The organism is Elusimicrobiota bacterium, assembly GCA_041660925.1.
Classification (GTDB): Bacteria; Elusimicrobiota; Elusimicrobia; order UBA1565; family UBA1565; genus JBAZUV01.
In genome coordinates this window covers 1-56587 of record JBAZVI010000013.1, presented here as the reverse complement: position 1 = coordinate 56587, position 56587 = coordinate 1, and the positions used below count along the sequence as shown (strand labels likewise).

The 56587-nt window shown below is 71.1% G+C and carries 48 protein-coding genes and 2 tRNA genes (1 of these 50 cut by a window edge); 32 read left to right on the top strand and 18 right to left on the bottom strand.

Annotated elements, in window-relative coordinates:
* Nucleotides 1-86: the 3' portion of an enolase C-terminal domain-like protein gene (locus WC969_14645; protein ID MFA6031091.1), read on the top strand. Its footprint begins 997 nt before the window's first position; only the last 86 of its 1083 coding nucleotides appear in the window; its start codon lies off the left edge, out of view; it ends in the stop codon at nucleotides 84-86.
* 156 nt (nucleotides 87-242) lie between these two features.
* On the opposite strand, the gene WC969_14640 is transcribed toward WC969_14645, so the two are convergent.
* Nucleotides 243-1562, bottom strand: a complete 1320-nt coding sequence (locus WC969_14640; GenBank protein MFA6031090.1) for a PPK2 family polyphosphate kinase — start codon at nucleotides 1560-1562, stop codon at nucleotides 243-245.
* 118 nt (nucleotides 1563-1680) lie between these two features.
* On the opposite strand from WC969_14640, the gene WC969_14635 reads away from it, so the two are divergent.
* The 5 genes from WC969_14635 to WC969_14615 are packed head-to-tail and all read left to right on the top strand — an operon-like array spanning nucleotide 1681 to nucleotide 5094.
* Nucleotides 1681-2199 (top strand): TlpA disulfide reductase family protein, encoded by a 519-nt coding sequence (locus tag WC969_14635; GenBank protein MFA6031089.1) that lies wholly within the window; start codon nucleotides 1681-1683, stop codon nucleotides 2197-2199.
* Nucleotides 2196-3149 carry a DsbA family protein gene (locus WC969_14630; protein MFA6031088.1) on the top strand — a complete coding sequence of 318 codons (954 nt, stop codon included), beginning with the start codon at nucleotides 2196-2198 and terminating at the stop codon, nucleotides 3147-3149. The genes WC969_14635 and WC969_14630 overlap by 4 nt, the downstream gene beginning before the upstream one ends.
* Nucleotides 3146-3607 (top strand): Fur family transcriptional regulator, encoded by a 462-nt coding sequence (locus WC969_14625; protein ID MFA6031087.1) that lies wholly within the window; start codon nucleotides 3146-3148, stop codon nucleotides 3605-3607. Before WC969_14630 ends, WC969_14625 begins: the two co-directional genes overlap by 4 nt.
* A complete protein-coding gene (locus tag WC969_14620; protein MFA6031086.1) occupies nucleotides 3600-4526 on the top strand; it encodes a TerC family protein in 927 nt (308 codons plus the stop codon). Before WC969_14625 ends, WC969_14620 begins: the two co-directional genes overlap by 8 nt.
* Before the next feature lies 1 nt (nucleotide 4527).
* Nucleotides 4528-5094 carry a manganese efflux pump MntP family protein gene (locus WC969_14615; GenBank protein ID MFA6031085.1) on the top strand — a complete coding sequence of 189 codons (567 nt, stop codon included), beginning with the start codon at nucleotides 4528-4530 and terminating at the stop codon, nucleotides 5092-5094.
* A 57-nt stretch (nucleotides 5095-5151) separates the two neighbouring features.
* Here WC969_14615 and WC969_14610 read toward each other — a convergent pair whose 3' ends face one another.
* Nucleotides 5152-6147, bottom strand: coding sequence for a hypothetical protein (locus WC969_14610; GenBank protein MFA6031084.1), 996 nt, complete (start codon nucleotides 6145-6147; stop codon nucleotides 5152-5154).
* Nucleotides 6148-6151: 4 nt separating this feature from the next.
* Nucleotides 6152-6985, bottom strand: a complete 834-nt coding sequence (locus tag WC969_14605; protein MFA6031083.1) for a thioredoxin domain-containing protein — start codon at nucleotides 6983-6985, stop codon at nucleotides 6152-6154.
* 179 nt (nucleotides 6986-7164) lie between these two features.
* Here WC969_14605 and WC969_14600 point away from each other — a divergent pair.
* Nucleotides 7165-7239: transfer RNA gene (locus WC969_14600), tRNA-Arg, on the top strand.
* A 290-nt stretch (nucleotides 7240-7529) separates the two neighbouring features.
* On the opposite strand, the gene WC969_14595 is transcribed toward WC969_14600, so the two are convergent.
* From WC969_14595 to def, 3 genes are all read right to left on the bottom strand, one after another.
* On the bottom strand, nucleotides 7530-8189 hold the full coding sequence (locus WC969_14595; GenBank protein MFA6031082.1) for a hypothetical protein: 660 nt from the start codon (nucleotides 8187-8189) through the stop codon (nucleotides 7530-7532).
* Complete coding sequence (locus tag WC969_14590) at nucleotides 8189-10201, bottom strand: GNA1162 family protein (protein MFA6031081.1); 2013 nt, start codon at nucleotides 10199-10201, stop codon at nucleotides 8189-8191. Before WC969_14590 ends, WC969_14595 begins: the two co-directional genes overlap by 1 nt.
* A 104-nt stretch (nucleotides 10202-10305) precedes the next feature.
* Nucleotides 10306-10851: a peptide deformylase gene (gene def / locus WC969_14585; protein MFA6031080.1), complete on the bottom strand. Its 546-nt coding sequence runs from the start codon at nucleotides 10849-10851 to the stop codon at nucleotides 10306-10308.
* A 51-nt stretch (nucleotides 10852-10902) separates the two neighbouring features.
* Here def and WC969_14580 point away from each other — a divergent pair, with 51 nt between their 5' ends.
* The 3 genes from WC969_14580 to WC969_14570 all read left to right on the top strand — a co-directional run bounded on the left by WC969_14580 (nucleotide 10903) and on the right by WC969_14570 (nucleotide 14170).
* On the top strand, nucleotides 10903-12258 hold the full coding sequence (locus WC969_14580; GenBank protein ID MFA6031079.1) for an MATE family efflux transporter: 1356 nt from the start codon (nucleotides 10903-10905) through the stop codon (nucleotides 12256-12258).
* Nucleotides 12259-12323: 65 nt separating this feature from the next.
* Entirely contained in the window at nucleotides 12324-12878 is a 555-nt protein-coding gene (locus WC969_14575; protein MFA6031078.1) for a hypothetical protein, read from the top strand.
* Nucleotides 12879-13021: 143 nt separating this feature from the next.
* The gene (locus WC969_14570; GenBank protein MFA6031077.1) at nucleotides 13022-14170 is read left to right on the top strand and encodes a hypothetical protein; all 1149 of its coding nucleotides are present in this window, start codon (nucleotides 13022-13024) and stop codon (nucleotides 14168-14170) included.
* A 96-nt stretch (nucleotides 14171-14266) separates the two neighbouring features.
* On the opposite strand, the gene WC969_14565 is transcribed toward WC969_14570, so the two are convergent.
* The 5 genes from WC969_14565 to feoB all read right to left on the bottom strand — a co-directional run bounded on the left by WC969_14565 (nucleotide 14267) and on the right by feoB (nucleotide 20445).
* The gene (locus WC969_14565; protein ID MFA6031076.1) at nucleotides 14267-16219 is read right to left on the bottom strand and encodes an STAS domain-containing protein; all 1953 of its coding nucleotides are present in this window, start codon (nucleotides 16217-16219) and stop codon (nucleotides 14267-14269) included.
* 37 nt (nucleotides 16220-16256) lie between these two features.
* Nucleotides 16257-17207, bottom strand: a complete 951-nt coding sequence (locus WC969_14560) for a hypothetical protein (GenBank protein ID MFA6031075.1) — start codon at nucleotides 17205-17207, stop codon at nucleotides 16257-16259.
* Nucleotides 17204-18148 carry a radical SAM protein gene (locus WC969_14555; GenBank protein ID MFA6031074.1) on the bottom strand — a complete coding sequence of 315 codons (945 nt, stop codon included), beginning with the start codon at nucleotides 18146-18148 and terminating at the stop codon, nucleotides 17204-17206. Before WC969_14555 ends, WC969_14560 begins: the two co-directional genes overlap by 4 nt.
* A 129-nt stretch (nucleotides 18149-18277) precedes the next feature.
* Nucleotides 18278-18520 (bottom strand): FeoA family protein, encoded by a 243-nt coding sequence (locus tag WC969_14550; GenBank protein ID MFA6031073.1) that lies wholly within the window; start codon nucleotides 18518-18520, stop codon nucleotides 18278-18280.
* Nucleotides 18517-20445 carry a ferrous iron transport protein B gene (gene feoB / locus WC969_14545; protein ID MFA6031072.1) on the bottom strand — a complete coding sequence of 643 codons (1929 nt, stop codon included), beginning with the start codon at nucleotides 20443-20445 and terminating at the stop codon, nucleotides 18517-18519. Before feoB ends, WC969_14550 begins: the two co-directional genes overlap by 4 nt.
* A gap of 65 nt (nucleotides 20446-20510) precedes the next feature.
* On the opposite strand from feoB, the gene WC969_14540 reads away from it, so the two are divergent.
* The gene (locus WC969_14540) at nucleotides 20511-21341 is read left to right on the top strand and encodes a M23 family metallopeptidase (protein MFA6031071.1); all 831 of its coding nucleotides are present in this window, start codon (nucleotides 20511-20513) and stop codon (nucleotides 21339-21341) included.
* Between the two features lie 10 nt (nucleotides 21342-21351).
* Here WC969_14540 and WC969_14535 read toward each other — a convergent pair whose 3' ends face one another.
* From WC969_14535 to WC969_14525, 3 genes are read right to left on the bottom strand one after another with little or no spacing between them, the layout of a single operon-like run.
* On the bottom strand, nucleotides 21352-21672 hold the full coding sequence (locus WC969_14535; protein MFA6031070.1) for a hypothetical protein: 321 nt from the start codon (nucleotides 21670-21672) through the stop codon (nucleotides 21352-21354).
* Nucleotides 21647-22312, bottom strand: a complete 666-nt coding sequence (locus WC969_14530) for a prepilin-type N-terminal cleavage/methylation domain-containing protein (protein ID MFA6031069.1) — start codon at nucleotides 22310-22312, stop codon at nucleotides 21647-21649. The genes WC969_14535 and WC969_14530 overlap by 26 nt, the downstream gene beginning before the upstream one ends.
* Nucleotides 22312-22785: a type II secretion system protein gene (locus WC969_14525; protein ID MFA6031068.1), complete on the bottom strand. Its 474-nt coding sequence runs from the start codon at nucleotides 22783-22785 to the stop codon at nucleotides 22312-22314. Before WC969_14525 ends, WC969_14530 begins: the two co-directional genes overlap by 1 nt.
* Before the next feature lie 101 nt (nucleotides 22786-22886).
* Here WC969_14525 and WC969_14520 point away from each other — a divergent pair.
* Nucleotides 22887-22963: transfer RNA gene (locus WC969_14520), tRNA-Cys, on the top strand.
* 66 nt (nucleotides 22964-23029) lie between these two features.
* On the opposite strand, the gene WC969_14515 is transcribed toward WC969_14520, so the two are convergent.
* On the bottom strand, nucleotides 23030-23464 hold the full coding sequence (locus tag WC969_14515; protein MFA6031067.1) for an ORF6N domain-containing protein: 435 nt from the start codon (nucleotides 23462-23464) through the stop codon (nucleotides 23030-23032).
* 434 nt (nucleotides 23465-23898) lie between these two features.
* Between WC969_14515 and guaA the strand changes: the two genes are divergently transcribed.
* From guaA to WC969_14435, 16 genes are all read left to right on the top strand, one after another.
* Nucleotides 23899-25521, top strand: a complete 1623-nt coding sequence (gene guaA / locus WC969_14510; protein ID MFA6031066.1) for a glutamine-hydrolyzing GMP synthase — start codon at nucleotides 23899-23901, stop codon at nucleotides 25519-25521.
* Nucleotides 25518-26417 carry a phosphoribosylaminoimidazolesuccinocarboxamide synthase gene (locus WC969_14505; GenBank protein ID MFA6031065.1) on the top strand — a complete coding sequence of 300 codons (900 nt, stop codon included), beginning with the start codon at nucleotides 25518-25520 and terminating at the stop codon, nucleotides 26415-26417. Before guaA ends, WC969_14505 begins: the two co-directional genes overlap by 4 nt.
* A complete protein-coding gene (locus tag WC969_14500) occupies nucleotides 26414-26953 on the top strand; it encodes a phosphoribosylformylglycinamidine synthase subunit PurS (protein ID MFA6031064.1) in 540 nt (179 codons plus the stop codon). Before WC969_14505 ends, WC969_14500 begins: the two co-directional genes overlap by 4 nt.
* Nucleotides 26950-29412, top strand: a complete 2463-nt coding sequence (gene purL / locus WC969_14495; GenBank protein ID MFA6031063.1) for a phosphoribosylformylglycinamidine synthase subunit PurL — start codon at nucleotides 26950-26952, stop codon at nucleotides 29410-29412. The genes WC969_14500 and purL overlap by 4 nt, the downstream gene beginning before the upstream one ends.
* Nucleotides 29409-30185 carry a phosphoribosylformylglycinamidine synthase I gene (gene purQ / locus WC969_14490; GenBank protein MFA6031062.1) on the top strand — a complete coding sequence of 259 codons (777 nt, stop codon included), beginning with the start codon at nucleotides 29409-29411 and terminating at the stop codon, nucleotides 30183-30185. Before purL ends, purQ begins: the two co-directional genes overlap by 4 nt.
* 80 nt (nucleotides 30186-30265) lie before the next feature.
* Nucleotides 30266-31642, top strand: a complete 1377-nt coding sequence (gene purF, locus WC969_14485; protein MFA6031061.1) for an amidophosphoribosyltransferase — start codon at nucleotides 30266-30268, stop codon at nucleotides 31640-31642.
* Nucleotides 31639-32919 (top strand): phosphoribosylamine--glycine ligase, encoded by a 1281-nt coding sequence (gene purD, locus WC969_14480; GenBank protein MFA6031060.1) that lies wholly within the window; start codon nucleotides 31639-31641, stop codon nucleotides 32917-32919. Before purF ends, purD begins: the two co-directional genes overlap by 4 nt.
* Nucleotides 32907-34211, top strand: coding sequence for a dihydroorotase (locus tag WC969_14475; GenBank protein ID MFA6031059.1), 1305 nt, complete (start codon nucleotides 32907-32909; stop codon nucleotides 34209-34211). Before purD ends, WC969_14475 begins: the two co-directional genes overlap by 13 nt.
* Entirely contained in the window at nucleotides 34208-35305 is a 1098-nt protein-coding gene (locus tag WC969_14470) for a quinone-dependent dihydroorotate dehydrogenase (protein MFA6031058.1), read from the top strand. The genes WC969_14475 and WC969_14470 overlap by 4 nt, the downstream gene beginning before the upstream one ends.
* A complete protein-coding gene (pyrF, locus tag WC969_14465; protein ID MFA6031057.1) occupies nucleotides 35302-36000 on the top strand; it encodes an orotidine-5'-phosphate decarboxylase in 699 nt (232 codons plus the stop codon). Before WC969_14470 ends, pyrF begins: the two co-directional genes overlap by 4 nt.
* The gene (gene pyrE / locus WC969_14460; protein MFA6031056.1) at nucleotides 35997-36602 is read left to right on the top strand and encodes an orotate phosphoribosyltransferase; all 606 of its coding nucleotides are present in this window, start codon (nucleotides 35997-35999) and stop codon (nucleotides 36600-36602) included. Before pyrF ends, pyrE begins: the two co-directional genes overlap by 4 nt.
* Nucleotides 36599-37564, top strand: coding sequence for a phosphoribosylformylglycinamidine cyclo-ligase (purM, locus tag WC969_14455; protein ID MFA6031055.1), 966 nt, complete (start codon nucleotides 36599-36601; stop codon nucleotides 37562-37564). Before pyrE ends, purM begins: the two co-directional genes overlap by 4 nt.
* 77 nt (nucleotides 37565-37641) lie before the next feature.
* A complete protein-coding gene (gene purH, locus WC969_14450) occupies nucleotides 37642-39885 on the top strand; it encodes a bifunctional phosphoribosylaminoimidazolecarboxamide formyltransferase/IMP cyclohydrolase (protein MFA6031054.1) in 2244 nt (747 codons plus the stop codon).
* Between the two features lie 44 nt (nucleotides 39886-39929).
* Entirely contained in the window at nucleotides 39930-40622 is a 693-nt protein-coding gene (locus WC969_14445; GenBank protein MFA6031053.1) for a hypothetical protein, read from the top strand.
* Nucleotides 40623-40627: 5 nt separating this feature from the next.
* Nucleotides 40628-41224 (top strand): DNA-3-methyladenine glycosylase I, encoded by a 597-nt coding sequence (locus tag WC969_14440; protein ID MFA6031052.1) that lies wholly within the window; start codon nucleotides 40628-40630, stop codon nucleotides 41222-41224.
* A gap of 78 nt (nucleotides 41225-41302) precedes the next feature.
* Nucleotides 41303-43081, top strand: a complete 1779-nt coding sequence (locus WC969_14435; protein MFA6031051.1) for a hypothetical protein — start codon at nucleotides 41303-41305, stop codon at nucleotides 43079-43081.
* Between the two features lie 12 nt (nucleotides 43082-43093).
* Here WC969_14435 and WC969_14430 read toward each other — a convergent pair whose 3' ends face one another.
* Together WC969_14430 and WC969_14425 are read right to left on the bottom strand one after the other, a co-directional pair.
* Nucleotides 43094-44065, bottom strand: a complete 972-nt coding sequence (locus WC969_14430) for a HEAT repeat domain-containing protein (protein MFA6031050.1) — start codon at nucleotides 44063-44065, stop codon at nucleotides 43094-43096.
* Nucleotides 44062-48468: an RNB domain-containing ribonuclease gene (locus WC969_14425; protein ID MFA6031049.1), complete on the bottom strand. Its 4407-nt coding sequence runs from the start codon at nucleotides 48466-48468 to the stop codon at nucleotides 44062-44064. Before WC969_14425 ends, WC969_14430 begins: the two co-directional genes overlap by 4 nt.
* A 299-nt stretch (nucleotides 48469-48767) precedes the next feature.
* Here WC969_14425 and carA point away from each other — a divergent pair, with 299 nt between their 5' ends.
* The 3 genes from carA to WC969_14410 all read left to right on the top strand — a co-directional run bounded on the left by carA (nucleotide 48768) and on the right by WC969_14410 (nucleotide 54167).
* Entirely contained in the window at nucleotides 48768-49919 is a 1152-nt protein-coding gene (carA, locus tag WC969_14420) for a glutamine-hydrolyzing carbamoyl-phosphate synthase small subunit (protein MFA6031048.1), read from the top strand.
* Nucleotides 49912-53229: a carbamoyl-phosphate synthase large subunit gene (gene carB, locus WC969_14415; GenBank protein ID MFA6031047.1), complete on the top strand. Its 3318-nt coding sequence runs from the start codon at nucleotides 49912-49914 to the stop codon at nucleotides 53227-53229. Before carA ends, carB begins: the two co-directional genes overlap by 8 nt.
* A gap of 74 nt (nucleotides 53230-53303) precedes the next feature.
* Nucleotides 53304-54167 carry a hypothetical protein gene (locus WC969_14410; GenBank protein MFA6031046.1) on the top strand — a complete coding sequence of 288 codons (864 nt, stop codon included), beginning with the start codon at nucleotides 53304-53306 and terminating at the stop codon, nucleotides 54165-54167.
* Between the two features lie 33 nt (nucleotides 54168-54200).
* Here the strand turns inward: WC969_14410 and WC969_14405 are convergent, their stop codons facing one another.
* Nucleotides 54201-55433 (bottom strand): hypothetical protein, encoded by a 1233-nt coding sequence (locus WC969_14405; GenBank protein MFA6031045.1) that lies wholly within the window; start codon nucleotides 55431-55433, stop codon nucleotides 54201-54203.
* Between the two features lie 104 nt (nucleotides 55434-55537).
* On the opposite strand from WC969_14405, the gene WC969_14400 reads away from it, so the two are divergent.
* Nucleotides 55538-56464, top strand: a complete 927-nt coding sequence (locus tag WC969_14400) for a hypothetical protein (GenBank protein ID MFA6031044.1) — start codon at nucleotides 55538-55540, stop codon at nucleotides 56462-56464.
* The last annotated feature ends 123 nt before the right edge of the window (nucleotides 56465-56587 follow it).

Sequence of the window (56587 nt, the reverse complement as noted above, 5' to 3'; positions counted from 1 at the left end):
ACCCCATGCGCGGAGTGCGGATACAGCGTGGGGGAGTGTACGACCTCAGCCGAGTGAAGGCTGGTATTGGTGTCGTCCCGCGTTAACAGTTTCCATAATTCCTCCCCCTTCGGGGAGAGGTGAAGGAAGGGGGAGACCCCAAAAACAGAAGGCCCGCGTAAGCGGGCCTTGTCTCTTCTTTACGGAAGTTCCCCCTCCCCCTGCGCCCCCTCCCGCAGGAAGGGGAGTTGAGGAAGGGTTGGCTAATCGGGGATTTTAATCTCTTTAGGGTCAAACTCGGGTTCGGGGAAGCTGAGGTCCATGCGCGACATGGCTTCGAGGATGATGCGCCCGACGGCCGAGTTGCGGTACCACTTGTAGTTGGCGGGGATGACGAACCACGGCGCCCACGCGGTGCTCGTGCGAGCGAGGACCTTCCCGTAGGCCTGCTGGAACTCGTCCCACTTCTCGCGGCTCTTGAGGTCCGCGGCGCTGAACTTCCAATGCTTCCGGGGATTGTCGAGCCGCTCCTGCAGACGCCGCTTCTGCTCGTCCTTGGAGATGTGCAGGAAGAACTTGAGCACCACGGTCCCGCTCGCGGTGAGCTCGCGCTCGAACTCGTTGATCTGCGCGTAGCGCTTCTCGATCTCCTTCTCCGGAAGCGTCTTGTAGACGGTCGGGACGAGGATGTCTTCGTAATGGGAGCGGTTGAAGACGCCGATGATCCCCTTGCCGGGCAGCGCGTTGCGGATGCGCCAGAGCCAGCGGTGCTTCTTCTCCTTCTCGGTGGGCTTCTTGAAGGGGGTGACCTTGATGCCCTGAGGGTTGAGGGAGGCGATGACGTGGCGGATGACGCCGTCCTTGCCGGCCGTGTCCATGGCCTGCAGGACGATGAGCACGGACTTGGCCCCGCGCGCATAGAGCATCTGCTGGAGCTCGTCGAGTTCCTCCTGATCCTCGCGCAGACGCTTGCCGGCCTTCTTCTCCTGATCGGACTCGAAGGGGCCGGTGTCGTAGGAGTCGATCGCGCTCAGGTCCACGACCCCGTCCGCCCCCTCCGGCGCCATGTGCCTCCGGGATTCGCGGCCGTAAAAGGTCTTCTCGAGCTCCGCGTCCGCCCGGCTCCCGCCGTCCTTGTGCACGCCGGCGTCGACCGCCTCGAGGGCCTCCAGCGCCTTCGGCCCGCTGGACTCCTCCGCGGCCTCCGCGGCGGCGCCCGCCTCGGCCTGTGCCGGGACGGAAACGGCCGCGGCCTTGCGGCCGCGATGAGCGCGCGGCTTCGCGGCCGGGACCTTCGCCGCGGCAGGTGCAACGGAGCCCGCCGCCGCGGCCTGGGCGGTCTTCAAAGCGGGAAGGGTCTCGAGCTCCGGCGTCGGAGCGTTCAGCGCCGCGACCGGGGAGGAGAGCTTCGCGTCGGGGAGCGCGAGCCGGACCGCCGCGACGCTCGTGACCCCGCTGAGCGCGGAGGCCGCCGCCGGAGCCGCCGAGACGACCTGCTGGGCGCGCGCGGAGTCCGCCGGGCACAGGACCGCCGCGAGCAGGAGGGCCGCGGGGCTCAGGAGGGTGAGGCGGAGGTCTTTCACTCTGAGGAAAGGATACCTTCCCTGCCGGGGAGGGGCATGGGCCGAGCGGGCTGGCGGAGGGGGTCCCAAGGGCCCCCCCCGCTTTAGGACCTCTGCCAAATTTTCTACCCTACACGGGATGAACCCGAAGTTGGCGCGCTGGACGCTCGCCGCCGTCGCCGCCGCCGGCCTGGCCTGGCTGCTCTACTGCGCCCCGCGCGGAGGAGGCCTCGCCCCCGGCGCACAGGCCCCGGACTTCCGGCTCAGCGACCTCGCCGGGCGCCCGATCTCGCTCAGCGACCTGCGCGGCCGCGTCGTGCTCGTGGATTTCTGGGCGACCTGGTGCGGGACCTGCGCCGAGGAGATCCCCGCCCTCAAGGACCTCTACGGCCGCTACCGCGGCGCGGAGTTCGAGCTGCTCGCGGCGGCGGTGGACCAGGGGGACTCCTCGGAGGTCGCGCTCTTCGCCCGCTCGAACGGCCTTCCCTATCCCGTCCTGCTCGCCGACTACGCCACCGCGCGCGCCTACGGGGTCTCGGGGATCCCGACGAAGTACCTCATCGACCGCGCAGGGGTCGTCCGCCGCCGCTACTACGGCGAGACCGACCCCTCGACGCTCGCCGCCGACATCGACGCCCTTCTGGGGAGGAAGCCATGAAGACGCTCGCCCTGCTGTTCCTGCTCGCGCCGTACGCGTTCGCCGCGGACCCCGCCGGCTTCGACCGGGACGCCTTCTACCGGCACGTGCGCAAGGCCTTCAGCGCTCCGGCGACCCTGAAGCTCGAGCTCAAGGACCTCAAGCCCTCCCCCCTCCAGGGCTGGCTCACCGGCAAGCTCGTCATCGGCGAGGACGGCCGGCAGACACAGCCCGTGACACTCAGCGAGGACGGCCGCTTCTACGTCATGAGCCCGGCCTTCCGCCTGGGCCCCTCGAAGCTCCCGGGCATGCGCGCCCCCGTCGCCGACCCCGAAGGGCCCGAGCCGCCCGCGCTGCAGGTGATGGGCGACGGGAGCTTCTTCCTCGTCGGCCAGCCGCAGGACCTGCGCGTGGACCCCGACGCCGCCAACCGCGCGAAGATGCGCTACGAGGGCGCCGGCTGGGGGCCCGCGGACGCTCCCGTGACGATCGTCGAGTACTCCGACTTCCAGTGTCCGCACTGCAAGCGCGCCTTCGAGTCCCTGGAGAAGGACGTCCTGCCGAAGTACGCAGGCAAGGTCCGCGTGTTCTTCAAGCACTACCCCCTGACGAACATCCATCCCTGGGCCTTCGAGGCGGCGGTGGCCGCTTCCTGCGCCTCGCGCCTCTCGCCGGCCAAGACCCAGGACTTCTACGCCGCCCTCTTCTCGCAGCAGGAGACGATCCAGAAGGAGAACTTCCGCGCCAAGGTCCTCGAACTGGCGAAGAAGAACGGCCTCGCGGAGTCGAAGTTCGCGCGCTGCCTCGACAAGCAGGAGACCAAGGCGGCGCTCGCGGCCGACGAGGCGGAGGCGACGGCGCTCGGCGTCAGCGCCACGCCGGCCATCTACGTCAACGGCCGGCGCGCCCCGCACTACGCGCCGGAAGTCCTCGGGCCTCTCCTCGACGAGATGCTCGCCGCCCCGAAATGACGGGGACTCCCGGAGCGGCCGAGCGCATCCGCGCCCTCTTCCGCGCGCACCTCGCCGCGCGGGGCCTGCGCATGACGCGCCCGCGCGAGCGCATCCTCGAGCATCTGCTGCGCAGCCGCCGCCACCAGAGCCTCGACGAGATCCATCGCGCGCTCAAGGCGCACGGCGTCGGCCGGGCCACGGTCTTCCGGACCCTGCGCATGCTCGAGGAATGCCGCCTGCTCGGCCGCCTCACCGGGACCGGCAAGGCGGCGCGCTTCGAGATGGGCGCCGAGCGGCCGCACCACGACCACCTGCTCTGCGTCGACTGCGGCCGCATCGTCGAGGTCTCGTGGCCGGGCCTCGAGGAGCTCCAGGCCCGCGGCTGCCGACGGCTCGGCTTCGAGCCCCTCTGGCACCGCCACGAGGTCTTCGGCCGCTGCGCGTCGTGTTCGAAGGGGAGGAGTCGTCATGGATAGCCGTCCCGTGCTCTGGATCGCCTTCAACCTCGTCGTCGCGGCCCTGCTCTGGGTGGACCTGCGGATCTTCAACCGACGGGCGCACGTCGTCTCCTTCAAGGAAGCCGCCCTCTGGAGCGTCGTCTGGATCATGACCGCCCTGCTCTTCGACGTCGGCATCTACTACACGCTCGGCAGTCAGAAGGCCGTGGAGTTCCTCACGGGCTACATCATCGAGAAGAGCCTCTCCGTCGACAACCTTTTCGTCTTCATCATGATCTTCGCCTACTTCGGCCTGCCCGAGCGCATCCAGCCGAAGATCCTCCACTGGGGCATCCTCGGCGCGCTGGCGATGCGCTTCGTCATGATCTTCGCGGGAGTCGCCCTCCTCGAGGCCTTCCACTGGGTCATCTACGTGTTCGGGGCGCTCCTCGTCTACACCGGAGCCAAGATGATGTTCGAGACGGAGCACAAGGTCGAGCCCGGGAAGAACATCGTCCTGCGCGCGCTCAAGAAGGTCCTACCTTTCGCGGAGCACTACGACGGGGAGTCCTTCTTCGTCAAGAACGGAGCCCGCTGGTGCGCCACCCCGCTCTTCGCGACCCTCGTCGTCATCGAGGTCTCGGACCTCGTCTTCGCGGTGGACTCCATCCCCGCCGTGCTCGCGATCACGACCGACCCCTTCATCGTCTACACCTCCAACGTCTTCGCCATCCTGGGGCTGCGGGCGTTGTACTTCCTCCTGGCCGGGACCATGAACCTCTTCCGCTACCTCAAGACCGGCGTCGCCGTCGTCCTCTGCTATGTCGGCGTGAAGATGCTGGCGGTGGACTTCTTCAAGATCCCCGTTTCCGTCTCGCTCGCCGTCATCATCGGCATCCTGGCCGTCTCCGTCCTGGCCTCTCTGGCGGTCCGGCCCGCGCGCCCCTCCGCCTCCTGATATGGGCCTCCTGACCGTGCTCTCGATCGCCGTGGGGCTCTCCATGGACGCCTTCGCCGTCTCCATCACCCGCGGCCTCTCCATCAAGACGCTCCGGCCCGTCCACGCGCTGAAGATCGCGGCGTTCTTCGGAGGTTTCCAGGTCCTCATGCCGGTCCTCGGCTGGCTCGCGGGGACCAGGATGCGGGACCTCGTCTCCGGCATCGACCACTGGGTGGCCTTCGCGCTCCTCGCCTTCGTCGGAGGCAAGATGATGTGGGAGGCCCTTCCCGGTCACCGGGAAGAGGACGAGTCGGAGGGAGACCCCACCGCCACGGGCGTCCTCTTCCTGCTCGCCGTCGCCACGAGCATCGACGCCTTCGCGGTGGGCCTCACCTTCTCCTTCCTGAGGACCTCGATCCTGCTGCCCGTGACCGTCATCGGCCTCGTCACCTTCGCCTTCTCGTACGCGGGGACCTACATCGGGCGCAGGACGGGACACCTCCTCGAGAAGAAAGCCGAGTTCCTCGGCGGCATCATCCTCATCGGCATCGGAGTGAAGGTCCTCCTCGAGCACCTGGGCGCCTGACGACCGGCCTCGAGCGCGCCGGAGAGTCGAAGCGGAGCGACGGGAGGGACCTGCGCGTCAGCGCGGGCGGCCCGCGCCCGGCGGGGCGTCGCCCAGCTGCCCGGCCAGCGAACCGAGGTCGGCGACGGGCAGGTCGCAGATCCCGTCGTGACACACGTACGCGGTCGCCTTCCCTCCGACGGGCCGGGCGCCGCGCGCGAAGGGCATGTGGCGAGCCAGGCGCAGGCGCCGCTCGTCGCCCGCCGCGACCAGCAGGAGCCGGTCGGGGCGATAGCGGGAATGGACGAGCCGCAGCATCTCGCGAAGGCCGGCATCCTCCGCGTCCGCGGCGGCGAGCACGATCTGCAGCGGCTTGGCGGCGGCGAACTCGGCGGCGCAGAGCAGAGCGCCCGCCTCGCGCCGGCGCGGGTGGCGTTCCAGCACGGTCTTCGCGGCTTTACGGAACTCCTTGCGGTCGGTGAGCCAGGCCAGTCGCAGCAGGGCAGAGGCGCCGGCGCCGGCGGCCTCGGCCTCCGCCGCCGCCAACGCGCGCGCCTCGCGCGCGAGCGCGGCGCCGAGCTCGACGGCGGCGTCGAGCTGGCCGGGGTCGAAGGAGGCCTCGTAGAGGTCGAGCAGCCCCTCGACGCGGAACGCCCGGCCGGCCGCGTCCTTCGGCATGGGAGCGCCGGCAAGGAGGAGCGCGGCGGCGAGGTCGTCGGAAGAGTCGAGGACCCCCGCCCCCCGGGCCAGGGCCGAAAGGGCTCGCGGGGCCGCCGCGGGGGCGTCCGGGCCGCGCAGGCAGGCGAGGCGCGCGCGCGCGCCGCGCAGGAAGTCGCGCTCATGCGAGGCCTGCCAGGCGTCGAGCAGGAGGCGGGCGGCGCGGGCGTCCTCGGCCGCGCCGCGGCAGGAGGTCTCGGCGGCCGCCGCGCGCAGCGGCTGGAGGGCTTCGGAGAGACCCTCGCCGCCGCGAGCCCAGCGGCGCAGCGGGACGCAGACGGAGGAGGGGTCGGGAGCCGGCGCGCCGGCGGAGGCCGGCGCGCTCAGCAGAAGGAGGGCGAGAACGCCCGCGGGCACGACCTCACCCCCGGGACTGACGGATCTGCTCTTCGACGGCGCGGCTCAGGCCCTCGGCGTCGGCCCCGTCGACGCGGCGGCCGTTGATGACGAAGGCGGGGGTCCCGTTGATGCCGAGCTTGAGGGCCTCCTCGAGGTCCCGCTTCACCGCGGGCAGCGCCTGCTTCTTCTCGATGCAGGCGAGGTAGGCCTTCTCCTTGGCGCCGGCGGCCTTCGCGTACTCGAGGGCCTTGGCGTCGATGTTGTCGGCGCGCAGCTCGCGCTGGTTGTCGAAGAGCTTGTCGTGCATCGTCCAGAACTTGTCCTGCCCCTGCAGCTTCACGCACTCGGCGGCGACGGCGGCCGGCTCCGCCCAGTCGTGGAAGCCCAGCGGCATGGACTTGTAGACCCAGCGCACCTTCCCGGGGAAGTCCTTCATGATGCGGTCTCTCATGATCTCGTAGGCCTTCTGGCAGAAGGGGCACTGGAAGTCGGTGTACTGGACGACGGTGACGGGCGCCGCGGCCTTGCCGCGCACCGGGGAGCCCTGGAGGTCCATGAGCTTCACGCGCTCCGCGGAGGGAAGCACCGTGACGTCGTTGAGGCGGCCCAGCGTGTAGTAGCGGCCGTCCTTGCTGATGAGCATGAGCTCCGACTGGGTGCGCCCGCCGAGGCTCAGCTGGATGTCGACCTCGTCGAAGCCGGGGACGGCCGAGGCCCGCGGCTTGCCGAACTCGACCTTCACGGTCGAGGGAAGGTTGACGGTCTCGCGCACGTGCCGCTCGAGGACCTTCTCGTCGAAGGCGCGGCAGGGGGCGGAGAGGAGCGCGGCGAGGACGAGCAGCGAAAGGGTCTTCATGGATACCTTCCTGACGGGGTCTCCGACGGAAAGACTATAGTATAGGCCCGCGCGGCGGGGCAAGACAGCCGGGGATCCCGACGGCGGGGTTCCCCGGCGGCGTCTCGGAAGGCAAACCGGGAATCCTCGACAGAGGATTCCCGGTAAGCTATAATCGCATCTCCGCTCAGGGTCGTACTGCGCTCGTAGCTCAATGGATCGAGCACCAGCCTGCGGAGCTGGTGATACAGGTTCGATTCCTGTCGAGCGCACCACTTCCCGACGAGAAATCCATACAATCCGCGCAGTTGGTTGGTGTCGGGAGCCCCGAAAGGGGCTCCCGACATCACCAGCCTTGTCCCCCCTGTGGAGGCCGTCATGGGTGGACCAGGAATCGCCACACTGCGCCCGAATGAGTCGACCTGGGAAGTTGCGCTGCGCCTTCTCATGCTCCGGTGCCGCTCGCAGATCACCGAACGCAGGTGGGGCAAACCCGCCTGAAAAATTCGGCGCTGGTCTTTCTCCGACGAGCACATGCGGACTTTTTTGTGCCGGATTTCCCAGGCTAATCGAGACGGAGCGGGACGCGGAGCTCCTCGACGAGCTTATCGGCGACGTCCGCGGCATAGGCCCGCGCGGACGTCTCGTCGAGGCCCATGCCCATGTGCACGCGCGGCAGGAGATCGGCGGCGAAAGTGAAGCCCCAATGCCCGAGGCTCCGGCAGTCCGCCGTCGAGAAGGCCTGCACGATGTAGCGCCTCTGTGGCAGAGGAGACGGCAGCGGCTCGCCAGCGTCGATTCCCTCCAGCGGCGGCCAGAAAGTCACCCACAAGACGACGAAGGCGTCAAGCCGCAGCCGGTCCCGGACATACGCGGCGGTGCGCGGATCGCAGTCCTCGAAGTGGGAAGGGTCCTTGGCGTCGGAGTCGGGGTGTCTCTCGGCGGGCGAAGCGATCGGGAGATGGCTCTTCCCGTAGCGTTCCTTGACCTCGACCTTGGCGAGAAAGCGCTCCGGCGCCCCTCCTCTCACCCGCACGGCGAGTTCGTCGAGGATCAGGTCGCCGGCGCGTTCGAGCTTGAGCTGGGTGGGCAGGGAGAGGCCGTCCGGCGACGCACCGGAAAAGAACGCGAAACGGCTCCCCCGGTCGAGGATCGCGGTCTTCGGAGTCCCGACGCCGGCGCAGCCGCAGAGGAGCAGGCCGAGAAGAAGGATGGACCCTTTCATCAGTAGGGACCTCGAGGGAAGCCGACCAGGACCTTGCGGACGGCCTCCATGAGCTTGCGGTCGTGGAGCGGATCCCCCGTCTTCTGCTCCAAGGCCTCCAGAAGCCCGTCCTGAAGGACTCCCGCGGCCTTGCGCGCGGACAGGGCGATCTCCCCTTCCGACGCCGCGCCGCTCCCCGACCAATGCTCCCGGCCGGACTTCGCGTCCACCAGCCGCAGGCTCAGCGCGGTCTTCTCCTTGCGGGCGAAGCCGACGTTGGCCCTCGTGTTCTCCTCCAGCACGACGTAGACGATCCCGCCGACCTCCAGCGCCGCTCCCAGCTGCCTCGCGGAAACCGCCTTGAGCTGGCCTCCGTCCGTGATTCCCAGCTTCTCCCGGAGCAGTCGGTCTGTGAGCTCCAGAGGCAGGACCTCGAACCCGCGGCGAGCGAGGCGCTCATGCAGCCAATAGCGGGCGGTCCCCGCCGCGTCAAGGTCGTTCGATCGGTTGTCCAGAGGCAGCACGGCGATCCGCGGGATCCCTCCGGAGCCGCGCCGGGACGGCGTGGGCTCGCGAACCGCTCCCTCGGCCGGAAGGGACAGCGTCTCCTCATCGGGAGGCGGGGACCGGCCGAGCTCGGCGAGGATCCGGCGACTGCGCGGGTTGATCTGGAGTCCCTTCCGCCAAGCGCGTTGCGCCTCCCGCTGTTTGCCCGCGGCGCGGAAGGCCTTCCCCAGATACCAATAGGTCCCGGCGCTGGTGAAGCCGACCGTCGAGATGGACCTCTTGAAAGCGTCGACCGCCTCCTCGCCGCGGCCCTGGGCAAGCAGGACTCGGCCGCGCGCGAACTGGCCGTCTGTGCCGGGCCGCAGCGCAAGGGATCTACGGAGGGCTTCCCCTGCGCTGTCGAGATCCGACCCCCGCGTCGCCAGGATGACGGCGAGGGAGGCATAGGCCAGACCGCTCTCCGGATGCCGCCGGACGATCTTCGCGCCATTCGTCCGCACCCTCGCCACGAGCGCATCCATCGCGTCGCGGTCGTCCTTCTCCTTGAGGATATCCATGAGCATCTGGTAAGCGAGGAACGTCTCGGGTGCCTCGGAAGATTCAACGGTCGCGAGGAGCGTCTGAAGATGCCCCTGCGCGCGCTCCAGGCGGCCCCGAGAGGAATCGACGAACGCCCGATCGAGCAGCAGCCACGAATCGGAAGAGCCCGTCTTCATGAGCCCGTCCAGGATGAGGTCCGCAAGCCCATAGAAGCCCCGTCCCGCGCATTCGGACGCGACGGTCCGTTGGATGTCCGGACCGAACCCGGTGAAGACCGGTCTCTTGCTGAACCCCTCGCATGCCCGGCGGACCAGACGCGCTGCCTCCACCCGGCTCGCCGCATCCTGGCGGAGTTCCATCCCGGCTTCGAAAGCGGCCCTGGGAGCTAAGTCGCTGTCCGGAAGCTCACGGACGATGAATCGAAGCCATTGGATGGTCTCCGGCAGCCGGCCGGCCTGGCGATGCGCGCCGGCCAAGCCGAGAGCGATCATCGCCTTCGTCTGGGGGTCGCCGGCGAGCTTAAGCGCTCTGCCAAGGAGGTCGATGGACAGGTCCCATCGCCGCTGAGAAGGAGTTTGATAGGTCGCCCCCAGCTCCACCAGCGTCGGCAGATGATCGGGGGCGATCTTCAAGATTTTCTCGAAGGCTTGGATCTGCTCCGCGGGATCGTCGCGGAGCAAGGCGGCGAGGTACTGATAATCGGCGTTCCGCGGAGCCAGCTCGACGGCGGTCTGAAAATGCGAGCGCGCCTGCGGGCGGTCGCCTACGCGCAGATAGATGATCCCGAGACTCTTCGCCGCCTCGGCTCTATCCTCGTCGGTCTCGGCCTTCTCGAAGGCCTTCTCGTAGCTCTTGATCGCCCCCTCGACATCCTCGGCCTTGAAAGCGTCCCCGCCCAACTGCGCATAGGGATCGTCGTCCAGGGCGGCGATGCCGGGGGCGGAGGATGCGAGGAGCAGGAGGACGCAGAGGGACGCCGCTTTCATCACTTCGGCGCTTCCGGGTTTGCCGCGGGTCCACCCGGAAGCGCCGCGTATAGGCGAGTTATTCCAGACATCGAGCTCCTAATACAAAAGCCTGGGCCCCTGCACTAAGCATCGTCGGGCGCCGGCTCATGGCGCCCGAACTCGCTGTTGAAGGTGAGGGACTCGAGGCCGCTCATGCGGTCGAGGAAGACCTTGCCGTCGAGGTGGTCGCACTCGTGCTGGAGGACGCGGGCGAAGAAGCCTTCGACGGCGAACTCGCGCTTCTTCCCGTCGCGGTCGAGGCAGCGCACGCGCACCCCGCGCGGCCGCGTGACGAGGCCGCGCAGGTCGGGCACGCTGAGGCAGCCCTCCCAGCCGGTCTCGACGGCCTCGGAGCGCTCGAGGAACTCGGGGTTCAAGAGGATGTGCAGCCGGCCGGGCGCCTCCTTCTTCCCCTCGGAGGCCTCGCGCGCGGGCTCGAGCGCGAGCACGAGCCGGGCGGAGACGTGGACCTGCGGGGCCGCGAGGCCGACGCCGTCGTACTCGAAGAGGGTGTCGATCATGTCGTCGATGAGGCGCTGGACCTCCGCCGAGCGGACCTTGTCGGGAGGGATCGCCTTGGCCTTCGCGCGCAAGACGGGGTGCCCCAGCTTCGCGACCTTCAGGATCATGGATATAGTCTACCAAACGACAGGACCTCTGAAAAAAGCGAAAATGACTCCATGAGCCGCCGCTTCCACGCCTCCGCCGAGCTCCGCTCGGTCGTTCATCTCGCCGCGCCCATCGCTCTCATGCAGACGGGCATGGTGCTCTACGGCACGGTCGACACGCTCATGGTCGGACGCCTCGGCCCCGAGGCGATCGCCGTCGTCGGGATCTCCGGCTCCACCTACTTCATGCTCTTCATCGTCGCGATGGGGCTCCTCCTCGGCATCGACCCGCTCTCCTCCCGCGCCCACGGCGAGGGCAAGCCGGAGCGCTGCGTCGAGGTGCTCGTCCACGCCGCCGCGCTGGCCCTGCTGGCCGCCCTGCCGGTCTTCCTCGCCCTCGGGCAGGCCGATCGCCTCTTCGCCCTCATCGGCGTGCAGGCCTCCGTGGCCGAGTCCGCCGCGCGCTACCTGCGCGTGCTGCGCTGGGCCATGTTCCCCGGCCTCCTCTTCGCCGCCTGCCGCCACTTCCTGCAGTCGCAGAGCATCACGCGCCCTCAGCTCTTCGCCGTCATCGCGGGCAACGTCCTCAACGCCCTGCTCGTCTGGGCCCTCGTCTTCGGCCGCTGGGGAGCCCCCGCGCTCGGCGTCCTCGGCGCCGCCTGGGCGACGCTGGGCGCGAGCATCCTGTCGCTGCTGGTGGCGGGGACGGCGGCCCTGCGCCGGATCCGGCACTCCCGCTTCCGCTGGGGCGGCTGGCGCCCCGAGCTCTTCACGGAGCTCCTGCACGTGGGCGTCCCCGCCGGCCTCCAGCTCCTCGTCGAGGTCGCGGCGTTCTCGATGGCGACGATGCTCTGCGGCCGCATCGGCGCCGCGGCGGCCGCGGCCCATCAGATCACGCTCAACCTCGCGAGTCTCACCTACATGATCCCGCTCGGGCTCTCGCACGCCGCGGCCGTGCGCGTCGGGCAGGGCCTCGGGAAGGGCCGCCCCCTGGAGGCCGCGCGCTCCGGCTGGGCCGCGCTCGCCGTCGGCGCCTCCTTCATGGCCCTCATGAGCGCGCTCTTCGTGCTCTTCCCGCGCGCCATCCTCGGCCTCTACACCTCCGACCCGGTCGTGCTCGGCATCGGCGGCGGCCTGCTCATGGTCGCGGCCTTCTTCCAGGTCTTCGACGCCACGCAGATCGTCCTGACCGGCGCCCTGCGCGGACTCGGGGAGACGCGGACGCCCTTCCTCGTCAACCTCGCGGGCCACTGGTGCGTCGGCCTTCCCGTGGGGGCCTGGCTGGCCTTCGGAGCCGGGCTTGGGGCCCTCGGACTCTGGATCGGCCTCTGCACCGGCCTCTGCCTCGTCGCCCTCAGCCTCCTCCTCGTCTGGCACCGCCGCGCCGCGACGCTCTGCGAGAGCCCCGCCCGGTCCTCGGCCCATTGAAGCGGCCGCTCCAAAAGAGCGATTATCCTTCCCGCACGAGACGAAAGGGGGGACGAATGATTGCGATGAACATCCTGATGCTCGCGGGCGCGTGGGCGACCTTCGTCCATGCGGGGACGCTGACCGCCTACGACGCGTCCTTTTCGGTGACCGTCCCGACGGGCTACAACGAGTCGCCCCCGTCGATCTGGAGCCCCTCGGTCCGGCCGGCCCTCGCGATCCAGAAGGGCCGGAAGGTCGGCCGCACGAATCTCCCGCTCCTCTTCCTGCTGCACGTCGACGGCGACGACGCCGCCGTCGTCGCGCGCAAGGAACGCGGAGCGGCGGTCGCTCGGGAGAATCCGAACTACTCCCCGGCGGCGGTGGTGCAGATCCCGTTGCGCGCCGACCTGACCGCCTACGGCTATTCGGACGGCAAGACGGATTGCGGCGCGGACGAGAAACCCTGCGGCAACTGGTTCATCTACCTCCCTTGGGGAAGCCGCACCCTCAAGGCGGTCTGCTGGGAGCAGGAGACCTCGCTGTGCCGAAAGATCCTCGCATCGATCCGGAAGGCCGGCGAGGCCGAAAAGACGGGCGGAAGCGGCAAGGAACGCCGCCGCTCGGCCGGCAGCCCCTGAAGCCTCTCCCACAAGGCGCCGTTCCCCGGTCACAAACCGCCGGAACGGCGCTATAATAAAATCATCTCTCCGCTCCGGACCCCGTCGGGGTCCGCCCCGGAGCGGGCCACCCTCCGACCTCGGAGGGCCCCCGGGAGAAGCCCATGTGGAAGACGACCGAAGGCAGCACCGGACGCTTGCTCCAGCTCTGCGCCGCGTACTTCTTCTTCTACGTCCTGACCGGCGTCACCGTGAAGGTCTTCACCGGGCCCGCCGCCGCCGGCTTCCCCGGGATGCCCGAGCTCGCCTTCCTGATCTACAGCACCTTCGGGAGCACGCTCGTCTGCCTCGGCGTCATCTTTGCGAAGGGCTGGCATCGCGCGACGAACCCGACCCTCGTCGCCCTCGGTCCGCTGCGCTTCCCCCGCGAGTACCTCTACATCATCCCCTCGGGCGTCTGCACGGCCGTGGTCATACCCACCACGACGCTCATGTACATGCTCCCCATCTCGGTGATGGTGGCCATGGTCATCATGCGCGCCAGCGTCATCATCATCAGCCGCGCGGTCGACGAGGTCCAGATCCGGCAGGGGATCCTCCATAAGAAGGTCTTCTGGGAAGAGAACGCCGCCGTAGTCTTCGCGCTCTGCGCCGCCGGGGTGCACCTGCTCATGGTCAAGCCCGGCGACTTCGACTTCATCCACAACCCGGCCGCGGTCGCGATCCTCTCGAGCTACATCCTGGTCTACTCCATCCGCATCTACATCATGAACTACTACAAGAACACGCGTCCCAAGGGCGCCCCGCTCGACAACAAGTGGTTCTTCTCCATCGAGCAGATCGCCGCGACCACGGTGATGCTGCTCGCGACGGCCGCCCTGCTCGCCTGCCCGGCCTGCCTGGGCGGCGACGCTCCCGCGCTCACGATCTTCCGCGACGCCGTCTTCGTCCCGCACGCGCGGTGGCCGAGCGCGACCCTGGCGGGGACGGCGTACGGCATGGTGGCCTTCTTCTCCGTCTTCATCTTCATGTTCAAGGGCCGCACCGCGACTTTCGCCGGGCTCGTCAACCGCCTGACCTCGCTGGTGGCGGGGACGGCGGCGACCCTGCTCTTCTGGCTGATCTACGGCGGGAAGCCCCCGAAGCCGCAGGACTGGATCTCCCTGGGGCTCATCCTCGTCGCGGTGGCCTTCCTCTCCTCGGCGGAGAAGCGCCGCGCGGCCGAGCTCGCCGCCGAGGCGGACTCCGGAGCCCCCGGAACCGGGGCGCTCCCCGCGGCCGCGGCCGCTTGCGCCCCCCCGAAGATCAGGTAATCTCCCCCCTCTCGATAGGGAGGGGTGCCTGAATAGGAAGAAGCCGCGCGGCTCGGACCGCACGGCTTCTTCTCTGCGTCCGCGTCGAGGACGCCGCTAAGCGCTCTCGGTCGCGGGCCGGAAGCGCGCGAAGAGCGCGCGAAGGTCGGGGTGCTCCTGGAGCAGCTGCGCGGGCGGGATGACGCGCACGCGCCGGCGGTAGCGCCGGAAGGCGCGGGTGAAGGCCGCGGCGCCCTTGCGGTCGATGAACTTGAGCCCTTCCATGTTCACGACCAGCGCCTCGCGCCCGCGCGAGAGGGCCTCGTCGAACCGGCGGCCGAAGGCCTCGGCGTTCTTGCCGTCGAGCGCGCCCTCGAGGCGCACGCGCAGCTCGGCGGTGCGGCGCTCGAAGCGCACGCGCAGCTCGGCCGCGGCGCCGTCCTTGCGCAGCTCCCCGTAGAAGCGCATGAGCTCCTCGAGGCGGCTCGTCCAGCGGAAGCGCTTGGGCGCCAGATGCGGATGCTGGAACCAGTCGATGCGCAGCGTCAGCGCCGTCCAGCACGCCATCGCGAGCGCGCCGACCGATCGGACCCGGTCGGCGAGCGTCGGGGCGCCGCACTCCTCGTAGCAGCGGCGTTCGAGCGCCGCGACCCAGCGCCGCATGCGGCGGTTGGGCCCCAGCAGCTTGCCGGCGAGGAAGATGGGATAGACGAAACGGACGGCCGCGCGGTTGCGCTCGGCCTTCGCGCGCAGCAGCGCCGAGGCGGAGACCCGCTGGGAGAGGTAGCCGTTGAGCCAGGTCCGCACGCTGCGGAACACCGAGGGCCCCAGGCGCTCGAAGTCCTGCTCGTAGCACCACTGCTGGAGGTCCTCGATCTCCCGCGCGGAGAGCTTGGGATGGGTCACCATGGAGGTGAAGCCCGTGCAGCGGCGGTAGTACTCCTCGGGGTCCGCGGCCATCTCGGGACGCAGGCGCTTCTCCTCGACGATGCGCTTGTAGAACGGAGTGCCGGGGGTCGGCCCGTAGATGAGGAACTGCGAGTACGCGGGACGCAGGCGCATGAGGCCGCGCAGCTCGCGGGCCACGGTCTCCCGGTCCTGATAGTCGAAGCCGACGATCATCGAGGAGAGCACGGTGAAGCCCTTGCGGGTGAGTTCGGGGATGAGCTCTTCCACCGGCCGGCCCTTCTGCTTCTCGTAGTTCGAGCGGGTCCCCTCGTAGCCGACCCAGACCCCGTCGACGCCCATCTCGAGCAGCTCGTCGGTGGTGTACTGGCTGAGGGCCTTCACGCTCGCGAAGGCGAAGATGGAGAGGGGCACCCCGCCCGCGATGACGCGCTCGCGGAACTCCATGGCGCGCTGCTTGTTGAGGAGGAAGTCCTCATCGAGGACCGTGAACTGCATCGAGGGGTCCTTCTCGAGGTACTGCCGGACGACCCGGTAGAGGTCCGCCCCGGTGGGCAGCAGCGGGATGTGCTTGCGGCTGAAGAAGTGCGAGGTCGAGCAGAAGTCGCAGCCGTTGGGACACCCCAGACCCCCGAAGATCATCCCCGTCTGCGAGGCCGGCAGGGAGAAGAAGCGCAGCTTGCTGACGATGGTCGGATGGTCGAAGGGCATCGGCCGAGGCGGCTCGCCGAGCAGCTCGCGCATGTAGGCCACGCCCTCGCCGCGGCAGAAATGGTCGCCCCAGGGCTTGAGCTCCGAATCCGAGAGCACGGTGCCGTAGCCGCCCAGGATGATCTTCGTGGCCGGGGAGTGCTTGCGCACCAGGGCCGACACCTTCTTCATCTTGTGGTAGGTCCCCAGGATGAAGGAGATCCCGATATAGTCGTAGCCCCGCTTGAGCTCCCTCAGGAGCTGGCGCTCGGAGGGATAGTGAAGCACGGTCGCCGGGGTCTCCAGGTTGTGGGCGATATAGTCGAGGCCGAAGGCCACATGGGTCGCGCGGGGGCTGAAGATGCCCTGGGCGCGGGTGACCTGGCCGTAAAGCAGTTCATAGCCGACGCTCGGGGCATCCCCGTGCTTGGGGCCGAGGGGGCGGCAAACGGTGGTGAGAAGGACTTTCTGCATGGTTCTCCGGCTCTGGACGAGTGTCCGACTTTAGACTTTAAGCAGGTTCCAGAACGCCTGACCTAATCCTAGCATATCCCGCCCGGCGGGTTGCCCCCTCGGCATGGCCGCAGGCCGCCCCCCCCTCCGACAGGGCCGGGGGGGTCCCCTCGAAGCGGACTTCGAAGCCGAGGCGGCGGAGGCGGCGGCTCAGGGCCAGGAGGTCGGCGGGGGGCCGGCGCCAGAGGCGGAAGAGCCGGTTGCGCCGGGCCCGGCGGGTGGGGTGGACCGGTGTGAAGCGGACGGCGAAGGCCTGCGGGGAGAAGGTCCGGGCGATGACCTCGGGGTCGAATGGGATCCCGCGGGGGAGCGCACAGCTCAGAACGGCCTTCCCCCTCCCTCCCCGGGCCCAGCGCCGGCCGAAGGCGGCGATCTCCTCCAGGGACCAGGTCCGGACCGGGACGAGAGCCCGCCGCGCCTCCGGGTCGGTCGAAAGCAGGGAGAAGCGCAGCTCGAGCCCTCCCCTCCGGAAGCGGCGGTCCCTGAGCCGGCGCAAGCGCTCGAGGAAAGCCCGGCTGACGGCGCAGGCGGGGGCGACGGTCGAGAGCACCGGCACGAGGCCCGGGTGCTCCGAAGACAGGCGCTCGAGCGCCTTCAGCACCGCCGGGTTGAAGCTGGGCTCGCCCATGCGGGTGAAGCGCACTTCCAATCTTGGGAATCCGGCGCTTCTCCCGCCGGATTCCCAAGACAGGGCTTGCTCGACCTGCGCGAGCAGGGTCCCCAGGCCGAGGTTCCCGCCATAGGGGAAGTCCCCGGCGTCGCACACCCGGCAGGCGACCGGGCAGCCGAGCGCGACGCTCACGGAAACGGCCCGTCCGCGGCGGCCGGGCAGAGATTCGACGACGAACTCGATGCGGCGGCGGGGGTCTTCGGCCGGGGCGGCGAGGAAGTGCTTCGCCCCCGGCCCGGCCGGACGCCGACGCAGGACCCGCAGAGGCGGCGGCGTCACAGAGACAGACGCCGGCGGCGCGCCAGGCCGCGGGCGCTGATGAGCTCCTGCGTGCGGCAGGAACAGTAGTAGGCGGAGAGGCGTCGGGCATGGGTCAGCGCGAAGAGCAGGAGCTCGAGCGCCGCCTCCTCCCCCCCGGCCACCGGCCGCCAGAGCAGGTGCGGCGAACGCTCCCCGGCGGCCGCGTGCCCCTCCCCGCGCACCCCCTCCGCGTTCTCGCCGCACGCGAAGAGTTCGTGGATGTTGAGGTAGGGGACTCCGAGCGCGTCGAGCTCGAGGACCATGCGCCGCAGGTCCGCCATCTTCCCGGGGACGACGGGGACTTCGACGGTCGTCTCGGGGAAGCGTGCGAGCGCGACCCGCACGGGGCGCAGGTCGAAGCCGTTGGCCACGAGGTTGAAGCGCAGGGAGTCCAGGCCCGCCGCCCGCAGCCGTTCGGCCAGCGCCTCGTCGAGCGGGTCGCCGTTGGTGTAAAGGTCGATGCGCACGCGCTCCGGCAGGCGGCGCAGGGCCGCGAGCACCGCGAGGACGCGCTCGGGCTTGAGGAGGGGCTCGCCGCCGCTCAAACCCACGCTGCGCAGGCGGTAGCGCTCCACGACGGCGGCCGCCTCCTCCGGGGTCTTCACCGGGATGCCGTGGACGACGAGCTCGTCGGTCCGCGGCTTCGCGTTGAAGCAGAAGAAGCACTCGCGGGTGCACAGGCCGGTGACGAAGAGGTTGGTCCCCCTGCCGAGCAGGCAGCCGCGGCAGCCGGGGGGCAGGCGCCGCGTGTAGAGCGTGCGGTCTTCGAGCGAGCCCAGGATCCCCTGCCCCGCGAGTTCCGTGAGCAGACGCTCGATGCGCTCGCGGGAGGCCGGGTCCTCGACGGCGGGCGGGACGGCGGCTCCCCGCGACGCGTCGGCCTTGCGGGCGTACCAGGAGAGATCGTCGTGGTCCTTCATTATGGAGACAATATACTAACTCTTCCCCAACTCCTCTCCCCTCGGGGGGAGGAAGGAGGGGGGAGGACCGCCGTCTCATGGCAGTTCCCCCTCCCCCTACCCCCTCCCGCAGGAAGGGGAGTTAAGGAACTATTCTTCCGCACGTCTGACGTGAATCCCCTTTGCGACGTTATCCTCCATAGCGACCACCGCCTCGCCGACGCGCACGACGAAGGCCGGCCAGCGCTGCTCGACGCTCAGCTCGGCCCCGGGGACGAACCCGAGGGAGAGCAGGCGCTGGGCGTCCGGGGAGTCGGGCGCGTCGAGGGAGACGACGCGGCCCCGTCCGCCGGCACGCAGCCGCTCGAGCGCGACGACGCCGCGGACGCTCATGCGAAGAGCCCCCAGAGCCGGCTCACCAGCGCCGCGGCCCCCAGCGCGTAGAGGAGGACGAAGGCGGTCACCGCGGCGCAGACCTTCGCGCCGTGCTCGCGCAGGAGCAGCAGCCATTGCGCCATGCAGGGGAGGAAGAGGGTGATGGCGGTCAGCGCCACCGCCGTCTGCCGCGGGTCGAGGAGCCCCTCGCGATGCAGCTGATAGAGGCCGGCCGCGCCGTAGTCGCGGCGCAGGAAGCCGATGAGGAAAGACGCCGCGGCCTCGCGGGGGAGCCCGAGCAGGCCCGTGACCAGCGGCGCGGCGGCGCGCTCGATGACGCCGAGCCCGCCGGTGCGGTCGAGGACGAAGAGGACGAAGGTCGCCAGGGCGAAGAGCGGGACGACCTCGGCGGTGTACCAGCGCAGGCGCATCCACACCTTGCGCAGCACGTTGGCCGGACGCGGCAGGCGCATGGGCGGGATCTCGAGGACGAAGGAGGCCGCGGCGCCGGGCATCGCCCGGGAGGCGGCCCAGCCCACGCCGACGAGGGTCGCGAGCATGGTCCCCAGCCAGACCCACAGCACCCGCGGGTCCGAGCCGCCGGCCATCCCCAGGATGAGCCCGAGCTGAGCCGAACAGGGCACCGTGAGCGCGAGGAGGAAGCTCACGAGGAGGCGCTCGCGGCGCGTCTCGAGCACCCGCGTCGTCACCACCGCCATCGAGCCGCAGCCGAGGCCGAGCAGCATCGGCAGCACGGCCTTGCCGTTGAGTCCGACGAGGCGGAAGACGCGGTCGGTGACCACCGAGAAGCGCGGCAGGTAGCCCGAATCCTCGAGCAGGCCGAAGGCGATGAAGAAGGTCGTCACGACCGGCAGGATGAGCGCGAAGGCGTAGGTGAGGGCCATCGTGAAGAGGCCGTAGGGACCGACGAGGAGGTCCCGGACGAGGGCCCAGGGGGCGATGCGGACGACGAGCGCCGAGAGCGCGGGATTGACCCATTTCCCGAACACCGTGTCCTGCAGGAAGTCGACGCAGACCTGGGCGCCGAACACCCCGACGAAGACGTAGAGGCCCGCGAGGGCCAGGAGGGCGCCGAGGACCCCGGACCAGGGCCCGAGCGCCCAGCGTCCGAAGGCCTCGGCCGCGCGCGAACGGTCTCCCAGCGTGCGCCGAAGCGTGCGGGCGGCGAGCTCCCGCGCTCGCTGGCGGGCGGCGTTGAGGAAGAGGTAGGCGGGACTGCGGGAGAAGCGGCGGCGCGCGCGCTCCACTTCCGCGAGCTCCGCCTCGTCGAGCCGGCCCGCCGCGCCCAGAGCCCGGCGCAGGCCGTCGTCCCCGGTCAAGGCCGCGAGCGCCCAGGGCCGCGCGGACTCCGGCAGCGCCTCGGCGAGGGCGGCGGCCGCCCGCTCGAGCTCCGCGGGCAGCGGCGGCAGGCGCGCCGGGGCAGCGGCCCCGTCGAGGGCGGCGCGCAGGTCCGACACGCCCTCCCCGTAGACGGCGGCGGTCCGCACGACGGGGACGCCGAGGGCGCGGGAGAGCGCGGGGACGTCGATCTCGAAGCCTTTCGCGCGGGCCTCGTCGCTGAGATTGAGTGCGAGCACGAGCGGGACTCCGAGGCGGGCGAGGTCGAAGGTGAGGGTGAGCGCCCCCTCGAGGTCGGTGGCGGAGGCGACATGGAGGAGGACCTCGGGTGGACGCGCGAGGAGCTCGTCGCGGGTGACCGCCTCGTCGTCCGTGCGCGCGTGCAGCGAGAGCAGGCCCGGGGTGTCCACCACCTCCCCCTCCTCCGTGCGGGCGCGCAGGAGTTCGAGCGTCGTGCCGGAGTAGTTGGACACCGCCGCATAGCAGCCGGTGAGCGCGTGAAAGAGGACGGATTTCCCCACGTTGGGCCGGCCGACCAGGAGCAGGCGTCGGAGGACGAGAGGGGCGGGGAGGGAGGGGGGCATCTTCTTATTGAAACTACATTTCAATTATAACCCCTCCCCCTCCTGAAAGCAAGTATAATGCTCCCATGCGCGCCGTCCTCCCCCTCCTCCTCGCCTCCGCCGCCTGCGCATGGGAACCCGCGCTCGTCCCGGGCGCCGTCGCCCCCGGGGAGGTGCTCGCGGTCTCCCTCGAGCCCGGGGCAGACCCCGCGCGCAACCTCCTGCGCCTCGACGGCCGGATCCTTCCCTTCCGCCGCGCGGCCGACGGCGGGGTCCGCGTCCTCGTCGGCTTCAGCGCCAAGGCGGCGCCCGGCCCCCGCGTCCTCGAGGTCGTGCGCAGGGGGTTCTTCTTCGACGGGGAGCGGAAGGTCCCCTTCGAGGTCCTCCCGGCGACCTTCTCCGTCCGCCGCCTGCGCATGGAGGCCTCCCGAGCCGCGCTTCCGACGAGCCCCGTGGCGCGCGGGGCGCTCGCCTCCATCCGCGCCGCCCTCGCGGGGGAGAGCCCCGAGCAGCTCTGGGCGGGCCCCTGGCGCCCCCCGCTCGCGGACCCGCGGCTCACCGCCGGGTACGGGAACTCCCGGACGGTCAACGGCCGGGAATGGTCCTGGCACAAAGGGGTCGACTACGGGGCCCCGGCGGGGACGCCCGTCCTCGCGCCGGCGGCGGGCCGCGTCGTCCTCGCCGAACGCTACCCCGTGCAGGGCGGCGTCGTCGTCGTCGACCACGGCCAGGGCGTGCTCAGCGCCCTGCTGCACATGAAGTCCGTCGAGGCGAAGGTCGGGCAGAACGTCGAGCCGGGCGCGCGCGTGGGACGCGTGGGCACGGCCGGCTTCTCCACCGGCCCGCATCTGCACTGGGGAGTCTACGTCCACGGGGAGCCCGTGGACCCGCTGCCCTGGCTGCGCCGCTCCTACTGAGCGGGAACCCTCAGGGCCAGACGATGGTGAAGGTGACCCGGCTGCCGGCGCAGCTCGCGTTGACCGTGGGTCCCCCGCCGAAGAAGGTGCACTGGGTCATGCCGTTGCAGGGGGTCCCGTCCCAGGTCGCGTCGAGCCGGGCCTTGCAGGCGTCGATGTAGCTGTGGTCCATGTCGCTCTGGCGCATGCGCGTCACCATCGAGTGGGTGCCGAACATCATGCGCATGAGCCCCGTCGCGAGCAGGAGCAGGAGCATGGAGAAGACCATGACCTGCACGAGCGCGATGCCGCGCGTGGACGACGGGCTACTGGTAGCGCGAGAATTGTCCATTGAAGGTCGAGTCTCCGGAATAATTGAGCACCTGGGACGCCCCGGTCGCCGCCCGCGTGAGCCGGAACGAGAAGCGGACCTGGTTCCAGTTCGCCGCCTTGAAGGCGATCTGCCGGGAGAAATAGTTGGGCGCGCCGTTGGCGGGCCCGTTGAGCCCGGAGGCGACGAGCATCGGCGTCGCGCCGCCGAGCGGGCTGCCGCAGTTCCCCGCGCCGACCGCGGGCGGCGGCCAGCCGGCACCGCTGTAGTAGAAGATGCAGGGAGTCGGGTCGAGCAGGCTCGAGCCGCAGGCGCCGATGGGCGTATAACGCACGCAGAAGCCGAACCAGCGCGTGTCCCCGGCGATGCCGTCCATCGGGTTCATGCCGTCGCGCGCCACGTTGCGGCCGCCGATGAGGACATCCGAGGTTCCGCCCTCCACCGGGCTGTCGATGCGCGTCGCGACGACGACCTCGCTGCGCACGGCGTGCATGGCGAGGACGGCCATGGATTTCAGCCGCGCCTCCCCGGAGATGGACACGCTCTGGCGCAGCGAGGAGACGTAGATGGCGCCGAGCCCCGCCATCACCATGCTGAAGATGGCGATGGCGAACATGAGCTCCGCGAGCGTGAATCCCCGCCGTCGAGCGCTCGCCCCCATCAGTCGCTCCAGTTCGCGGAGAACTGCACCTGCTTGCAGGTCCGGGAGCCGCAGGCGAAATCGCTGACCGTGTAGCTGATGGTACCGTTGACCGGGGCGCCCGTGAAGGAGGCCGGCAGGGTCGGCGTCAGGTTATGCGTCCCCGGGGCCAGGGCCCAGCAGCCGCCGCAGGCCTCGCCGGGGTAGGTCCAGGGCAGCGCGCCGCCCGGTCCCGTCGGGTAGGAGGAGTCCCCGGTCGTGAAGGCCTTCAGAGTCTCCATCGCCTGCCGGGTGTAGTTGAGCGCCTCCCCGCGCCGGCCGGATTTGACGACCTGGAGCTTGCTCGTGAGCAGGAGCGGGAAGATGGAGGTCACGACGGCGGCGATGAGGAGCACCGAGATGAGGATCTCGATGAGCGTGAAGCCGTTCGGACGGCCGCGCCGACGCGCGGCCGCCGGAGACGGAAGAACCGCTTCCGGCCGGAGGGGGCCCATCACTTCGAAGTGTAACAGGACGCCTGGGGAGAGTCAATGACCTGGCTCCGTCCGCCGGACTTGTGGCGGCCCGCGGGCAAGTGATAGAATGGGGTCCCGTCGGTGCGGTACCCAAGTGGTCTAAGGGGCGAGTCTGCAAAACTCGTATTCATGGGTTCAAATCCCATCCGCACCTCCACTTTATGCATCCTATGAATGAAAAGCCGCGCTAAGCGCGGCTTTTCATTTGTCTCGTTCTTCGTCGTCAGGGGACGAAGCCTATCCGCCTCTTGGCCCGCCGAGGCGACCCCATCAGCCTCCGGATCGCATCGAACACCCCGCGAATCTGCTCCGCCCTCTCCATCCGTTCGGCTAATGCATGGTCGCTCGCCAACACCTGCCGCACCCGCACGAAGGCCCGCATGATGACGATGTTGATTTGTACCGCGCGTTCACTGTTCAGGACGCTCGAAAGCATCGCTACGCCCTGCTCGGTGGAAGCGTACGGCAGGAACTTGACGTGAGCACCTTTCTCTAAGGTGCCAATTTGGCGCCTTAGAGCCGCATACTCTCCCTTCTCCAGCACGAACATGAAGTCCGCGGGGAACCGCGTGATGTTCCGACGAACCTGCCTCTGGAGCTGCTTCGTCTCGACGCCGTAGAGACGCGCTAAATCCTCGTCGCTCTTCAGACTTCTCACCCCATTATAAAGGAACGCGCTGGATCCTCGGGCGCGTCTCCTTTATCTCCTGTCCGTAGGCGGCGCGCGCATCCGTGCAGTCCCTCCGCGCCGCCTACCAGGACCCCCACCGGCGCAAGGGGTGGAGGGGTGCCTCCCGAGCAAAGAAGCCGCACTCAATCGGCATACAAGCTCATCAAAACGGTCTCCGCCCATTGCCCAGAGGCTGCGGGGCACCCTGCTCTGTCGGGCATGTCGGAATCCCGCGGCACCCGTATCGCCGCGGGACGAGACCTGAGCGGCGTCCCGCGTCACGGGACGACCGCGTCCCAGCAGAGCAGGGTGCCCCGCGGCCTCTCGCCGGAGCTTTACCTTTTTAGCGTTCGTTGCGGTCTGCGCGGCTTATTTGCTATCCTTTTTCTCGACGGGAAAGTTGAACGGAGAGCTGACGCACCATGCCGAGTTCGAACCCGCCGAGTCGCCGAAACACCACGCCCGCCCGGAGCCCCCGTGCGGGTCGTTCATTTCCCGCCGAGACCCGTCCCGCAGGGTCCGGCATCGTCATCCTGGACTTCGGCTCCCAGTACACCCAGCTCATCGCGCGCCGCCTGCGCGAGCTGGAGGTCTTCGCGGAGATCCTCCCCTACCACGCCGCCCCGGAGACGATCCTCGCCCGGCGGCCCGCGGGCATCATCCTCTCCGGCGGCCCGGCGAGCGTGCACCGCCGCGGCTCGCCGCGGCCCCACCCGGGGATCCTCGAGTGCGGTCTTCCGGTGCTCGGCATCTGCTACGGCATGCAGCTCCTCGTTCAGCTCCACGGAGGGCGCGTCGCCCCGACCGGGCGCCGCGAATACGGCGCCGCGACCGCGACGCTCCGCGGCAGCGACCCGCTCCTGGCGGGCCTGCCCCGGAAGCTCCCGGTCTGGATGAGCCACGGCGACGGCGCCAAGAACCTCGGCAACGGCTTCCGCGTGCTCGCGCGCACGGAGACGGCGCCCTACGCCGCCATCGCCGACCCGGCCAAGCGCCTCTACGGGGTCCAGTTCCACCCCGAGGTCGCGCACACCCCCGACGGCGCGCGCCTGCTGGCGAACTTCGCGCGCCGCATCTGCGGCGTGCGCGCCCGCTGGACCATGGAGTCCTTCCTCGAGGAGAGCGTGCGCCGCGTGCGCGCGCAGGTCGGCGAGGGCAAGGTCGTCTGCGCGCTCTCGGGCGGCGTGGACTCCTCGGTCGCCGCGGCCCTGCTGAGCCGGGCCGTCGGCAAGCGCCTCCACTGCATCTACGTCGACACGGGCCTCGGCCGCTACGGCGACGTCGAGCACCTGCGCGCCGCCTTCAAGGGCTACCGCCTGAACCTCAAGGTCGTCGACGCCTCCCCCCTCTTCCTGCGGCGCCTGCGCGGCGTCGCCGACCCGGAGCGCAAGCGCAAGATCATCGGCCGGACCTTCATCGAGGTCTTCGACCGCGAGGCCAAGCGCATCCGGGGAGTGGAGTACCTCGCCCAGGGGACCCTCTACCCCGACGTCATCGAGTCCGTCAGCGTGCACGGCCCCTCGGCCGTCATCAAGAGCCACCACAACGTCGGCGGCCTTCCCAAGCGCATGAAGCTCAAGCTCGTCGAGCCCCTGCGCCTCCTCTTCAAGGACGAGGTGCGCCGGCTCGGCCGGGCGATGGGGATGTCGCCGACGCTCATCGGCCGGCATCCCTTCCCCGGTCCGGGCCTCGCGGTGCGCGTGCTCGGAGCCGTGACCCCCGAGCGCCTCGAGCGCCTGCGCCTGGCCGACCGCATCTTCCAGGAGGAGCTGCGCTCCTCGGGCTGGTACGACAAGGTCTGGCAGGCCTTCGCGGTCCTGCTCCCGGTGCGGACCGTCGGCGTCATGGGCGACGAGCGCACGCACGACTACGCCCTCGCGCTGCGCTCGGTGAACAGCGTCGACGGGATGACGGCCGATTGGAGCCGCCTCCCCCACGACCTCCTCGCCCGCGCCTCCAGCCGCATCGTCAGCGAGGTCCGCGGCATCAACCGCGTGGCCTACGACGTCACCTCCAAACCCCCGGCGACCATCGAGTGGGAATGACCAAGACCTCCAAGCCGCTGCTCCGTTCCGAGATCCCCGGCCTCCAGCTCCTGGTCCGCGGCAAGGTCCGCGACGTCTACGACCTCGGCGAGCGCCTCCTCATCGTCGCCACCGACCGCCTCTCGGCCTTCGACTGCGTGCTGCCCACGCCCATCCCCGGCAAGGGCGCCCTGCTGACCCAGCTCTCGTCGTTCTGGTTCCGCAAGACCGCGCGCATCGTGCCCAACCACCTGCTCTCCTCCGACCTCGACGAGATCCAGCGCGAGCTCCCGCGCGGGGTCAAGCTCGACGCCGAGCTCTACGCCGGCCGCGTGACGCTGGCCCGCAAGGCGCGCCGCGTCGACGCGGAGTGCGTCGTCCGCGGCTTCCTCGCCGGCTCGGCCTACAAGGAGTACCGCGCCTCCGGCTCCGTCTGCGCAGAGCCGCTGCCCGCCGGCCTCGTCGAATCGGCCCGCCTCTCCTCGCCTCTCTTCACCCCCTCGACGAAGGCCTCGGTCGGACACGACGAGAACATCTCGCGAGCGCACCTCGCGGAGGCGGTCGGCCGCGAGACGGCGCTCGAGCTCGAGCGCCTGAGCCTCGCCCTCTTCCGCACCGCCGCCGCCCACGCCGAGGCGCGCGGCCTTCTGCTCGCGGACACCAAGTTCGAGTTCGGCTTCATCGACAAGCGCCTGCACCTCATCGACGAGGCCCTGACCCCCGACTCCTCGCGCTTCTGGGAGAAGGGCGCCTGGAAGCCCGGGGTCTCCCCCGAGAGTTTCGACAAGCAGTTCGTCCGGGACTGGCTCGAGCGCTGCGGCTGGGACAAGCGTCCCCCCGCGCCGCCCCTGCCGCCCGAGGTCGTCGAAGGCACGGCCTCGCGCTACCGCGAGGCGCACCGGAGGTTGACCGAATGAAGCCCCTCAATGAGACCCTCGCCGCTCCCTCGACGCGGCCGCCGCACTCCGCCCCGTCCCTGCCGACCTACGTCGTGGAGGTCGCGCCCAAGCTCGGCGTCGGGGACTCCCCCGGACAGTCCGTGCTGGTCCAGCTCCCGGCGCTCGGCATCACCGGCGCGCGCGAGGTCCGGGTGACCTCGCTCTACGAGATCTCCGGCAAGCTCTCGTCCTCTCAGATCCAGCTCATCGGCAAGGGGCTCCTCTGCGACCCCATCACCCAGGATTTCCGCACCGATTCCTCGGCCTCGACGACGGCCTTCCTCATCGGCCCCCACTGGCGCGTCGAGGTCTGGCTCAAGCCGCAGGTCACCGACCCGGTGGGCGAGAGCGTGCGCAAGGCGGTCGTCGACCTCGGCCTGCCCGAGCCGGCCCGCGTGCGCACCGGCGTCGCCTACCAGATCCTCGGCCGCGTGCATCCCGGACAGATGGAGCGCATCGTGAACAAGCTGCTCGCCAACCCCCTCATCCACCGCACGAAGGTCGAGCAGCTGTGAGCACCGCTCCCCCGCCCGCCGAGACCCGCCCCTCCTGGCTCGATGCCGCGCCGAAGGCGCTCATGGAGCTCAACGTCCGCTGCGGCTGGTCGCTGAGCGCCCCCGAACTCGCCGCCATCCAGGCCCATTTCCGCCGCCTGCGCCGCGAGCCGACCCGCGCCGAGGTCGAGACCCTCGCCCAGACCTGGTCCGAGCACTGCAAGCACAAGACTTTCACGAGCCCGGTCCGCCTCAAGGACGGGAAGTCGACGCGCCTGCTCAAGAACCCCCTGGCCGAGACCGTGATGGCTGCGACGCGCCGGCTCAAGAAGCCCTGGTGCCTCTCCGTCTTCGAGGACAACGCCGGGGTCGTCGAGTTCGACAAGCGCTGGGCGCTCGCCGTCAAGGTCGAGACCCACAACCACCCCTGCGCGCTCGAGCCCTACGGCGGCGCCGAGACCGGCGTCGGCGGAGTCATCCGCGACGTCCTCGGCGTGGGCCTCGGCGCCAAGCCGGTGCTCAACACCGACGTCTTCTGCTTCTGCTCGCCCGAGCGCGCCGGAGAGCTGCCCGACGAGGTGCTCCACCCCCGCCGGGGCCTCACCTCGGTCGTGGCCGGGGTGCGCGACTACGGGAACCGCATGGGCATCCCGACCCCTTCGGGAGGCCTGTACTTCGACGACGGCTACCTGCGCAACCCTCTCGTCTTCGTCGGCACCGTCGGCCTCATGCCGCGCGACGCCGTCCATTCGCGCATCGAGCCCGGAGACCTCGTGGTCGCCGCCGGCGGCCGCACGGGCCGCGACGGCCTGCACGGGGCGACCTTCTCCTCGACGGCCCTCGACGCCTCGACCGACTCCTCGGCCGTGCAGATCGGCCACGCCATCATGGAGAAGCGCCTGCTCGACGGCCTGCTGCGCGCCCGCGACGCCCGGCTCTACCGCGCGCTCACCGACTGCGGCGCCGGCGGGTTCTCTTCCGCGGTCGGCGAGATGGCCGCGCGCGTCGCCGGCAAGGGCGGCGCCCGCATCGACCTCTCCAAGGCCCTGCTCAAGGTGGCCGACCTCGCTCCCTGGGAGATCTGGCTCTCCGAGGCCCAGGAGCGCATGGTGCTCGCCGTGCCGCCGAAGAACCTCAAGGCCCTGCAGGAGCTCTTCGCCGCCGAGGACGTCGAGACCTGCGTGCTCGGGACCTTCACCTCCACCGGCCGCCTCGAAGTCTCCCATGGAGAAGAGCGTCTCGCCGACCTCGACCTCGAGTTCCTCCACCACGGCCTGCCCCGCTCGGAGCAGGAAGCGGTCTGGGAGCCGCCGAAGACCGAGCACTCCCCGCGCCCGCGCATCGAGAGCTCCCGCTTCCCGGAGCTCCTGCACCGCGCGCTCTCGCACCCCAACGTCTGCAGCCGCGAGTGGATCATCCGGCAGTACGACCACGAGGTCCAGGCCGGCACGGTGATCAAGCCTCTGCAGGGCGTGCACCACGACGGCCCGGGCGACGCCTGCGTCATCTGGCCGCTCGCCGTCACCGGCGCGCCCGAGGAACACCGCGGCTTCGCCGTGGCCAACGGCCTCAACCCCGCGCTCGGGAAGAGCGACCCCTACGCGATGGCGCTCGCCTGCGCCGACGAGGCGCTCGCGGGACTCGCCTGCGTCGGCGCCGACGTGTCGCGCGCCGCGCTGCTCGACAACTTCTGCTGGGGCGACCCCGGCGACCCGCGACAGCTCGGCGGGCTCATGCGCGCCGCCGAGGGCTGCCGCGACGCGGCGCTCGGCTTCGAGACGCCCTTCATCTCCGGCAAGGACTCGCTGCACAACGTCTACCGCGACGCGAAGGGCCGCGCGCACTCCATCCCCGGCACGCTCCTCGTCACGGCGCTCGCGCCGGTCCCCGACATCCGCAAGGCCGTGACGATGGACATCAAGGGGCCGCGCAACGCGCTCTACCTCATCGGCCGCACGGGCTCCGAGTTCGGCGGCTCGCTCTACGCCGAGTTCCTCGAGGCCGCCGGTCCCATCCCTCACGTGGACCTGCGCGCCTCGCGCGACGCCTACCGCCGGCTCGGCAAGGCCGCGATGAAGGGCCTCGTCCTCTCCGCGCACGACCCGCGCGAAGGCGGCCTGGCGACCGCGGCCGCCGAGATGGGCTTCTCCGGAGAGTTCGGCCTCGAGCTCGACCTCGACCGCATGCCGCGCGCCAAGGACGCCGACGAGGCGCTGCTCCTCTTCGCCGAGGCCCCGGGCCGCGTCCTCGTCGAGGTCGACCCGGCCGTCGAGAAGGAGTTCCTCAAAGCCATGAAGGGCACGGTCCTCGCGCGCATCGGTTCGACGCTCGCCAACCCCGTGCTGCGCGTCATCGGCCTCGATGGACGCATCCGCATGGAGGAGGGCCTCCAGGACCTGAAGGCCTCCTGGCAGAAGACCCTGCCCGCCCTGCTGCTCGCCGGTCCCATGGTCCGCAACGGAGGAGGTCGCACGCAATGAAGGCTCCCAAGGCCCTGGTCCTGCGCGCCGCCGGAACGAACTGCGACGTCGAGACCGCGCTGGCGCTGAAGATGGTCGGCGCCCAGCCCGTCGTCGAGCACGTCCGAGGCCTGCGCGGCGGCAAGGTCCGCCTCATGGACCATGCGATGGTCGTCCTGCCCGGAGGCTTCACCTACGGCGACGACGTCGGCGCCGGCCGGATCCTGGCCAACGAGCTGCGCGCGCACCTGCGCGAGCTGCGCGGCTTCATCCGCAGCGGCCGTCCCGTCATCGGCATCTGCAACGGCTTCCAGGTCCTCGTGAAGGCGGGCCTGCTGCCGCAGACCCCGAACAACGAGCAGACCGCCTCGCTGAGCTTCAACGAGTCCCACCGCTTCGAGACGCGCTGGGTCCGCCTGCGCCTGAACCTACAGAGCTCCTCCTTCTTCGTGCAGGGCCTGCCCGAGATCATCGAGCTGCCCGTCGCCCACGGGGAAGGCCGCTTCGTCGTGAAGTCGCCGAAGGTCCTCGAGCACCTGAAGAAGACGCGCGCCATCCTCATGCAGTACGTCAATGAGGAAGGCAAGTTCTCCGGCTATCCGTACAACCCGAACGGGTCGCTCTTCAACATCGCGGCCCTGACGAACCCGGAAGGCAACTGCCTCGGTCTGATGCCGCACCCCGAGCGCTTCATCACGAAGTGGCATCATCCGAACTGGACGCGCCAGACCTTCTGCAAGGACGGCGTCGGGCTCGAGATCTTCCGCAACGCCGTGAAGTACGTCTCGTCCTGAACCGCGAGACGCGTCCGTCCCGTCTTTGAGCGCCGCAAAAGGAGGTCGCGCCGGGACCCGTCGGAGCCCGGCATTTCAAGATGTGCGGAATAGTCGGCATCTCCGGCGACCGTGACGCCGTCCGCAACGCCGTCCTGGCCCTCTACGCGCTCCAGCATCGAGGCCAGGAGGCGGCCGGCGTCGTCGCCGACGACGGGACCCGCCTGCAGGCCCGCCACGGCCTCGGCCTCGTCGCCGACGCGCTCGGCCCGGCGGCTCTCGAGGGCCTGAGCGGCACCTGCGCCGTCGGCCACGTCCGCTACGCGACCGCCGGCGAGCGCAGCCTGCGCAACGCGCAGCCCCTCCTCTTCGACCACCACCGCGGCCCGCTGGCCATCGCCCACAACGGCACCCTCACCAACGCCATGGGCCTGCGCCGCGAGCTCGGCAAACGCGGAGCCATCTTCCGCACCGACACCGACAGCGAAGTCGTCGTCCACCTCATCGCGCGCGAGCGCGGAGACCTCGAGCGCGCCGCGGTCCGGGCCCTGCGCCAGGTCCAGGGCGCCTACTCCCTGCTCCTGCTCGCGCCGGGCAAGCTCATCGCCGTGCGCGACCCGCGCGGCTTCCGCCCCCTCGTGCTCGGGCGCCTGGGCCGCGCCTACGTCGTCGCCTCCGAGACCACGGCCCTGCGCCAGCTCGAGGCGAAGATCGTGCGCGAGGTCGAGCCGGGCGAGATGCTGGTCCTCGAGGGCAAGCGCCTGCGCTCGAGCTTCCCCTTCCCGGAGCCCCCGCACCGCTCCTGCTGCGTCTTCGAACAGGTCTACTTCGCCCGCCCCGACTCCCGCGTCTTCAACCTCAGCGTCCAGAGCACGCGCCGCGCCTTCGGCCGCGAGCTGGCCAAGGAGATGTTCGGCGTCGAGGCGGACATCGTCGTCCCGGTCCCGGACTCGGGCGTCCCTTCCGCCATCGGCTTCGCCGAGGAGTCGGGGATCCCCTTCGAGCTCGGATTCACGCGCAGCCACTATATCGGGCGGACCTTCATCCAGCCCTCGCAGAGCCAGCGCAACACCTCGGTGAGTCTGAAGCTCATCCCCGTGCGCGAGGTGCTCGGAGGCCGCCGCGTCGTCCTCGTCGACGACTCGATCGTGCGCGGGACCACCTCGCGCATCATCTGCCGGATGCTCCGCGAGGCCGGCGTGCGGAAGATCCACATGGCCCTCTCCTCGCCGCCGGTGGTCTCCCCCTGCTTCTACGGCATCGACACGCCGCGCCGCCGTGAGCTCATCGCCTCGCGCCGCGGCTCCGACTCCATCCGCCGCTTCCTCGGCGTGGACTCGCTCCACTACCTCAGTCTCGAGGGCCTGCGCAGCGTCGTCCACCGGGACCAGGGGCTCGGCGCCCGCGATTTCTGCACCTCCTGCTTCACCGGCCGCTACCCGACCCCCATCCCCGACTTCCGCGAGGCGCTGAAATGAACGTGCTGATCCTGGGCGCCGGCGGCCGGGAGCATGCGATCGCCTGGGCGCTGAGGAAGAGCCCCCGCCTGACGCGGCTCTACGCGGCGCCCGGCTCCCCCGGGATGGCGCCGCTGGCCGAGCAGACCGGCATCGACGCGCTCGACCTCCCCCGCATCGTCTCCTTCTGCCGCGAGCGCGCCGTCGGGCTCGTCGTCATCGGGCCCGAGGCCCCGCTCGCCGCCGGCGCGGCCGACGCGCTCGCCGCCGAGGGCGTGCGCGTCTTCGGACCGACCCGGGCCGCGGCCCAGCTCGAGTCCTCGAAGTCCTTCGCCAAGTTCTTCATGAAGCGCCACGGCATACCCACCGCCCGCTTCGCCGTCTGCACCGGGCATGAGGAGGCGCTCGCTTCCCTTCCTTCCTTCGGCCCGCGCGTCGTCGTGAAGGCCGACGGTCTCGCCGCCGGCAAGGGCGTGAGCGTCTGCCGCGAGCCGGGCGAGGCCGAACGCGCGCTGCGCGAGGCCATGCTCGACAAGACCTACGGGGCGGCCGGCGCGACGGTCGTCCTCGAGGAGCTCCTGGAGGGCCGCGAGGTCACGCTCATGGCCGTCTGCGACGGGGAGCGCTTCGCCCTGCTCCCCTCGAGCCAGGACCACAAGCGCCTGCGCGAAGGCGACGCGGGGCCGAACACCGGCGGCATGGGCGCCATCGCCCCCGCTCCCGCCGCGACCCCCGAGCTCATCGAGCGCGTCCGCCGCGAGGTCTTCGAGAAGGTCCTCTCGGGGCTCAAAGCCGACGGTACCGTCTTCCGCGGAGTCCTCTACGCCGGTCTCATGCTCACCCGCGAGGGCCCGAAGGTCCTCGAGTTCAACACCCGCTTCGGCGACCCCGAGACGCAGGCGGTCCTCCCCCTGCTCGAGGACGACCTCCTCGACCTTCTGGAGGCGGCCGCCGACGGCCGCCTGGGCGCGGCGCCCCTGCGCCAGCGGCCCGGCGCCTGCGTCTGCGTCGTGCTCGCGGCGCAGGGCTATCCGGAAGCGCCCGTCGCCGGCGCGGCCGTCACCGGGCCGATCGCTCCTCCCGCCGAGGAGGCGGAGCTCCTGGTCTTCCACGCGGGGACGGTCCGCGAGGGCCCCCTCTGGAGGGTGAAGGGCGGCCGGGTCCTCGGCGTCACCGCCCTCGGCCCCGACCTCGACGCCGCGCGCGAACGCGCCTACGCCGCCGTCGACCGCATCCGCTTCGCCGGGATGCAGTTCCGCCGGGACATCGGGGCGTCCTCCACCGAATGCGCCTGCTGATCTCCGGCGGCCGCGTCGTCGACCCCGCCCAGAACCTCGACGCTCCCGCCGACGTCCTCCTCGAAGGCCCGAAGGTCGCGGCCGTCGGCCGCGGTCTCGCGGAGCGCCCCGGCCTGCGCGGCGTCCCGCGGCTCAACGCCGCCGGGTGCTGGGTCCTCCCCGGCCTCATCGACCTCCACGTCCACCTGCGCGAGCCCGGTCGAGAGGAGGACGAGACCTTCGCGACCGGCGGCCGCGCGGCCGCCGCGGGAGGGGTGACGACCCTCGTCGCGATGGCGAACACCTCCCCGACCCCGGACAGCCCCGCGCGCCTGCGGGCCCTTCGCGCGCGGGCCCGGCGCGACTCCCCCGTGGAGGTCCTCTTCGCCGCCCCCGTGACCCGCGGCCTCGGAGGCCGCGTCCTCGTCGATTTCGAGGCTCTCGCGGCCGCCGGCGCCGCGGCCTTCAGCGACGACGGCCGCCCCGTCGGGGACTCCGCGCTCCTGCGCGGCGCGCTCGAGGCCCTGCGGGAGACCGGCCGGCCCCTGCTCGACCATGCCGAGGACCCCGGCCTCGCCGGCGGGGGCGCCTTCCATGAGGGCGCGGCCCGCCGACTCGGCGTGCCCGGCATACCGCACGCGGCCGAGACGCTCCCCTCCCTGCGCGACCTCCTGCTCGCCGAGCTCTGCGGAGGCCGCCTGCACCTCTGCCACGTCAGCTGCGCGGCCGTCGTCGCGCTCGTGCGCGAGGCCCGACGCCGCGGCGCCGCCGTCACCGCCGAAGCCGCCCCGCACCACCTGCTCCTCGACGAGGACGACGTCCCGCGCTCCGCGGCGCGCGCGCCCTTCTTCAAGATGAACCCTCCGCTGCGGACCGCCGCCGACCGCGCGGCGCTGCTCGCGGGGCTCGCGGACGGGACGATCGGCGCCGTCGCGACCGACCACGCGCCCCACGCGGCGGCGAAGAAGGCCCTCGGAGCGCGCCGCGCCCCGTGCGGGGTCATCGGTCTGGAGACGCTCGCACCCGCGGCGCTCGAGCTCGTGCGGCGCGGGACGCTCGACCGCCGCCGCCTCGCCGAGCGCCTCGCGCTCGGCCCGGCCAGGATCCTCGGCCTCCGGACGAAGGGACGGCTCACGCGCGGCGCCGACGCCGACGTCTGCGTCCTCGACCCGAACGACCCCTTCACCCTCGGCCCGGAGTTCCGTTCGAAGAGCGGGAACTCCCCCTTCATCGGCCGCCGCTTCCCGGGGCGCGTGCGCGCGACCGTCTCGGGCGGACGCGTCGTCTTCCTCCGCGCCCGGAGCGCCCGATGAACCTCTACGAGCGCTGGCTGCGTCCCTGCTTCTTCCGCCTCGAGCCGGAGACCGCCCACGAGCTCTCCCTCGACCTCCTGCGCCTCGGCAGCCTGCCGCCCTTCCCCGCGCTCCTCGAGCGCTTCTTCCGTCTCGAGCACCCGGCGCTGGAGACGACGGTGGCGGGGCTGCGCTTCCCCAACCCGGTCGGCCTCGCGGCCGGCTACGACAAGGACGCGGTCGGGGGCCCCGCGCTGGCCGCGCTCGGCTTCGGCTTCCTGGAGTTCGGCACCTTGACCGCGCGCCCCCAGCCCGGGAACCCCCGCCCGCGCCTCTTCCGCTTCCCGGAACGCGAGGCCGTGGTCAACCGCATGGGCTTCAACAACGAGGGCGCCGAGGCCGCCGCCGCCCGCCTGGCCCGCTTCCGCGCCCGACCCGAAGGCCGCCGCGTCCCCGTCGGAGCGAACATCGGCATCAACAAGGACGTCCCGGCCGAGCGCGCCCACGAGGAGTACGCGCGCGCCTTCTCCCTGCTCGCGCCCCACGCCGACTATTTCACCTTGAACGTCTCCTCGCCGAACACCGAGGGCCTGCGCCGCCTGCAGGAGCGCCTGCGCCTGGAGCGCATCCTCACCGCTCTGAAGTCCGTCAACCCGCAGGGCAAGCCCGTGTTCGTGAAGCTCGCTCCCGACCTCGAGCCCGGCGAGCTCGAGGAACTCCTCCCCCTCCTCGTCGGGGAGTCCGCGGGCGTCGTCTGCACCAACACGACGCTCTCCCGCGAAGGCCTTCCCGAGGGCCTCGCTTCGACGCGCGGAGGCCTGAGCGGCGCCCCGCTGCGCGAGCGCGCGACCGCGATGATCCGCGAGGTCCGACGACGCACCGGCGGCCGCCTCCCGATCATCGGCAGCGGGGGCATCCTCGAGCCCGAGGACGCGTGGCAGAAGCTCCGCGCGGGAGCCTCCCTCGTCCAGGTCTACACCGGTCTCGTCTTCCGCGGTCCGGACCTGGCGCGCGAGATCAAGCGCGGTCTGCTGCGCCTCATGCGCGAGCAGGGTCTCGAGCGCGTCCGCGACGCCGTCGGCCGTTCCCATCCCATGGCGGAGACACCCCGATGACGAACACGCATCCCCCCACCGAACTCATCGTCGCCCTCGACCTCGACAGCGTTTCCGCCGCGGAGCAGCTCATCGACAAGCTCCACGGCAAGGTCCGCTACTACAAGGTCGGCCTGCGCATGTTCCTCGCGCACGGCCGGCGCGTCATCGACCTCGTGCGCAAGCGCGACGGCGAGGTCTTCCTCGACCTCAAGCTCCACGACATCCCGCAGACCGTCGCCCACGCGGTCCAGGAGGCGCAGGCGTTCGGGGTCTTCTCGCTGAGCCTCCACATGCTCGGCGGCGCCGACATGCTCAAGGCCGCGGCCGAGACCCATCCGCGCCCCCGCCTCTGGGGCGTCACGGTGCTGACCAGCATGAACGACGCCGACGTGAAGGCCCTGCACCCCAACGCGGCGGTGCACCCGCTCGCCCGCCGCCTCGCCGAGCACGGCCGCCGCCACGTCGACGGCATCATCTGCTCCGGCCACGAGGTCGCCGCCCTGCGCGAGGACCTCGGCGCGGAGACGACCTTCATCACGCCGGGCATCCGCCTGCCGGGCGGGGACGCGCACGACCAGAAGCGCCACATCACCCCGGCCGAAGCCTCCGCGCTCGGCATCCGCTACATCGTGGTCGGACGCCCCATCGCGCTCGCCGAGGATCCCTCGCGCACGGCGCAGACCATCCTCGAGCAGCTCGCGGTGCGCGCATGAGCCTCCTTCCTCTCTTCCGGCGCAGCGGCGCCCTGCTCGAGGGGCACTTCCGGCTCTCCTCCGGCCTGCACGCGGAGCGCTACTTCCAGTGCGCGCTCGTCCTCTCCGACCCGCGCGCCGCCGCGCGCCTGGGCCGGGCCCTCGCCGCCGAGGTCCGCCTCGCCGGGTGGAAGCCCGACCTCGTCGTCTCCCCGGCGCTCGGCGGGGTGGTCATCGGGCACGAGGCCGCCCGCGCGCTCGGGACCCGCGCCTACTTCACGGAGCGCGGCCCGGACGGCCTCCTCGCGCTGCGCCGCGGCTTCAGGCTCGAGCGCGGCGAACGCGTCCTCGTCGTCGAGGACGTCGTCACCACCGGAAAGTCCACCTCCGAGGTGGCCGCGCTCGTGCGCGCGCACGGCGCCCGCCCCGTCGGGGCGGCCGCCATCGTCCTGCGCGGGGAGCGCGCCCCGCGCCTCGGGATGCCCCTGCGCGCGCTCGCGCATCTCCCCGCCGCCGGCTGGGCCCCCGCGACCTGCCCGCTCTGCGCGCGCGGACTCCCTCTCGTCAAGCCGGGCAGCCGCCCGGAATCCCCCTCCCAGGAGAAGAAAGCATGCCGACGCTGACCTACAAGAAGGCGGGAGTCGACATCGACCTCGCCGACAAGCTCGTCGACTTCATCGCCTCGAAGGCCCCTTCCGTGGGCGGCTACTCGGGCCTCGTCCCTCTCAAGCTCGACGGCGGCGGAGACTATCTGCTCGCGGCGACGACCGACGGGGTCGGCACGAAGCTCAAGCTCGCATTCCAGTTCGACCGCCACGACACCGTCGGCATCGACCTCGTCGCGATGTGCGTCAACGACCTCGTCACCTGCGGCGCCAAGCCCCTGCTCTTCCTCGACTACTACGCGATGGGGAAGCTCGACCTCGCGCGCTCCAAGCGCATCCTCGAGGGGATCATGGAGGGCTGCCGCCAGGGCCGCCTTGCGCTGCTCGGCGGCGAGACCGCGGAGATGCCGGGCTTCTACCCGCACGGCGAGTACGACCTCGCCGGCTTCGCCGTCGGCATCGTGCGCCGCGACGAACTCATCGACGGCTCGAAGATCTACCCCGGCGACGTCCTGCTCGGCCTGCCCTCCACCGGCGTGCACTCCAACGGCTACTCGCTCGTGCGCAAGGTCTTCCACGGCCCCGCGCTGAACCGCTGGGCGAAGACCCTCCTGACGCCCACGAAGATCTACGTCGAGGACGTCGCGCGCCTCTCCGACGCGTTCCGCCTCGAGGGCCAGATCCTCCTCGGCCTCGCCCACATCACGGGCGGCGGCCTCCCGGAGAACCTCCCCCGCGTCCTCCCGCGCGGCTGCCGCGCGGTGGTGCGCAAGGGCTCCTGGAAGATCCCCCCCGTCTTCGAGGAGATCCGCCGCCGCGGGAACGTGCCCCGCAAGGACATGTGGCGCACCTTCAACATGGGCATCGGCATGGTGATCGTCGTGCGCCCCAACGCCGTCGAGCTGGCCCGGCGCGTCCTGCCGCAGGCCCGCGTCATCGGCGAGATCGTGAGAGGGAAGCAAGGGGTAGATTTGCGTTAGCCGCGCGCTGTTCGCGCCGTTCAGTTTCCTCACTGTCCTCCCCCGCGGGGAGGGCAGGGTGGGGGAGAGTCGATAATATGCTCAACATCGCCGTCTTCGCCTCCGGTGAGGGCACGGACCTCCAGGCGCTCATCGACGCCTGCCGCGGCCGCCGCATCCGCGGGAAGATCGTGCTGGTCGTCTCGAGCCGCCCCGCCGCCGGGGCCCTGCGCCGCGCGCGCGAGGCGGGCCTCGAGACCCTCGCCGTCCCTCCCGGGGACTCCCCCGACCTCGAGGCCTACAGCGCGCGCCTCGCCGCGGAGTGTCGCCGCCGCGGCGTGGACCTCGTCTGCCTCGCGGGCTTCCTCCTCAAGCTCGAGGCCCCGATGCTCGAGGCCTTCCCCGACCGCATCCTGAACATCCACCCGGCGCTGCTGCCGGCGTTCGGGGGCAAGGGGCTCTACGGCCGGCGCGTCCACGAGGCCGTCCTCGCCTCCGGCGCCCGCGTCTCCGGCTGCACCGTGCACCTCATCGACGCGGTCTACGACCACGGCCCCATCGTCCTGCAGGCGCCGGTGCCCGTCCTCCCGGAGGACGACGCGGGCAGCCTCGCCGCGCGCGTGCTGCAGGCCGAACACATCCTCTATCCCGAAGCCGTCCGACTCTTCGCCGACGAGCGCGTGCGCGTGCGCGAGGGCCGCGTCGAAGTCCTCCCCTGCGACCGCGAGGACCCGCGCAGGGTGCGCCGGGCCCTGATCACCGTCTCCGAGAAGGCCGGCGTCGTCGAGTTCGCCAGGGGGCTCGAGGCGCTCGGCGTGGAGATCGTCTCCACCTCGGGCACCGCGAAGCTCCTGCGCGAGGCCGGCGTCGAGGTCCGCGCGCTCGAGACCCTCACCGGCTTCCCTGAGATCCTCGGCGGACGGGTGAAGACGCTGCACCCCCGCGTCCACGGCGGGATCCTCATGCGCCGCGCCGACGCGGAGCACCGACGGGAGGCCGCCGCGCACGGCATCGAGCCCATCGACCTCGTCGCGGTGAACCTCTACCCCTTCGCGAAGGCCGCCGGCTCCGCCCCGGCCTTCGGGGCCGAACAGGTCGAGAACATCGACATCGGCGGGGTCACCCTCATCCGCGCGGCCGCCAAGAACCACGAGGATGTCGCCGTCGTGGTCTCCCCCGCCGACTACGCGGGGCTCCTCGCCGAGCTCGAGCGCGGCTCCGGACGCCTCTCGGAGGACACGCGCCGCCGCCTGGCCTCGGCCGCCTTCGAGCACACGGCCGCCTACGACGCCATGATCGCGCGCGCCTGGTCGGCGGTCCCCGTCCCCGCGGGGCTTCCCGCCGCGGCTTCTTCCACGCCCTCGGCAAGCCCCCGGCGGACGCCGGAGGCGTCCGCTCCCTTCCCGCAGAGGCTCGAGGCCTCCTTCGACAAGCTTTTCGAGCTGCGCTACGGGGAGAACCCCCACCAGAAGGCCGCGCTCTACGCCCGAGCCGGGAAAGCGCCGAGCTTCGAGCAGCTGCACGGCAAGGAGCTCTCCTTCAACAACCTCCTCGACGCCTTCGGCACCTGGGAGGCCGTGAGCGAGCACGAGGAGCCCGCGGTCGTCGTCTTCAAGCACGTCACCCCCTCCGGGGTCGCCGTGGCCGGGACCCTCGCCGAGGCGCTCGAGAAGGCCTGGGCCTGCGACCCGCTCAGCGCCTTCGGCGGCGTCCTCGCCTTCAACCGGCCCGTCGACGCCGCGGTCGCGGCGGCGCTCTCCAAGCGCTTCGTCGAGGTCCTCTCCGCCCCCTCCTTCGAACCCGAAGCCCTCGAGCTCCTGAAGAAGAAGCCGAACCTGCGCCTCGTGCGCATGGACGCCCCTCCCGCCCGCGAGCTCCAGCTGCGCTCGCTGGGCCGCGAGACGCTGGTCTACGAACCCGACCGCCTGCTCCTCAAGGACGAGCCGCGCCTCGTCACCAAGCGCGCGCCGACGCCCGAGGAGGAGCGCGCCCTGCGCTTCGCCTGGGCCGCCTGCAAGTACGTGAAGTCCAACGCCATCGTCCTCGCCGCCGCCGACCGCACGGTCGGCATCGGCGCCGGGCAGATGTCGCGCGTCGACTCCGTGCGCATCGCGGGAGAGAAGTACGCGAAGTACCGGGAGACGAACCCCGCGGCCTCCCCGCTCGTGCTCGCCGGCGACGCCTTCTTCCCCTTCCGCGACGGCCTCGACGAAGCCGCCCGGCTCGGAGTGAGCGCCGTCATCCACCCCGGCGGCTCGGTGCGCGACGCCGAGGTCACGGCCGCCGCCGACGAGCACGGCATCGCCATGCTGCTCACGGGCGTGCGCCACTTCCGCCACTGATCCCGGTGCCTGCCATATAACGTTTAACGCCCGACGGAGAACTCATGAGAAGCGCCCTCATACTCCTGGCCATGATGTCCATCGCGTACTGCCCGGCACATGCGAAGAAGAAGCCGTCGAAGCCCAAGGCGCCTGCCCGCCTGAGCGGGAAGCTCGTCCCCCTGCGCGGGCACCTGCTGGTGGCCCGCAAGGAATCGACCTTCATGCCCTGCGACGACAAGCGCCGCTACCCGCTCGCCGACCGCAGCGAAGGGGACCTGCGCGCCGCGCTCGACGCCATCGAGGCCGTGCCCGGCCGCAGCGTCTACGCCGAGTTCCTCGGCCGGCTCGACTCCCGCAAGCGCCGGGCCGAGCTGCTCGAGCTGCGGCGGATCTATCGCGAAGGCCCCGCCTGCGGCGAAAAGAAGGCCGCCTTCCGCCTCAAGGCGATGGGCAACGAGCCGTTCTGGAGCGTGGAGGTCTCCGATGCCGGGATCCTCTACGCCCCCATGAGCGGGCCGGAGCTCCGCTTCCCGGCGGCGCCGGCCGTCGAGAAGGACGGAACGACGAGCTACTCCGCGACCGCCGTCTCCCCCTCGATCCACCGCCTGTCCCTCGAGCTGCGCAAAGGCCGCTGCCAGGACACCATGTCCGGCGCCTACTTCCACATGAGCGCGACCCTGCGCCTCGACGACCGCGAATCCTCGGGCTGCGCCTATGCGCCGCTGCGCGCGGCCCCGGCGCACGCCGAGCCCTGACCCCGATGACCGAGCGGACGCGCTGTCCCTGGACCTACGCGTCCTCCCCGTTCTACCTCGCCTATCACGACGAGGAATGGGGAGTCCCGGTCCTCGACGACCGCCGGCAGTTCGAGTTCCTAACGCTGGAGACCGCGCAAGCCGGTCTCAGTTGGGCGACCATACTGAACAAGCGCGAGGGCTACCGCCGGGCCTTCGCCTCCTTCGACCCCGTCCGCGTGGCGCGCTTCGACGCCGCCAAGGCCGCCGCGCTCCTGCGCGACCCGGGCATCGTCCGCAACCGCCTCAAGGTCCTCGCCGCGGTGAACAACGCGCGGCGCTTCCTCGAGGTCCAGCGGGAGTTCGGGACCTTCTCGTCCTATCTCTGGTCCTTCGTCGGCGGGAAGCCCAGGGTCAACCGCTGGACGCGGCTGGGCCAGATGCCCGCGACCTCGAAGGAGTCCGACGCGCTGAGCGCCGACATGAAGAGGCGCGGCTTCAAGTTCGTCGGCAGCATCGTCCTCTACGCGCACATGCAGGCCACCGGACTGGTCAACGACCACCTGGTTTCCTGCTTCCGACACGGGGAATGCGTGAAAGCGTTCCCGAACAGACCCATATAACCGTTTTCCTTACTGTTTAGGTCTTAATTAGGCCTTGAATTGCGGCGTCCTCGAGCCCATACTCTGCCTGAGGGCCCGATGCATACCCCTGCCCTTCTCCTTGCCGTCGTCGTCCTGTCCGCGCAGGTCCTTGCGGCTCCGCCGCAGCCCAAGGGCGCCGCAACCGATCCCATAGCCACCGCCCGCGCGCATTTCCTCAGCCACGAGGTCGGGACTCCGACGGTCGACGCCGTCGTCCCTCTCCCGGCCGCCGGCGATCCCCAAGGGGCCGGCCTCAAGATCCTGCTCGAGTCCGCGCGCGAGATCCAGCTCGGCTGCGCCGCGCCCTGCGCCGACGCGGACGCGCTCGTCTATCGCGGCAAGGTCGAGATGATCGCGGCGAACCTCGGCCTCGACGAGAGCGGCGTCGCGCAGGCCCTCGGCCGCTACCTGCCCAAGGGCAAGCCGCGCCTGCGCGGAGCGGACGGCGCGAAGGGCGCCCAGCCGATGGGCGACAAGATGGTCGAGGCGCAGGTCCTCGAGAAACTCCTCTCCGACGGGAGCCTCGGAGCCTCCCGCGAGGGGCTCAACCGCCGCGCCCTGGCCCTGGCCGACGCGCTCGGCCGCGGCCGCCTCATCGACGTCCCCGACGCCGGCGGCGTCGCCGCGGCGGGAGGCGTCTACGGCGGCATCATGACCGCGGAGCAGATCCGCCGGCTCAACGCCCTGCCCCGCACGCAGGCCCGCATCCTCCAGAACCTGGCGAGCAAGGCGCCGCCCCCGCCTTCGAGCGAGGGCTACCGGGACTTCGAGAACAAGAACGGCCTCATCGCCCGCTCGCGCGCTTACTGGGACGCGATCGCCGAGGACCCGAAGACCGGCGACCTCAAGCGCGCCGGGATCGCGACGATGGTCAGTCTCTTCGAGGTCTTCAACCTCCGCGGCTTCGAGAACAGCTGCTTCCGCCTCGCGAACAGCGCCTCCGACCCCGCCGCCTCCCGCAAGCAGGTCCTGAAGGACAGCGGTTCGGCCGTCGGCAACGGCCTGCTCGCCGCGATGGGCTTTCTCCCCGTCTCCGTCTGGTCCAAGCTCTCGCAGGTGACCGGCCTCTCGCGCGCCGGCGAGTGGATCACGACGGGCGTGCGCTCGCTCCTCGGCAAGCCGGGGACGGCGACCGCGGCGGCGAACGCCGAGCGCATCGCCGCCCTGCAGAACAAGGTCGCCGCCGGCAAGGCGCTCGCCCGCGACGAGGCCGTCTGGCTGGCCGAAGCCACCAAGGGCAAGGCGGGGGTCGTCTTCCACACCACCGACGCGGTGCAGGACATCATGAAGAGCGGCCGGGTAGCCGCGACCACGGAGCGCTTCGCCTACGGCGCCACCCGCCACATCGAGGGCGCGCAGGCGCTCCAGGGAGCGGTGGCCGGAGGAGCAGCGGCGCAGCGCCTCGCCAACGCGCGCCTGGCGATCAGCCGCATCGGCCGCCAGCTCCGCGCCGGCGTGAAGCCCAAGGACGGTCTCGTCGTCTTCCAGGGGGACGCGGCGAAGCTCTTTCAGCCGCACGAGGTGCGCGGGATCTACAGCGGGATCAAGCGCGTGGCGGGACAGCAGGTCACCAACGGACAGGGCGACATCATCATCACCCGGGCGGTCTTCAACCCCGAGACGAACACCCTCACGATCACGGGCGCGCGCATGGTCGATGCGGGCGAGCGCGCCTTCCTGTTCCAATCGAAGGCCTTCGCCTACTCCCGCATGTGGGGCCGCCGCGTGTTCCTCGACGGCGGGCTCACGGCGGCCACGGCCTTCGTCGCCGCGCCGGCTCAGGCCCGGGAACAGCTCTTCGAGTACGCGCTCGGCCCCATCCCCGAAAACCGCTGACGCGGCGCGCCTTCAGCGCGTCGCCCCCAGACGCCGCAGCGCGACCCGCGCGCTGAAGCGGACGTCCTCGTCGCGGTCGAGCAGGGCCCGCCGGACCTCCGCGACGACCTCCGCCGGAAGTCCGCCGATGCCGCCCAGCGCCAGCACCGCGCTGGACCGGACGCCGGCGTCGGGGTCGCCGAGCGCGGCCCGCAGCGCGGGCACGGCGGAGGCCGCCGCGGCCCCGCGCCGGCCGAGCTCGTCGGCCGCGAGCGCGCGGCTGAGCGGCACCTTCGACGAGAGCAGGCCGATCAGCGCCGGGACCGGGTCGTAGTGCTCCCGACCTCTCCCCGCGCCGCGCTCGAGCGCGGCGGCCGGAGCCGCCGCCGAGGTCCGTTCGGGGGGTCGAGGTGCCTGGGGAAGCGCCGCTCCCCTCCCTTTCGCCGGGAGCGTGGAGGCGGACGGAAGGACCCATGCGGCCTCGAGTCGCGGGGGCCGACCGGAGAGCTCGTCATAGCGCAGGAGCTGTCGCATGAGCGCCGGGAGTTCCCGTTCGGACATCGGCGTCTCGGTCCGTTCCGTCCAGGGCTTCTCGAGCAGCCTCCGGACCGCGTAGAGATCAGGGATCCCGGCCGGGAGGGTCCCCGTTTCCCGATAGGTCTGCAGGCGCCGCGAGAGGACCGTCATCTCGAGGATGAGCGGGGCCTCCCGCTTCGCCTCGTCCAAGATGTCTTTCGCGCGGGATTCCGCCTCCTCCGCCTCCTTGCTCCCGGGCGGGTAGCGGCTCAGGACGGCGTCGACATGAAGGACCTCGAGGCTCTCGCGCATGAGCTTCCGGTCCATCTCCCTGAAGCGGCGTTCCAGATCGTCCAGGCGGCGCTCCAGGTCCCGGGCCTGGGCTCGGATGTCCGGCGGAGGCGCGATGCGGACGGGAGCGGCGAGCGCGGCGCCGCAGAAGAAGACGCAGAGGGCCGCGGCCCGGACGAGAGGATCCGCTTGCGTCACCGCTTCTCGACCTTGGAGATGCGGGCGTCGACCTCGAGGGTGGCGAGGTCGGCGGAGCGCACGACGACGCCCACCTCGTCGAGGAGGCGGAAGGCGCGGGCGTCCTCGTCGCGCAGGATGATCGTCGCGGGGATCTCGCGCAGTTGGATGACCGCCTCGGCGTTCTTCCCCTGCTTGAGCATCTTCACGTAGCCGGTGAGCGGGCGATTCCGGTTCTCCGGCTTGGCGAGCATGTAGACCGACATGAACTCGTCCATCTCATGGTCCATGCGGCGCGAGGCCTGCTCGCGGCCGTTGAGGTGGAGCAGATACTCCTCGAAGTCCTCGAAGCCCAGCGCCTTCATGTCGGCGAGGACCGCCTCGTGGACCGCCTTGGGGTCCGAGCCCTCGAGGTACGCCTCGAGCAGCGCGCGGTTGTACATGTCCGAGAAGCGGCGGATCGGCGTCGAGGGATGGTCGTACGCCTTCGCCTCGAGCGCGAGCCCCTCATGCCCCTTGGCGTCGTCGGCGGAGTAGAGCGCCGAGCTGCGGCTGCGCAGAGCCAGGAGCTGGGCGGTCTCACGGACCTCCTCGCGCAGGTCCGTGCGCTCGCGCAGCGCCGCGAGGTACTGCCAGAGGGTCTGGTTCGAGGGCCAAGGCACGCCGATCTCCGAGAGCTCCTCGCGCAGGCGCTCGTTGATCTTCTCGTCCTGGGCGGGGTGGATGCGGCTGATGTGCGGGACCCCGGCCTGCGCCGCGATGGCCTCCAGGCGCACGGCGATGGCGCGGTTCCCGTAGACCTTGAGCTCCTCGATGAGGCGGTGCGACTCCTCGACGAGCGGATCCTCCTCGACGATGAAGGTTCCCCAGCGCCCGTCGGCGCCCTTGCGGTGGACGGTCTGCTGAAAGTGGAGCTTGAGCTTCCCGCGCTCGCCGTCCGCGGCGTCGAGCTTCTTCGAGAGCTCGCGGGCGAGCTCCACCTGCTCGAGGTGCTCGATGCCGTGCCCGGCCGCAGCCCTTTTCCTCTCGGCCAGTGCCGCGGGGTCCAGGGGGGTCCCCGCGGCGCCCTTCTCTCCCTTCCAGAGCGCGCCGACCTGGTCGTAGGTGTAGCGTCCCTGGACGCGGACGAGTCCGAGGAAGACCTCGCTCTCGTCGAGGAGGAACTTCCCCTCGGGACTGAAGCGCATCTTCGAGACCATCGCGAGCGAATCCTTGCCGGCGAGGAGGCTCGAGACGAACTTCGAGACCACCGGATGGTTCATCGGGTATTCGGGGACCCCGTCCTTGTCCACCGCGTAGAAGGTGTTGCCGATGCGCGCGGCGGCGCGGAAGGCGGGGGTGCCGGGCCGCACGTACTGGGCGACGTCGGCGGTGGCGAGGTACCAGGTGTAGCTGCCGTCGGCCTCCTTGCGCACGAAATAGGCGTCGTCGAGGTCGCCGGCGCCGACGGGATCGATGGTGACGAAGGGGAGCTCCCGCAGGTCCTCGGAGCGGCCCTTCGACTCCTTCATCCGGCGGAAGTCGGCGGCCGGGTCCTGGGAGCGGCCGATCTCCTCGGCCTGGCGGACGACCGCCTCCTCGAAGTAGCCGCGCGCGCCGTGGCGCAGCGCGATCTCGCGGGCGGCGATCTCGGGCGTGAGCTCCGTGCCGAGAGCCATGAGCGGGACGGCCTCATAGCCCCCGCGCACGGGCCGCACGAAGACCTGGAGGATCTCGCCCTCCCTGGGCGCCGCGCCCGCGATGGAGAGGGGCGCGTAGAGCGCCTTGGCCGTGTCGCCCGCGAAGAGCGGGAAGAGGCGCAGGGCGCCGTCGGGAGCGCGCGCGGCCCGCCCGATGACGACGTCCGCGGCGTAGCCGCCGACGGGCGTGAGGCCGCGGATGCCCTGCTCGTCGTAGGAGACCTCGACGAGGGTGTCGGTGACGAGGCCCTGGGTGTAGCGGGCGGGGACCTTCACAGGGCGCATGACCGGCATCCCCTCCTCGTTGAAGCTCTCGAGCATCACGTAGGAGCGGCCGTTGCGGCGAAGGAGCATCGTGTGCGTGCGGCTGTAGCGGCCCTCGGTCGCGAGGTTTTCGTAGGCGCGCGCCGCTCCCGCGGCCTCGAGCCCCGCGGGCAGGACCTTGGCGCCCTGCGCATAGAGGTAGGCGTCGCCGCGCGCGGCCGGGGCGGGCCCGTTCTGCGTGAAGCGCTCCAGCATCTCGAGCGTCAGGGCGCCCGGCGCCGCGCCGTCCGGCGCCGCCTTCGCCGGCTCGCCGGCGGTGGGGTAGGCGATGGCCGCGAGCAGGACGCCCGTCGCCTTCTTGAAGAACTCGACGGCGGCCGCGGAGAAGGAGTCGTGATCGCGCCCTTCGAGCGAGAAGCCGACGTTGTAGACGCCTTTCTCGTCGGTGCGCTCCAAAACCTCCGGGCGGCCGAGGCCGAGCCGGCGCGCGAGCCGCCCGGCCGCGCGCTCCACGGCCTCGCGGGCGCCAGGGCCGGCGTGGGGCTTGATCTGAAGCTGAGCGTCCGCGACCTTGAGCGCTCCTTCGGCCGGGGCCGGCTCGACGACGGCCCCGGGCTCTTCGGCGCGCAGCGCGGCGCTCAGGAGCTGCGAGGACCTCTCGAGGTCGGCGGAGGCGGGAAGCTGGAGGGCGATGGTGTAGACGTTCTTCCCCTCGAGACGCTGAAGCGAGACGCGGTGCTTCTCGACCTCGAGACCTTCCTCTTTAAGGTCGCGCAGGACCGCGGCGACGAGGTGCTGGGTCTTGAGCAGGCGCAGCGCGGAGGTCATGCGCAGGGCGAGCGTCTTCGGCGCGGCCGTCTCGAGCACGGGGACCGCCCGCTCCTCGGGGCGGACGTAGGGGGCCGGGGCCGGCTTCTCCCAGCGCAGGGCCGCGAGGGCGATCGGACGCCCGACGAACTTCGCCTCGCGGTAGAGCCGCGCGGACTGTGCGAGCCGGTTCCACGAACCCTCGCTCATGAGCTCGACGAAGCTGTCGGGGCGCATGAAGGCGTTGTGGACGGTCCACGCCTTCTTCGCCTTCTTGAAGCCGCGCGAGCGTCCGTCCTCGTCGAAGGCGGCGGCGTAGACCCGCTCCATGAACTTGTCGAAGCTCCCGACCTCGAGCACCGTGCGGCCCTTGTCGGCGTCCGAGACCCGGCCCGACTGCATGACCATCTGCTCGACGCCGACGCCGCTGGGCCCGCCGCGCCACGGCTTGTAGGAGCCGATGGCGTCGGTGAAGAGGCGCTTGGCCAGGCGGATGTCGCGCAGGACCTTCGCGGCCGCGGCCTCGCCTCCCAGGCGCCGCACGCCGGCGAGCTGGGCCGCGAAGTAGACGGGGTAGTCGTTGGCGTACTCGGGGCGGCGGGTGAAGGTGACGTCGGCGTCGATGAGCAGGCCCGTCGGGCCGGCGACGTGGACCGGGAACATGTAGACGCCGACGGCCCGGCTGCCGTCGGCGGGGTCGTAGAGCGGCACCGGGTTGTCGACGGAGACCCTCGTCGCGACGCCGGGGAAGAAGCCGGCGGTCTCGCGGCTCACGCTCGCGGCGAGCGCGGCCTTGAGCGCGGGGAGGTTCTTCTCGACGGCCTCGGCCGCCTGCTCCGGCGTCCAGGATTCGGGGAGGCGCGCCATCAGGTCGTAGTCGGGGTTGCTCTCGCTGTGCGTCAGGCGGGCCGAGGAGCCGCGCGAGCGCACCTGGAGGACGGCCCCCTGGAAGACGGTCCCGGCGGCGACGGCCACGGCCTTCTCGAGCGCGGCGCTCGTGCGGCTCACGCGGTGCAGCTGCCGCTCGTTGAAATCGACGCCCTCGATCTCGCCCTGGAGGATCTCCGCGCCGTCGGAAGAGCTCCCGGCCTTGCCCGACTCCCAGCCGGAGAGGCTCTCCTCGAGCAGGGAGGCGAAGTCCTCCTTCTCCCCCTCGTCCTCGTCGGTGAGCTTGCGGAACTGCGCGCCGGCCGCCGCCTTGCCGCCGTCGGCGCCGGGCTCGGAGAGCGTCTTCCCCGCCTCCGCCACGCCGGCCGCGATGGCCCGGACCTTCCGGCCGAACGCCGTGCCCGCCGCGGCCTCGATCGCGGCGGACGCGGCGTTCACGCCCGTCCCGAGCGGAGTCGAGGGAGCGGCGGCGGAGATCTTGCCGATGCCCGCGACTTTCGCGCTCGTCGCCGCCGCGGGCGCGGGGAGCGAGAGAGCGGGGGCGGCTTTCGCGGCCGCCGAAGGCGAGACGAGCTTCGGCAGCGGCGCCGGCGCGGGAAGGGCGAGCCCCGCGCCGAGGGCCTGGGAAGGCAGGGAGATCGCCTGCGGGAGCCCGGCGCCCTGCGGGACGACGGCGGGGGCGGAAGGCGCCGCCTCGACGGCGATGCTGCGGACCTGCGCACGGAGCGCCGGGGCGAGCAGGCCCAGCGAGAGGACGAGAGCGAGCATCCGTTTCCCCGTGCGCATGACGATAGTATAGGGGCGCCCCCCCTCCCCCCACAGGGCCGGATGGGGCCCAGGCCGGAGGCCGTCCGCACCCCCGTTCCCTGGGCCCTTCGGCCCCTCCCCCCTCCCCCATGCCGCGGCCTCTCCACCGGGGGCCGTCCCCGTCGCCGCCCGCGCGCGACGCGCGGGCGCGCGCATGGCTTCGCGCGCGCGTACGGAGCCCGCCGCCGCGTCCTTTCGACAACCTGGGTCCGCGGACCGGGGCCGCTGCTCCGTTTTGCGGAGGCGCTCGAAATTTTCTACAATGCCGTTGCCGAGGAATGAGAACACCCGCTTGGTTGGCCCTTGAGGACGGTACCGTCTTCAGGGGCTTTTCATGCGGCGCCCGCGGGGAGACCGCCGGCGAGCTCGTGTTCAATACCTCGATGACGGGCTACCAGGAAGTCCTCACCGACCCCTCCTACAAGGGCCAGCTCGTCGCGATGACGTACCCCCAGATCGGCAACTACGGCGTCGCGCACGAGGACGACGAGTCCGGCCGCCCGGAACTCGAGGGCTTCGTCGTGCGCGAGCTCTGCCGCGCGCCCTCGAACTGGCGCAGCGTCGAGCCCCTGGACCTCTTCCTCAGGCGCCACGGCATCACCGCCATCGAGGGCGTCGACACCCGCGCGCTGACCCTGCGCCTGCGCGCGAAGGGCGCGCTGCGCGCGGTGCTCTCCACGGAGAGTCCCGAGGGCCTCGTGCGCCGTGCCCGCGCGCATCCCCTTCTCGGGGGCCGCGACCTCGCCCGGACCGTGACCTGCGCCGAGCCCTACGACTGGGACGAGCCGCTCCCCTCCGGCCCCAACGGCCTCGAGGCGCTCCCCAAGACGTCGGGCCGGCGGCCGCTCGTCGCCGTCCTCGACTTCGGCGTCAAGCGCGGCATCCTGCGCTGCCTCGTCTCCTGCGGCTGCCGGGTGCGCGTCTTCCCCGCCGCGACCCCGGCGAAGGACATCCTCGCGCTCGAGCCCGACGGCGTCCTGCTCTCCAACGGCCCCGGCGACCCCGAGCCGCTGGACTACGCGGTCGCGACCGTCCGCGCCCTGCTGGCCGCCCGCGTCCCGCTCTTCGGCATCTGCCTCGGGCACCAGCTCCTCGGGCTCGCGCTCGGCGGCAGGACCTTCAAGCTCAAGTTCGGACATCACGGCGCCAACCATCCGGTCCAGGACCTCGCCACCGGCCGCGTCGAGGTCACGACGCAGAACCACGGCTTCTGCGTGGACCTCGCTTCCCTGCCCAAGGCGGTGCGCACGACGCACGTGAATCTCAACGACCGCACCTCCGAGGGCCTCGCCCACGCCGAGCTGCCCGCCTTCTCCGTCCAGTATCACCCCGAAGCTTCGGCGGGGCCGCACGACTCGCGCTACCTCTTCCTCCGCTTCAAGGAGCTCATGGCCGCACGCAACCCCTCCCGCGGGAAAGTACATGCCTAGAAGGGACGACCTCAAAAAGATCCTCGTCATCGGCTCGGGCCCCATCGTCATCGGGCAGGCCTGCGAATTCGACTACTCGGGCACGCAGGCCATCAAGACCCTGCGCGCCGAGGGCTACGAGGTCGTGCTCGTCAACTCGAACCCGGCCACCATCATGACGGACCCGGACCTCGCGGAGCGCACCTACGTCGAGCCCCTCACCGTCGACGTCCTCGAGCAGATCCTCGAGCGCGAGCGCCCGCAGGCCGTGCTGCCCACCATCGGCGGGCAGACCGCGCTCAACCTCGCGGTGGCCCTCGCCGAGCGCGGCACGCTCGAACGACTCGGCGTCGAGCTGCTCGGCGCGCGCCTCGAGGTCATCCGCCGCGCCGAGGACCGCGAGCTCTTCAAGCGCTGCATGCTCGACATCGGCCTCGACGTGCCGAAGAGCGTCGTCGTCACCGACCTCGAGGAAGCCCGCCGCGCCGGCAAGGAGCTCGGCTTTCCCGTCATCGTGCGGCCCTCCTTCACCCTCGGCGGCACCGGAGGCGGCATCGCCCACCACCCCGAGGAGCTCCTCGCCCGCACGGCCGCGGCCTTCGACGCGAGCCCCGTCAAGAAGGTCCTCCTCGAGGAGTCCGTGCTCGGCTGGAAAGAGTACGAGCTCGAGGTCATGCGCGACCGCAAGGACAACTTCGTCGTCGTCTGCTCCATCGAGAACGTCGACCCGATGGGCGTCCACACCGGAGACTCCGTCACCGTCGCGCCCGCGCAGACCCTGAGCGACCGGGAGTATCAGGCGATGCGCGATGAGGCGCGCCGCGCGGTCTCCGCCGTCGGCGTGGAGACCGGCGGCTGCAACGTGCAGTTCGGCGTGGACCCGCGCTCCGGCCGCCGCGTCGTCATCGAGATCAACCCGCGCGTCTCGCGCTCCTCGGCCCTCGCCTCCAAGGCGACCGGCTTCCCCATCGCGAAGATCGCCACGAAGCTCGCCGTCGGCTACACCCTCGACGAGATCCCCAACGACATCACCCGCAAGACCCCGGCCTGCTTCGAGCCCGCCATCGACTACGTCGTCGTCAAGGTCCCGCGCTTCGCCTTCGAGAAGTTCTACGCCGGCGACGACGGCGTGCGGCTCGACACCGCGATGAAGTCGGTCGGCGAGGTCATGGCCATCGGGCGCACCTTCAAGGAGTCCCTGCAGAAGGCCCTGCGCTCGCTCGAGCAGAACCGCGCGGGCCTCGAGGCGCCCATCCTCGGCGAACCGCTCTCCGTCGCGGAGAGCGAGCGCCTGCGCCGGAAGGTCGCCACCCCCTGCGCCGACCGGCTCTTCTGGATCAAGGCGGCGCTCGAGCGCGGTCTCTCCGTCCAGGAAGCCGCCGACCGTTCGGGCATGGATCCCTGGTTCCTGCACCAGGTCCGCGAGCTCGTCGACTTCGAGTCGCGCCTTCGCCGCGGGGGCCCCGCGGGACCCCGCGGCACGGGCCGAAAGGAAGACGACCGCGGCCCGCGCAAGGAGAAGCTCGGCCCGGAGCTCCTGCGGGAGGCGAAGGCCCTCGGCTACTCCGACCGCGCGCTCGCGCGCCTGCTCGGGAAGACCGAAGCCTCCGTGCGCGCGCTGCGCGTGCGTCTGGGCGTGCGCCCCGGCTTCCGGCTCGTCGACACCTGCGCCGCCGAGTTCGAAGCCGCCACCCCCTACTTCTACTCGAGCTACGACGGCCCGGGAGAGGTGCGTCCCTCGCGCCGGAAGAACAAGGTCGTCATCCTCGGCTCCGGCCCCAACCGCATCGGGCAGGGCATCGAGTTCGACTACAGCTGCGTGCACGCCTCGCAGGCCCTGCGCGAGGCCGGCTTCGAGACGGTGATGGTCAACTGCAACCCCGAGACGGTCTCGACCGACTACGACGTCTCGGACCGGCTCTACTTCGAGCCCCTCACCCTCGAGGACGTCCTCGAGGTCCTCGATCTCGAGAAGCCGCTGGGGACCGTCGTGCAGTTCGGCGGCCAGACCCCGCTCAACCTCACGCTCCCGCTCGCCCGCGCCGGCGTCCCCATCCTCGGCACCTCGCCCTCCTCCATCGACGCCGCCGAGGACCGCGAACGCTTCGGCGCCCTGCTGCGCCGCCTGAAGATCCCCTCGCCCGAGCACGGCATCGCGAAGACGGCCGCGCAGGCGCTGGCCGTCGCGCGCCGCGTCGGCTATCCCGCCATGGTGCGCCCGAGCTACGTGCTCGGCGGCCGCGCGATGGAGGTCGTCCCCGACGAGGAGGCCCTGCGGAGCTACCTCGCCCGCCAGTCGGGCGCCCGCCACCCCTCCCTGCTCGTCGACCGCTTCCTCAGCGACGCCGCCGAGGCCGACGTGGACGCCGTCTGCGACGGCCGCGAGGTCTTCATCGGCGGGGTCATGGAGCACATCGAGGAGGCCGGCATCCACTCCGGCGACTCCGCCTGCACCCTGCCGCCCCACTCGCTGACGCCCGCCCAGGTCGAGCGCATCCTCGACTACACGCGCCGCCTCGCGCTCGGCCTGCGCGTGAAGGGCCTGCTCAACGTCCAGTACGCGGTGAAGGACGACGTCGTCTACATCCTCGAGGCGAACCCGCGCGCCTCGCGCACCGTCCCCTTCGTGAGCAAGGCCACCGGGATCCCGCTCGCCAAGCTCGCCGCCCTCGTCATGGTGGGACGCGAGCTCAAGACGCTCCTGCCCGCCGCCCTGCGCGGGGGCGGCGTGCCCCAGCTCCCCTATGTGGCGACCAAGGAGGTCCTCCTCCCCTTCAACCGCTTCCCGGGAGTGGACCCCACGCTCGGCCCGGAGATGAAATCCACCGGCGAGGTCATGGGCATCGACGCGGACTTCGCGCGCTCCTTCGCCAAAAGCCAGGCCGCCGCCGGCACGCCCCTGCCCGTCTCGGGCTCCGTCTTCCTCAGCGTCCGCGACGAGGACAAGGCCGCGCTCCTCCCCGTGGCGACCGCTCTCCAGGGGCTCGGCTTCGCCCTGCACGCGACCCGCAGCACGCAGGCGCACCTCGCGCGCCACGGCGTCAGCGCGAAACTCGTGCATAAGATCGGCGAAGGCAAGCCCGACCCGGTGGACCTGCTCAAGCAGGGCGGGGTCTCGCTCGTCATCAACACCCCTTCCGGCGCCCAGGCGCGCAGCGACGGCTACCAGATCCGCCGAACCTCCCTCGAGCTCGGCGTCACCTGCCTGACCAACGTCAACGACTGCCGCGCCGCCGTCCACGGCATCACCCTCGTGCGCGGCTCCCGGCTCGGCGTGAAATCCCTGCAGGAACACCACGCCGGGCTCCCCTACCCCCTCCCCCGGCTGTAGGCCTTTAGACCCAGACGCCGCTGGGTCTCCCAGGCCATGAACGACTCCCGCGCCCGCGTTACTATATAGACAGGATGAAGCTCGCCCTCTTCGCCGTCCTCCTCCCGTTCTTCGCGCTCCCCGCGCGCGCCGGGACCGCCGCCGCCGCCGCCGAGGAAGAGGGGGGACGCGTCGAATACCTCGAGGACAAGACCCAGGAGCTCAAGGACGCGGTCGCCAACCCCACTCTCGACAGCCAGGATGTCCACGCGCTGGCCGCCCGCCTCTTCGAGACCGTGCCCAACGAGCGCACGACCCGGATGCCGACCTTCGTCCCGCGCGGCTGGCAGAAGCCCGTGCGCGAGACCGAGGCCAACGTCGAATCGCTCATGGGCACCGTCCAGCGGGGGCTCGAGGTCGCCGACGTCCCGCCGCCCAAGGAGCTCATCGACGCCTATCTCTACGGCCGGGAGATGAAGCACAAGGACCTCATGGCCTACGACGAGGAAGGGGACAAGCTCAAGGGCGGCGTCATCGGCGCCTACATCTACGACCACGCCTCGGCGGTCGCGATCCTCTTCAACCGCACCTTCCGGGCCCTTCAGCGCTGGCTCGGCGACGAGCTCGCCGGCGCCACCGCCGTGCACGAGGGCGCGCACGCCCGCGACCACCAGCACGGCCTCCTCAACCCCATCGAGGTCAAGAAAGGCGAGAAGCTCGCCTTCCAGACCGAGTACCTGTGGCTGAAGATGGCCGACCCCTCGGGCGAGAAGCTCTGCTGGTCGCGCGTGACGATCGGGAAGTTCAGCGGCGGAAAGTCCGACGCGCCCGGCTTCGTCGCCGACTACCTCGAGCACCTCGCGAAGATCCGCGAGTTCGGCGACAAGGGCGACTTCGACGGCCTCGTCGACGCCCTCGGCTACCAGGACCGAAAATCCTCGCCTTACGCTCCCGGCTGAGCGCTCTCCTTCGACCTTCCCTTCGTTTGGTTCTTAAGAACGGCGGCGCGCGCCCGCAAGGGCGAGCCACGCCGCCCAGAGCCAGAGCAGCGTCACGGCGGTCTGCAGCGGGGCCAGCGTCCGGACGAGCGTCCAGAGCGCGAGCGGGGGCTCGAGGGGAAGCGCGAGAGGACTCGGCTCCCGGCGAGCGCGCGCGATGACGCGCGTCGCTCCGAAGCCCTCCTTCTTCAGAAGCGCGAGCAGGGACCGTTCGAGAGCATCGGCCCCCAGGAGCCCATGTCCGTTCAGGCGCGCGGCGTTCCAGGCCGGCGCCGCGCGGGAGAAGCCGTGATCGTCGCTCGCGGCGAAGACCGGGAGGTTCCGCCGCCGCGAGAGCTCGAGGACCGCCGCGCGGTCGGACGCGGAGAAGGCGAGGCCCTTGGGCGTTCCGTTGAGGAGCTCGAAGCCGCCCGCGCCCTGGTCGACGCGCCGCTCGCGCTCCTCCCAACGACGACGCCGGTACTCGGGCAGGCTCATGACGCAGAGCGCCCCGTACTTCGGGCCGCAATCCTTGAGGAGCCGGGCGAGGCCGGCCTGCCCGTCCTCATAATCCTTCTGCCTCGGCTCCGTCCTCGGCCCGAGCACGACGACGTGCGCGTCGTCGAGGCTCAGTTCCACGCCGTAGAGCGAGCGCAGGCCCGCGCCGGAGAGCGCCTTCGCCTCCGCCGAGCCCTCGGCCCGGTTGTGGTCGGTGAGGAAGGAGGCCGAATAGCCCGCCGCCCGATGCCACTCCATGTTCTCCTTCGGCCCGAAGGAGCGCCGTCCGTCCCAGGAGCGGGCACTGTGCGAGTGCATGTCGAAGAGGAGGACCTCGGGGTCGGCCGCGCGCAGACGCGCCATCGGCCGGGGGGCGAGCGTCGCCCAGGCGAGGAAGGCCGCGACGAGGATGAGCCAGAGCGCGTAGAGGCCCGCTTCGCGCGCGAGCGAGACCGGCCGGCCGCGCTCCCGCAAAACCCATCGCAGGGGCCACCAGCCGAGCAGCAGCCAGGCCAGCCAGGCGAGATGCTGAGGCAGCGCGTTCAAGGTCAGGAGGTCCGCGAGAGCGGAGAAAGGGGCGAAGAGCTGATAGCCGAGCGGGAAGACGAGCGCGAAGTCCACGGCCGCCTTCCCCGTCGCGAAGTCCGTGAGCGGCGGCAGCGGCAGGAGCCGGCCCAGAAGGACGAAGGCCGACAGCGCGGCGGGAACGGCCCAGGCGGGGAGCTTCCGGCCGGAGGTCTCCGTCGTCATGCCCCCATTCTACGATTTTCTATTCCCCTCCCCTCACGCCGTCCTCCTCGAAGAGGGAGGGGAGGCAGTTGCGAAAGCCCCTCCCATGCGTTAAACTCGGGGAGATGCCGGAGAAAGCCCCCTCGTCTTCGCCCCTCGCGGTCCTGCTGGTCCTCTTCATGCTCCTGACGGCCGGAGCCTCCGTCGCCATCCTCATGAATCTGCGCAAACCCGCCGTGCCGTCCCCCCGTCCCGTCTCCGCCCCCGTGACCTCCCCGGACGAACGACCCTCGGTCTTCGAAGCCGCACAGGACGACCGGGCGCTGGCCCGTGAACTCCAGAAGCGCGCCGGAGGGACGGGCGAGGCCGCTCCGACCTCCCTCATCCTCATCCCCGACCCGCAGGCCGCACCGACCGCACCGGCGACGGCGGCGCAAGCCCCCGCAGCGCGTCCGACACCCCCTCCGGCGGCCGCGCCGGCGCTCCCGGCCGGCGCCAAGCCGCTGGACCCCGCGGAAGCGGACCTCCTCGCGCGCAACTTCGGCGGCTGGGACGAGACGCGCGCCCAGCGCACGGGCTCGGAGAGCTCCCTGCTCGTGAAGGGCCTCCAGCGCCTGCTTCATTACCCGCGCGTCATCCGCGCCGTGCTCGACAACGACCTCGTCGTGCGCGGCTTCATGAACGGCAAGGCCGCCAAGAAGTTCTGCGGCGACTCCAAGGCCCTGGCCGACCACCTCTCCGACACGAAGAACCCCGTCGGCGTGAAGCTCTTCATGGCGGGCTTCCGAGACGCCTTCTCCTCCCCTCCCGCCCTCCAGGCGGTGCTGGGCAGCAAGCTCACCCAGACGGTGCTCAGCGACTGCGCCGCGATCGAGCCCATGATCCGCGACCAGGGACTCGTGACGCAGATCGCGCTGAACAACCCGCAGGCGCTCATGATGCTCGGGAACCCCGTGCTGGTCCAGGCCATGGCGGACAATCCCGCCGTCCTCAACGTCGTGTCCGGCTTCCAGACCACCGCCTCCGCCTCCCCCCTTCCCAAGCCCCGCTAGGAGTCCGTCCGAGTAATAGCATGTTCTCCGGTCGCGCGCTATTGGAGCGAGACAAGGAGCGAGGAGCGCGCATAGCTGCGGCTATGTAAGCGACGAGCGACGCCGTCGCAGCCCGATAGCGCG

Coding starts and splice junctions, on each gene's coding strand:
- WC969_14635 (MFA6031089.1), top strand. CDS start 1,681: ATGAACCCGAAGTTGGCGCGCTGGACGCTCGCCGCCGTCGCCGCCGCC.
- WC969_14630 (MFA6031088.1), top strand. CDS start 2,196: ATGAAGACGCTCGCCCTGCTGTTCCTGCTCGCGCCGTACGCGTTCGCC.
- WC969_14625 (MFA6031087.1), top strand. CDS start 3,146: ATGACGGGGACTCCCGGAGCGGCCGAGCGCATCCGCGCCCTCTTCCGC.
- WC969_14620 (MFA6031086.1), top strand. CDS start 3,600: ATGGATAGCCGTCCCGTGCTCTGGATCGCCTTCAACCTCGTCGTCGCG.
- WC969_14615 (MFA6031085.1), top strand. CDS start 4,528: ATGGGCCTCCTGACCGTGCTCTCGATCGCCGTGGGGCTCTCCATGGAC.
- WC969_14605 (MFA6031083.1), bottom strand. CDS start 6,985: ATGAAGACCCTTTCGCTGCTCGTCCTCGCCGCGCTCCTCTCCGCCCCC.
- WC969_14595 (MFA6031082.1), bottom strand. CDS start 8,189: ATGAAAGGGTCCATCCTTCTTCTCGGCCTGCTCCTCTGCGGCTGCGCC.
- WC969_14590 (MFA6031081.1), bottom strand. CDS start 10,201: ATGAAAGCGGCGTCCCTCTGCGTCCTCCTGCTCCTCGCATCCTCCGCC.
- def (MFA6031080.1), bottom strand. CDS start 10,851: ATGATCCTGAAGGTCGCGAAGCTGGGGCACCCCGTCTTGCGCGCGAAG.
- WC969_14580 (MFA6031079.1), top strand. CDS start 10,903: ATGAGCCGCCGCTTCCACGCCTCCGCCGAGCTCCGCTCGGTCGTTCAT.
- WC969_14575 (MFA6031078.1), top strand. CDS start 12,324: ATGAACATCCTGATGCTCGCGGGCGCGTGGGCGACCTTCGTCCATGCG.
- WC969_14570 (MFA6031077.1), top strand. CDS start 13,022: ATGTGGAAGACGACCGAAGGCAGCACCGGACGCTTGCTCCAGCTCTGC.
- WC969_14565 (MFA6031076.1), bottom strand. CDS start 16,219: ATGCAGAAAGTCCTTCTCACCACCGTTTGCCGCCCCCTCGGCCCCAAG.
- WC969_14555 (MFA6031074.1), bottom strand. CDS start 18,148: ATGAAGGACCACGACGATCTCTCCTGGTACGCCCGCAAGGCCGACGCG.
- WC969_14550 (MFA6031073.1), bottom strand. CDS start 18,520: ATGAGCGTCCGCGGCGTCGTCGCGCTCGAGCGGCTGCGTGCCGGCGGA.
- feoB (MFA6031072.1), bottom strand. CDS start 20,445: ATGCCCCCCTCCCTCCCCGCCCCTCTCGTCCTCCGACGCCTGCTCCTG.
- WC969_14540 (MFA6031071.1), top strand. CDS start 20,511: ATGCGCGCCGTCCTCCCCCTCCTCCTCGCCTCCGCCGCCTGCGCATGG.
- WC969_14535 (MFA6031070.1), bottom strand. CDS start 21,672: ATGGACAATTCTCGCGCTACCAGTAGCCCGTCGTCCACGCGCGGCATC.
- WC969_14530 (MFA6031069.1), bottom strand. CDS start 22,312: ATGGGGGCGAGCGCTCGACGGCGGGGATTCACGCTCGCGGAGCTCATG.
- WC969_14525 (MFA6031068.1), bottom strand. CDS start 22,785: ATGGGCCCCCTCCGGCCGGAAGCGGTTCTTCCGTCTCCGGCGGCCGCG.
- guaA (MFA6031066.1), top strand. CDS start 23,899: ATGCCGAGTTCGAACCCGCCGAGTCGCCGAAACACCACGCCCGCCCGG.
- WC969_14505 (MFA6031065.1), top strand. CDS start 25,518: ATGACCAAGACCTCCAAGCCGCTGCTCCGTTCCGAGATCCCCGGCCTC.
- WC969_14500 (MFA6031064.1), top strand. CDS start 26,414: ATGAAGCCCCTCAATGAGACCCTCGCCGCTCCCTCGACGCGGCCGCCG.
- purQ (MFA6031062.1), top strand. CDS start 29,409: ATGAAGGCTCCCAAGGCCCTGGTCCTGCGCGCCGCCGGAACGAACTGC.
- purF (MFA6031061.1), top strand. CDS start 30,266: ATGTGCGGAATAGTCGGCATCTCCGGCGACCGTGACGCCGTCCGCAAC.
- purD (MFA6031060.1), top strand. CDS start 31,639: ATGAACGTGCTGATCCTGGGCGCCGGCGGCCGGGAGCATGCGATCGCC.
- WC969_14475 (MFA6031059.1), top strand. CDS start 32,907: ATGCGCCTGCTGATCTCCGGCGGCCGCGTCGTCGACCCCGCCCAGAAC.
- WC969_14470 (MFA6031058.1), top strand. CDS start 34,208: ATGAACCTCTACGAGCGCTGGCTGCGTCCCTGCTTCTTCCGCCTCGAG.
- pyrF (MFA6031057.1), top strand. CDS start 35,302: ATGACGAACACGCATCCCCCCACCGAACTCATCGTCGCCCTCGACCTC.
- pyrE (MFA6031056.1), top strand. CDS start 35,997: ATGAGCCTCCTTCCTCTCTTCCGGCGCAGCGGCGCCCTGCTCGAGGGG.
- purH (MFA6031054.1), top strand. CDS start 37,642: ATGCTCAACATCGCCGTCTTCGCCTCCGGTGAGGGCACGGACCTCCAG.
- WC969_14445 (MFA6031053.1), top strand. CDS start 39,930: ATGAGAAGCGCCCTCATACTCCTGGCCATGATGTCCATCGCGTACTGC.
- WC969_14440 (MFA6031052.1), top strand. CDS start 40,628: ATGACCGAGCGGACGCGCTGTCCCTGGACCTACGCGTCCTCCCCGTTC.
- WC969_14435 (MFA6031051.1), top strand. CDS start 41,303: ATGCATACCCCTGCCCTTCTCCTTGCCGTCGTCGTCCTGTCCGCGCAG.
- WC969_14425 (MFA6031049.1), bottom strand. CDS start 48,468: ATGCGCACGGGGAAACGGATGCTCGCTCTCGTCCTCTCGCTGGGCCTG.
- carA (MFA6031048.1), top strand. CDS start 48,768: ATGAGAACACCCGCTTGGTTGGCCCTTGAGGACGGTACCGTCTTCAGG.
- carB (MFA6031047.1), top strand. CDS start 49,912: ATGCCTAGAAGGGACGACCTCAAAAAGATCCTCGTCATCGGCTCGGGC.
- WC969_14410 (MFA6031046.1), top strand. CDS start 53,304: ATGAAGCTCGCCCTCTTCGCCGTCCTCCTCCCGTTCTTCGCGCTCCCC.
- WC969_14405 (MFA6031045.1), bottom strand. CDS start 55,433: ATGACGACGGAGACCTCCGGCCGGAAGCTCCCCGCCTGGGCCGTTCCC.
- WC969_14400 (MFA6031044.1), top strand. CDS start 55,538: ATGCCGGAGAAAGCCCCCTCGTCTTCGCCCCTCGCGGTCCTGCTGGTC.